Raw genomic sequence first — 57222 nt, 5'->3', positions numbered from 1 at the left:
AGCCACGCCGAGCTGATCGCCACCGTCGCCCATGAGCTGCGCTCACCGCTGACCTCGGTCAAGGGCTTCACCGCCACGCTGCTGGCCAAGTGGGAGCGGTTCACCGACGACCAGAAGCGCCTGATGCTGGAGACCGTCGACGCGGACGCCAACCGTGTCACCCGGCTCATCGCCGAGCTGCTCGACATCTCCCGCATCGACTCCGGCCGGCTCGAGCTGCGCCGCCAGCCCGTGGACATCTCCGCCGCCGTCGAACGCCATGTCCAGGCCCACACCGCGAACGGCCAGGCGCCCGACCGCTTCCTCGTCCACACCCGGCAGCCACTGCCCGCGCTCTGGGCCGACCCCGACAAGGTCGACCAGGTCCTCGGCAACCTCCTCGAAAACGCGGTGCGCCACGGCGAGGGAACCGTCACCATTGAGATCGCCCCTGCGCCCGCACCGGGCAAGAGCGACGAGAGCGGAACGGCAGTCACCGTGAGCGACGAAGGTCCCGGCATCCCCGAGGAGTCGATGGGCCGCGTCTTCACCCGTTTCTGGCGGGGGAGCAAGCGCGGCGGGACCGGCCTGGGCCTCTACATCGTCAAGGGCATCGTCGAGGCCCACGGCGGCACCATCACGGTGGACCGCGCGCCCGGGGGCGGCGCGGAATTCCGATTTATCCTGCCCGTGAGCGCGCCGGCCTATCTGGTCTAGGCGGCCCACGGGCTCCTTCGTCCACCGGCGGCCCGTAGACTCGACTTTTGGCACCTTTGCGTCCTCAGTCGTCGAACCAGGGTCGCCACCAGCCAATCGGAAGCACGGGAAGAGATGTCGGCACCGAACAAGTCGTACGACCCAGTCGAGGTCGAGGCACTGAAACCGGAAGAGATCGAGCGCCTGCGGGACGAGGCGTTCGCCGCCTTCGCCGCCGCGGGCGACCTCGACGCGCTCGCCCAGGCGAAGACCGCGCACACCGGTGGTACCTCGCCCCTTTCGCTCGCCAACCGGGAGATCGGCGCGCTGCCGCCGCAGGCCAAGGCCGAGGCGGGCAAGCGCGTGGGCCAGGCCCGCGGCGCCGTCTCCAAGGCACTGGCCGCCCGCCAGGCCGAGCTGGAGGCCGAGCGTGACGCCCGGGTGCTGGTCGAGGAGGCCGTGGACGTCACGCTGCCCTACGACCGCACCCCGGCCGGTGCGCGCCACCCCCTGACGACCATCATGGAGCGCGTCGCCGACGTCTTCGTCGCCATGGGCTACGAGATCGCCGAGGGTCCCGAGGTCGAGGCGGAGTGGTTCAACTTCGACGCCCTCAACTTCGTGCCCGACCACCCGGCCCGGCAGATGCAGGACACCTTCTTCGTCCAGGGCGCCGACGGTGCCAAGGGCGACGAGTCCGGTGTCGTGCTGCGTACGCACACCTCGCCGGTCCAGGCCCGCTCACTGCTCAGCCGCAAGCCCCCCGTCTACGTGGTCTGCCCCGGCCGGGTCTACCGCACCGACGAGCTCGACGCCACGCACACCCCGGTCTTCCACCAGATCGAGCTGCTCGCCGTCGACGAGGGCCTCACCATGGCCGACCTCAAGGGCACCCTCGACCACATGGTCCAGGCGCTCTTCGGCCCGGACATGAAGACCCGGCTGCGGCCGAACTTCTTCCCGTTCACCGAGCCGTCCGCCGAGATGGACATGGTCTGCTACGTCTGCCGCGGCGAGTCCGTCGGCAACCCGGACCGCCCCTGCCGCACCTGCGGCAGCGAGGGCTGGATCGAGCTGGGCGGCTGCGGCATGGTCAACCCCAAGGTGCTCGTCGCCTGCGGTGTGGACCCCGAGAAGTACAGCGGATTCGCCTTCGGGTTCGGCATCGAGCGGATGCTGATGTTCCGCCACAACGTAGAAGACATGCGAGACATGGTCGAGGGTGACGTCCGGTTCACCCGGCCGTTCGGGATGGAGATCTGATGCGCGTCCCGCTTTCCTGGCTGCGGGAATACGTCGACCTGCCGGCGACGGAGACCGGCCGTGACGTACAGGCCAAGCTCGTCTCCGTCGGCCTCGAGGTCGAGACCGTCGAGCAGACCGGCGCCGGTCTCAAGGGCCCCCTCGTCGTCGGACAGGTGCTGACCATCGAGGAGCTGGAGGGCTTCAAGAAGCCCATCCGCTTCTGCACCGTCGACGTCGGCACGGCCAACGGCACCGGCGCACCGCAGGAGATCGTCTGCGGCGCCCGCAACTTCTCCGTCGGCGACAAGGTCGTCGTGGTCCTCCCGGGCGCGGTGCTGCCCGGCGACTTCGCGATCGCCGCGCGCAAGACGTACGGCAAGACCTCGCACGGCATGATCTGCTCCACCGACGAGCTCGGCATGGGCGACGACGGCACGCACGGCATCATCGTGCTGCCGCCGGAGTACGAGCCCGGCACCGACGCGATCGAGCTCCTGGAGCTCGTCGACGAGGTCCTCGACATCGCCGTCACACCGGACCGCGGCTACTGCCTCTCGATGCGCGGGGTGGCCCGCGAGACCGCCATCGCCTACGGGCTGCCGCTGCGCGACCCGGCGCTGCTCGACGTGCCCCCGCCCAACGCGCACGGCTACCCGGTGAAGGTGTCCGACCCGATCGGATGCGGCAGCTTCACCGCGCGCACGGTCACCGGCCTGCGGCCCGAGGCGCGATCCCCGATCTGGATGCAGCGCAGGCTGCAGAAGGCCGGGATGCGCACCGTCTCGCTCGCCGTCGACATCACCAACTACGTGATGCTCGAACTCGGCCAGCCGCTCCACGCCTACGACCGCTCCCGGGTCGCGGGCACCATCGGGGTCCGCCGCGCCGGGCAGGGCGAGAAGCTCACCACGCTCGACGGCGTCAAGCGCGTCCTGGACGCCCAGGACCTGGTCATCACCGACGACCGCGGGCCGATCGGCCTCGCGGGCGTCATGGGCGGCGCCGACACCGAGATCGCCGACCACGCCGAGGAGGCCGGGACCACCGAGGTCGTCATCGAGGCCGCGCACTTCGACGCGATCGCCATCGCCCGTACCGCGCGCCGCCACAAGCTGAGCTCCGAGGCGTCCAAGCGCTTCGAGCGCGGCGTCGACCCGCAGGCCGCCGCCGCTGCCGCGCAGCGCACGGTGGACCTGCTGGTCCTCCTCGCGGGCGGCACGGCCGAGGCGGGCGTCACGGAGATCACCGCCCCGTCGGCACCTCACAGCATCGCGATGCCCGCGAGCCACCCCGACCGGGTGGCAGGCGTCGCCTACGGCCGCGAGACCGTCGTACGCCGCCTCCAGCAGGTCGGCTGCGACGTCTACGGGCAGGACGAGCTGATCGTCACCGTGCCGTCCTGGCGCCCCGACCTCTCCGAGCCGAACGACCTCGCGGAAGAGGTCATCCGGCTGGAGGGGTACGAGAACCTCCCGTCCACCCTGCCGACGCCGCCGTCCGGACGCGGGCTCACCGAACGCCAGCGGCTGCACCGCCGTGTGGGCCGTGTGCTGGCCGGATCGGGTTACGTCGAGGCGCTGAGCTACCCGTTCATCGGCGATGCCGTCCTCGACCAGCTCGGCCTGGAGAAGGACGACGCACGCCGCCGTACGGTCACCCTCGTCAACCCGCTCTCCGACGAGGAGCCCGCGCTGCGCACCACGCTGCTGCCGGGTCTGCTCGGCGCGCTGCGGCGCAACGACGGCCGGGGCAGCCACGACCTGGCGCTCTTCGAGACCGGCCTGGTCTTCAGGCCGTCCGGCGAGGAGACCAGGGCCGTGCGGCTGCCCGTCGACCGCCGCCCCACCGACGAGGAGATCGCCGGACTGGACGCGGCGCTCCCGCGCCAGCCCCGCCGCGCCGCCGTCGTCCTCGCGGGCGCCCGCGAGCAGGCCGGCTGGTGGGGCAAGGGACGTCCCGCCGGCTGGGCGGACGCCGTCGAGGCGGCCCGCGCGATCGCCGGCGAGGCGGGTGTCGAGCTGACGGTCCGCGCGGACCGTCACGCCCCCTGGCACCCGGGCCGCTGCGCCGCGCTGTACGTCACGGTCGCAGGTGAGGAGACCCTCTTCGGACACGCGGGCGAACTGCACCCGCGGGTCGTCAAGGAACTCCACCTGCCCGAGCGGACCTGCGCCATGGAGGTCGAGCTCGATGTCCTGGAGCAGGCCGTCGACGGCGCGCTCCAGGCGCCCCGGATCTCCACCTTCCCGGTGGCGACCCAGGACGTCGCGCTCGTCGTGGCCTCCGACGTGCCCGCCGACGCGGTGGAGAAGGCACTCCACGAGGGTGCCGGCGGCCTCCTCGAATCGCTGCGGCTGTTCGACGTCTTCACCGGCGAGCAGATCGGTGAGGGGAACAAGTCCCTGGCGTACGCGCTGCGGTTCCGTGCCCCGGACCGCACGCTCACCGTGGAGGAGGCCTCCGCGGCCCGCGACGCCGCGGTCGCCCTGGCCGCCGAGCGCACCGGTGCGGTGCTGCGCGGCGCGTAGCCACCCCGGAAGGTGAGAAGGGGCGTATCCGGCCACCGGATACGCCCCTTCTGCTCTCGCCGGACGGCCTGGGGACCGCACACGGGCCTGCTGTCATCGGGGCAGCGGGCTGTGCGATCCGGCGCCGCCCGCCCTGCCACGGAGTGTCGGGCAGGCCGGCAGAGCGGACGGCGCGGGTGCGGGTCGTCGAACTGTACGAGGGGGAGCCGACGACCCGGCCGCCTCTTGCGAGGCACTCATTCAACCGAGCGGTGCCCGGGCGCGGCAGAGTGCACAGCAGGAGGGTTCGGGCATTCCGTTCACACCCCGTGTGAATCGTGCTCCACTAGGCTCATCGCGACGCGCACATGGGGGGGCAATGGAGCCCAACGTCCTGCTCGAATCCCTGATCGACGAGGCGGGTGTGTCCCGTGCCGGGCTCGCCGGCCATGTCAACCAGGCCGGCCGTGCCCGCGGGCTGTGCCTGCGCTACGAACACACGGCGGTCTCCCGCTGGCTCAAGGGCCAGCGCCCGCGTGGGCAGGTGCCCGACCTGATCTGTGAAGTCCTCGCGAGCAGGCTGGACCGGCCCGTCACGCTCGACGACGTCGGCATGGGGATCGCCGGGCTCCACGCGGCGGCCCCGAGCGCGGGTCTCTCCGGCTTCGTCGAGCACGCGACCGCCCTGTGGCGCTCCGACGAACTCCAGCGTCCCCACCTCGCCACGGCGCCGGCCGTCACGGGCACCACGGCGGTGATCCCGGTCTGGGAGTGGGAGAACCCTCCCGAGGATGCCGACGTCTCCCGCCCCGGGGCGTCCCGCGTGAGCATGGCGGACATAGAGATGCTCCGCGCGGCCCGCGCCCACTACGAGCAGATGTACCGGAAGGCGGGGGGTATCGCCACCAGGTCCCGCATCGTCGGCTTCCTCAACGCCGAGACGGCGCCGCTGCTGCGGAGCGGGTACAGCGATGCCACGGGCCGCCAGCTCCACCGCGCGACCGCCGGACTGGTGGCCGTCGCCGGCATCTGCGCCTACGACTCCGACGCCCACGGGCTCGCCCAGCGCTACTTCCACCAGGCGCTGCGCCTGGCCAAGGCGAGCGGGGACCGGGGGCTCGGCGGCTATGTGATCGCGCTGCTCGTGAACCAGTCGCTGTACCTGGCCGAATTCCGCCGGTCGGTCGCCTTCGCCGAGGCGGCCCTGCGTGCCGCGGGCCCCCACATCACCCCCGCGCTGGCCACCGATCTGCATGCGATGCAGGCCAAGGCCTACGCCCAGCTCGGCGACCACCGCAGCGCCCTGGAGTGCATCGGCCGTGCGGAGGCCGAGTCCGGACGCATCGGCAGCGGCACCGAACCGGACGAGACGGGGTACGTCCAGCCGGGCCTCGTCAACGTCCAGGTGGCGGAGGCGCTGCTGAGCCTCGGGGAGCTCGCCGCTGCCCGAGAGCACGCCACGGCGGCCGTACGCTCCCCGGCGCACGACCGCGGGACCGTGCACCGGCTCGCCCTGCTGACCCATCTCGAACTGCTCCAGGGCGAGGCGGACAGAGCGGCGGGCACGGCCTCCGAAATGGCGGAACGCGCCCGGGGCATGGAATCCCAGCGGCTCAGGGACCGGCTGCGCTCCGTACGGGAACACCTGGCCGCGAGCGGCTGCGCCGACGCCGAAACGGCGGCCGGACTGATCGACGGAGCGCTGCGCGTGCCTCTGTGAGCCTCTGCCGGGAGCCCTGCGCGCGTTCCCCTGCGGAGCTGACCCTGCTCCGATGTTGCCATCGACCAGTTGGAAGGTGGCAGAACTGTGCAGTGGACGAACTTGAACGAACAGACTGTGTATGAGAATCGCTGGTTCCGGGTCAATCTGGCGGATGTCGTTCTCCCTGACGGCCGGCATCTGGACCACTTCCTCATCCGGCTCCGGGCCGTCGCCGCGGCGACCGTCGTCAACGAGGCCAACGAGGTCCTGCTCCTGTGGCGGCACCGCTTCATCACCGACAGCTGGGGCTGGGAACTGGCCGCGGGCGTTGTCGAGGACGGCGAGGACATCGCCGCCGCCGCGGCACGGGAGATGGAGGAGGAGACCGGCTGGCGCCCCGGCGAACTGCGCCCGCTGATGACGGTCGAACCGGCCAACGGTCTCATCGACGCCCGGCACCATCTCCTCTGGACCCGGGAGGCGACGTACACCGGGCCTCCGGCAGACGGCTTCGAGTCCTCACGGCGTGAGTGGGTGCCGCTCAAGCTCGTGCCGGACATGATCGCGCGTGGTGAGATCCCGGCGGCGAACATGGCGGCGGGGCTGCTGATGCTCCATCACATGCAACTGGGCTGAGGACGCATACGGCCGCGGACGCCACACCCCGGTGCGGTGGACCCGCCGGAGATTCCGGGGTCAGCCGCACCGGCGGACGGCTCGGCCGCACACCGGCGGACGGCCTCCGACCCGTCCCGGAACGCGAGCCGTACGTCCTCGCGGGTGAGGGCGGAGAGGCGCGGGCACCGGGCGGGCCTCATCCGAAGGACGCCCTGCCGGGTCTCAAGCCCCGTCGCGGAGCGACTCCTCGTCCAGCGAGGCAAGTCTGCTGAGGATGTCGACGGCTGTCGCCCGTTCACCCTCGGGCAGTGATCTGAGGAGCAGTTCGTTGATCCGCTCTGCCGGAGCGATCAGGGAGTCGAGCAGGGCGGCCCCCTCGTCGGTGAGGCTCAGCAGGGTCCGCCTGCGGTCCTCCTCGTCGCGCACCTGGCTCACGAGCGCCTGGTCGGTCAGGCGGCGGATCATCAGGTTGACCGTGGAGCGGTCCAGCGAGGTGAGGCGTGCGAGAGTCCGCTGGTCGACGCCGGGGTCCCGGCTCAGCGCGTTGAGGATGGCGAACTTCTGGGAGGTGATCTCCCTGGACACGTGCTGGGTCCAGAGAGCCGTGTGCACCTGCTCGGCACGCCGGATCAGATGGCCGATGTAGTGGGGCAGCTCCAGTGCGCGCGCCACGGTGCTCCCTCCGTCCGTCGTCTAGGTGGTGCCGGCCGGGAGACAGCCGGTCTGGAGGGAGTCTAGGAGTGCCCGGCACCACCCTGTGCGCGGCCTTCCGTCAGCGGTCCCGTCCGGGGCGCTGCTCGTACGGGATGGCCAGGGAGCCGTCGACACCCACTTCGAGACGGCCGACCCGGTCGATCTCCAGGACGACGCGGTCCCCGTGGCTGAGCGGTCCCACGCCGGCGGGCGTGCCTGTCGCGATCACGTCGCCGGGGTGGAGTGTCATGACGGACGAGGTGTAGGCGATCAGCTCGGCCACCCCGAAGATCAGGTCGGCCGTGTTGGTGCGCTGCCGGGTGGCGCCGCCGACGTCGCAGCGCAGGCCGAGGGAGTCGGGGTCCGGGATCTCGTCGGCGGTGACGATCCAGGGGCCGATCGGCGTGAACGTGTCGAACGACTTGCGTGTGGAGCGGTCCTCGCCGGAGCGCACGGTGATGTCCAGAACGCAGGTGTAGCCGAAGACGTGGTCCAGCGCGTCGGCCGCGGCGACATGGCTGGCGGTGCGTCCGATGACGACGCCCAGTTCGCCTTCCTGGTCGGTGCGCCTGTCGGTGTAGGGCAGGACGATGTCCTGGCCCGGGCCGATCACGGAGGAGTTGGCCTTGAGGAAGACCCCGAGGTCGGCGACCGATGTGGTGTAGGCCATCTCGGCCTTGTGGTCGAGGTAGTTGACCGGTGCGCCGACGACCTTTCCGGGCCGGGGCAGAGGGGCCTCGAGGTCCGCTTCGACGAGCGGCACGCGTGCGCAGCCGGTGAGGTCGACCTGTACTGCCCCGTCGCGTGCGACGGTCTCGATGTGCTGGTGCAGCGCACCGGCCGCACCCGGGGTGCGGGCTCCGGTGAGTTGTTCGGTCACGTCGACGATGTCGTCGCCGTCGATGACTCCGAGGCGTCCCTTGCCGAACAGGGCCAGGCGCATCGTTGCCTCCTTGTGAAGTGTCGGGTGGGGAATCAGGCGCCGGGGTCGGCGTCTTCGGTGCGGTAGAGGCCGAGGGAGCGCATGACGGGCTCGTCGCTGTACGAGAACAGGACCGCGTCATCGGAGGCGGACGCGTTCAGATGGCGGTAGGAGGCCCAGCCGGGCACGGCGAAGGTGTCGTGCTCGGCCCAGTCCAGTCGTACGCCGTCCACGATCGTGGCGCCCTCACCGCGGACGACGTTGAAGATGGTGGAGGCCGTGTGCCGGCGGCCTGCTCCCCGGAATCCGGGGCGCAGGCGCTGGACGCGGCAGCCGATGGTGGGCATGACGGGGCCGCCCGTCCACGGGTTGGTGTACTCCAGGACGATGCCGTCGACATCGCTTCCCTCGGCCGTGTCGGCGATACCCTCCAGCGACCGCTGGGTCTCCTGCCAGGTGTAGCGGGTGACGGGGGAGTGGGGCCCGTCCTGCGAGAGCCAGACGGGATTGAGCCTGCCGTGGAGGAACTGCCTGCTGCCCGCGTCGTCCGCTCGGGTGACGGGCTGGAGGCGCTGGTGGAACTTCTCGTAGAAGCCGGCTTCCAGGCTGTTCACCAGCGGGTAGTCGAGGGCGTCGAGCCAGATCATGGGCACGTCGCCCTCATGGGTGTGGTCGTGCCAGTGCCATCCCGGGGTGAGCAGCAGATCACCCGGGGCCATGAAGACGCGCTCCCCGTCGACCGTCGTCCACGCGCCGCTGCCCTCCAGGATGTAGCGGAAGGCGTTGGAGGTGTGCCGGTGGGCCTGGGCGGTCTCGCCGGGCAGGATGACCTGCAGGCCGGCGTAGAGCGTGTTGACGGTGGCCGGGGGATCGGTCAGACCGGGGTTGACGAGCATGAGGACCCGGCGTTCGGCCTCTTCCAGCGAGAGGGTCCGGGAGAAGTGCAGCAGCAGAGGCCGCAGTTCCTGCCAGCTCCAGCGGTAGGGAACGGCGCGGCTCTTCGGCCGGGCGGGGAACAGGTTCCCGTAGAAGCGCCAGAGCGGCGCAGCGCCCAGGCCCGGCAGGGCCTCGTAGGCGAGTTCGTCGGTCGTCATGGTGTCCTCCTGCGGTTGCTGGATCACGGGATGGGGACGGTGGCCCGGGACGGCGTCCACACCCAGGACACGTCGTCGAAGTCCTCGGGCCCGCGTGACGCGAAGAGCTGGTTGCGCAGGGTGGCCCCCATGCCCTCCAGGTGACAGATCTCGCCGAAGCGGCGGGCTCCGGTCTGGATCCGGGCCGCGCGCTCGCGGCGCTGGTCGGCATAGGCCGCGAAGGCGTCGGCAGGGTCGGTGAACCGGCCGAGAGCCCCTCCGAGGGCGACTGCGTCTTCGAGTGCCTGACAGGCGCCTTGAGCGAGGTACTGCAGCATCGGATGCGCGGCGTCGCCGAGGAGCGCGATCCGGCCGTGCACCCAGTTGTCGATGGGGAGACGGTCGAACAGCGGCCAGCGCCGGTCCCGCGCTATCAGGGGCAGGGCGTCCCGCACGGCCTGGCAGCTTCCCGCGAAGCGTTCCTCGAGTTCGGCCTCGGTGCCCCAGGCGTCGGAGTCCGGTGTGTAGTGGTCGCTCTCGAACACCGCGACCTGGTTGTAGAGCTCGCCGCGCCGTACCGGGTACTGCACCAGGTGCATGCGCGGCCCCGCCCAGACCATCACCGCGTCCGACGCGGCGTGCTGTGACATCCGGCCGGTCATCCTGTCCGCGGGAAGGGTGCCGCGGAACGCCACGTAGCGTGAGCAGACAGGTTCGCCGTCCCCGACCAGGGCCTGGCGCAGGCGCGAGTGCAGACCGTCCGCCGCCACGACCGCGTCGGCCCGCAGTTCCGTCGAGGTCTCGGCGAAACGCAGGCGGACCGCGGAGTCGTCCTGTTCGGCGTGCGTGACGGTGTGCCCGGTGCGCAGCGTGATGGCGGGGTGTTCCTGGCAGGCGGCGAGGAGCGCGGCATGCAGGTCCGTGCGGTGCGTGACCAGGTAGGGGTGGCCGAAGCGCTCGGTGTACGCCGGGCCGCGGAGATCGAGCGAGGTGACCTGGTCTCCGCTCAGGGCATCCATCATCACGAGCGCGGGCGGGGCGACCGCGGTGCGCTGGACCGCGTCGAGCACCCCCAGTTCTTCGAGGGCCTGTGAGGCGTTCGGAGCGAGCTGCAGGCCTGCGCCGATCTCCCCGAACCGGGCGGCGCGTTCCACCAGGGTCACGTGGTGACCGGCGCGGGCGGTGGACAGGGCCGCGGCCAGACCGCCGATGCCGCCGCCGACCACGGCGATGCGGAGTGGAACAGAGGTCACGGACATTTGGCCTCCTTGACAGGGAAGTGGAGGACACCGATGGCAGGCGACGAGGAGCGCCCGTAATGATCAGTACGCCAATCGTTGGTGTACGGATCATATTGCGGGAGTGCTGCTCCGGTGTCAACGGTCGAGCGGAGACGGCTCAGGCGGAAGGGCGCCCGTGGGTACGTGCGCTCAACACGCGGCCGTGTGGCTGTCCCCGTACACGGGAGCGTCGGTGTGCGCCGTGATGTCCGCGAAGGTGACACCCGGGGCCGTCTCGACGAGGGCGAGGCCGTGAGCGGTGACGTCCAGTACGCCGAGGTCGGTGATGACGCGGTGCACGCACCGCCGGCCGGTGAGCGGCAGAGTGCACTCCTGCACGATCTTGGGGCTGCCGTCCCTGGCGGTGTGTTCCATGAGGACGACGACACGGCGGGCGCCGTGGACCAGGTCCATGGCGCCGCCCATGCCCTTCACCATCTTGCCGGGGATCATCCAGTTGGCGAGGTCCCCGGCGGCGGAGACCTGCATGGCGCCGAGGACGGCGGTGTCGATGTGGCCGCCGCGGATCATGCCGAAGGAGAGTGCGGAGTCGAAGAAGGAGGCGCCGGGCAGGGCGGTGACGGTCTCCTTCCCGGCGTTGATGAGATCCGGGTCGACCTCGTCCTCGGTGGGGTAGGGGCCGGTGCCGAGGATGCCGTTCTCCGAGTGCAGCACGACGTCGACACCGGGCGGAAGGCAGCCGGGTATGAGGGTGGGGAGGCCGATACCCAGGTTGACGTAGGAGCCGTCGGCAAGCTCTTGGGCTGCGCGGGAGGCCATCTGCTCACGGGTCCAGGGCATCAGATGCTCACCGTCCAGTTCTCGATACGTTTGTCAGCGGCTTGTCCGGGGGTGAGTTGCACGATTCTCTGCACGTAGACGCCGGGCAGGTGGACCTCGTCGGGTGCCAGCTCGCCGGGTTCGACGAGCTCCTCGACCTCTGCGACGGTGACGCGGCCGGCCATGGCGGCGAGCGGGTTGAAGTTCGCGGCGGCACGGCGGAAGACGAGGTTGCCGTGCCGGTCGCCGCGCCAGGCCCGGACGAGGGCGAAGTCGGTGGTGATGCCGTGCTCCAGGACGTACGGCCGTCCCGAGAAGTCCCGGGTCTCCTTGGGTGGTGAGGCCACGGCGACCGAGCCTCCCCCAGCCTCGTAGCGCCACGGCAGGCCGCCCTCCGCCACCTGGGTGCCCACGCCGGCCGGAGTGTAGAAGGCGGGTATGCCCGCGCCGCCGGCCCGCAGACGCTCGGCGAGCGTGCCCTGCGGGGTCAGCTCCACCTCCAGCTCTCCGCCGAGGTACTGACGCGCGAACTCCTTGTTCTCGCCCACGTAGGAGCCGGTGACCCGGGCGATGCGCCCCGCGGCGAGCAGGACGCCCAAACCGCGGCCGTCCACACCGCAGTTGTTGGAGACGACCTCCAGTGCGGCCGCCCCCTGCTCGTACAGGGCGCCGATGAGGACGTCAGGAACTCCGGAGAGTCCGAACCCGCCGACGGCGAGAGAGGCACCGGAGGGGATGTCGACGACCGCTTCGGCGGCGCTGCCGCTGACTTTGTTCACGTGCGTGTCTCCTTCTCTGCAAGGGGGCCGGCGGAATGCGCCCCGACGCCGTTCACTCCGCGGCCTCGGGGCGCAGGGCGTCGGAGACGGACTTGACGCCGCCGTGCGCGGTGAGGCCACCGTCGACGGGTATCTCGGCCCCGGTGATGAACGACGACCGGTCGGACATCAGGAAGACCACCAGCGGAGCCACCTCGTCGACGCTTCCGGTGCGCCCCAGCGGGGTTTCGCAGATGTTGGTCTCGCGGAAGGCCGGGGCGGCGGAGGCGGTCATCTCGGTCTCGATGTAGCCGGGATGGATCGTGTTGACGCGGATGCCGCGGGGGCCGAGCTCCAGCGCCGCCGTCTTCGAAAGGCCCCGCAGCGCCCACTTGCTGGTCGTGTACGCGACCGGGTAGTGAGCGGTGAGGGCGGCGGACGAGCCGACGTTCACGATGGAGGAGCCCGGGAGCATCAGGGGCATGAGGTGCTGGATGCCCAGGAGAGGGCCGGTGACGTTGACCGCGTGGACACGGGCCATGTCCTCGGGGCGCACGTCGCCGACGCGGGCACGCCAGGTGATGCCGGCGTTGTTGACCAGGCCGTGCACCTGCCCGTACGTCTCCCGCAGCTCGGCGGCGAGTCCGGCCCAGTCCTGCTCGCTGGTGACGTCCAGCCTGCGGCACCCCTCCACGGGTTCGGCATCGGTCGCGATGACGTGGGCGCCCTCCTGGGCAAGGGCGACTGCCTCGGCTGCGCCCTGACCACGGGCCGCGCCGGTGACGACGACCACCTTGCCGTGCAGTCCCACCGGACGCGGGCCGGTCACGGCCGCTGCCGGTCACGGCGCCGGCCGGCCGGCAGGGGGAGCGGCTCGGCACCGGGAACGACGGTGTTGGTGAGTGTGCCCAGGCCCTCGACGGTCAGGCTGACGGTGTCACCCGGCCGCAAGGGGGGCGGGGTCTGCTCGCCGCGCCGGCCCCAGAGCTCCGCGAGGCAGCCGCCGTTGCCGCACGTGCCGGAGCCGAGTACGTCACCCGCTACGACCCGGGTGCCGCGGGAGGCGTAGGCGGTCATCTCCTCGAAGGTCCAGCTCATGTTGGACAGGAGGTCCTCGCCGACGGCCTCCCCGTTGATTTCGGCGGTGAGTGCCAGCCGCAGGAACCCTTCGGAGTCGCGGTAGGGCTCCAGTTCGTCCGCGGTGACCAGGTAGGGGCCGAGGGTGGTCGCCGTGTCCTTGCCCTTGCAGGGACCCAGACCCACCTTCATCTCCGCCGACTGGAGGTCACGGGCGGACCAGTCGTTGAAGACGGTGTATCCGACGATGTGGTCACGGGCCCGTTCCGGGGTGAGGTCGCGGCCCTCGCGGCCGATGACTGCTCCCACCTCGAGTTCGAAGTCCAGGACGTTCGCACCGGGCGGTACGGGCACACCCTGATCAGGGCCGTAGACCGCGTGCGGGTTGGTGAAGTAGAAGGTCGGCGCCGCGTACCACTGCTCGGGCACGCCCGCGACACCGTCCACGGACCGGCGCACGCCTTCGACGTGTTCCTCGAACGTGACGAAGTCGCGTATGGAGGAGGGCTGAAGCGGGGGAAGCAAGCGCACCTGGGAGACATGGGGCCCCGGCGGCACGTCGAGTGCCGCGGCACCCGCGGCGAGGAGCCCCGGCAGACCGCCGGTCTCCGTCAGAAGCGCGGTGAGCGAGGAGACGCCCGGCAGGGGGAACAGCGTGCCGTCCTCCTCCACGACGGCTACGCGGTGGCGGTGCTGATGCTCGTAAGCGGCGAAACGCATGGTTCGGCTCCTGGTGGGGAGGGGCGGTGAAGGGGGCCGCGCATGAGGCCGTGCCCACGGTGACGCGGCCGCGGCAGCCGCCGCCCGGCCGGCGGCACGGGCAGCGGCTGCTCACCCGCGGTCCGGGGAGCCGCGCGGGACCGGGGCGGCGGCGTGGGCCGGAGCGGGTCCGCACGCCGCCGTACCCCCGGAGTGACGCGAGGGAATCAGACGGGCGGGGTTCAGACGGGTGCGGTTCAGACGGGCGGGGCTCAGACGGGCGGGGCGATGAACACACCGCGGTCGGGGTCGTTGAAGGACTCCTTGGCGACGATCTCGTTCATCGCGTTGGCCGTGCCCCACTGGTCGGTGACCTCCGGCCTGGAGAAGTCGTAGACGTGCGGGTGCCAGGTGTCCTCGTCGAGGTTCTCCAGCTCCGTCGTGTACTCGACGGTGTTGCCGTGCGGGTCGAGGAAGTAGGTGAAGGTGTTGTCGCCCGCCATGTGCCGTCCGGGCCCCCAGATCTTGCGGAAGCCGGCCCGCATGACCCGGCCGGAGCCGCGCATGTACTCGTCGATGCCCCGCATCTCGAAGGAGACGTGGTGCAGGGCGGTGTGCGGGCCCTGGGCGATGGCCATGGAGTGGTGCTGGTTGCTGATCCGCATGAAGTGCATGACCTCACCCATGTGCGGCGAGGACAGTGTGTCGGAGAGGGCGAAGCCGAGGTGGCGCTCGTACCACTGACGGGTGCGGTTCAGATCGGGGGAGTTGAGGACGACGTGGGAGAGCTTGACCGGGATGGCCTCCTTCTCCTCGATCTTCCGGTGCTGCCTGACCTGGACGTCGGCGGAGACCTCGATGGTGCGGCCGTCGACGTCGAAGAAGCGGAATCCGTAGCCGCCGCCCGGGGTGTCCACGCTGCCGGGCTGTGAGATCAGCTGGACGCCGCCGGCCAGGAGCCGTTCGGCGAGGGTGTCCACGTCGGCGGGGTTCGCGGCTCCGTAGGAGACGAGGTCGAGCCGCTTCTCCTCGGCCTTGCGCAGCCGCACGACGTACTGCTCGGGGGAGCCCTCGGCGGCCAGGAAGGAGATTCCGGAGTCCTCGGTGACCTTGGTGAGGCCCCAGACACCGGCGTAGAAGTCGAGTTGCCTGTCGTAGTCCGGCACTGCCAGATCGACGTGGCGCAGGTGGGTGAGCAGACGTGCGCTCATGGTGGGTTCCTCCTCAGGCAAAGGGCAGGTCGAGCAGGGCTGAGGCGTTGCGGCCGCGTACGGCTTCGAGATCCGCCTCGGACAGCCGGGCAGCGCGCAGGGCGGCGACGGGATCGTCGGAGCCCATGTCGAAGGGGAAGTCGGAACCGAGCAGGACACGATCGGGACCGGCGACCCTGACCAGCTCGCGCAGGACGTGCGGATCGTGGACGAGTGAGTCGAAGTAGAGCCGCCTGAGGTAGCTGCTGGGCAGGTGGGCGCAGCCGGCACCGGCGTCCGGGCGGGCGGTCCAGGCGTGGTCGGACCGGCCGATGTGGGTGGGCAGGTAGCCCCCGCCGTGTGCGGCGATCAGCTTCAGCGCCGGGTGGCGGTCCAGGACACCCGAGAAGATGAGGTGGGAGAGGGCGACGGCGTTCTCGGTGGGCTGGCCGACGGTGTTGGACAGGTACCAGCGGTCCAGGCGCTCGTCGAGCGTGCACCCGAAGGGATGCAGGAAGAGCACCGCGCCGCTTTCCTCCGCCCGGGCCCACAGGGGCTCGTACGCGGGGTCGGAGAGTTCACGGCCCGGTGCGTGGCTGGAGATCTCCACGCCCAGAAGCCCGTGCCCCAAGGCGTTGTCGAGGGCTTCGACTGCCAGATCCGGGTGCTGGAGCGGTATGAGTCCGAGCCCCCGCAGCCGCTTCGGGGCCGCCGCGCAGTGAGCCGCGGTGGCCTCGTTGGCCAGCCGGTACACCTTCTCGGCGGTCGCCTCGTCGGCCCAGTAGTGGTAGTGCGAGGGGGACGGGCTGACCAGCTGTACGCCGACGCCCTGCCGGTCCATCGCCGCGAGGCGCACGGTGACGTCGGTCAGTCGCGGGATGCGCTCACCCACCATGGGGCCGCTCACGGCGAGAGCCTCGGCGCCGTTGCGTCGGGCGTCCAGGGCTTTTGCCGCGTCGTGGCCGGGCAGGCCTGCCACGAGTGCCTCGACCTCGGGGAGCAGGACGTGCGCGTGCACGTCCACGGTGAGGGAGGGGCGTGCGGAAGCGCTCGACGAGGGGCGGGGCGACGGGCGGGCGGTCACGGCAGCTCCCGGAGCATCGTCATGGTGCGGCCCATCAGGCCGGGCACGTCTGCGTCGCGTACGCCGTCGAGCTGCCACTGCCCGATCTGGACGGACGCCTCCACCACCGGCCGGACCCTGGCGATCCGTCGTTCGTAGTACTGCTGGAAGAGGGCGTCGTCCCAGGTGCCGGACCCGGTCAGGAGCTGCGCGAGGACCCATGCGTCCTCCAGGGACAGGGCGGCGCCCTGCGCGAGGGTGGGCGGGCAGCAGTGGGCGGCGTCGCCGACGAGGACGACCCGGCCGCGATGCCATGATCCCTCGACCAGCATGCGGTCGAACCAGGTGTAGTTGACCTGCGCGGGGTCGGTGATGTGCGCGGTGATCTCCGGCCAGTTGCCGCCGTAGGCGGAGGCCAGGCGTCGCATCTCCTCGGCGTACGACTCCGGGGGGATCGACGCGCGGTCGCGGTTGGCCTCGACGACGTACGCGTAGAGCGTGCTGTCGCTGGTGGGGCAGTAGCCGGCGATGAAGGCCGGGCCCCCGTAGGCGAGGTCGGTCCGCTCCACGCCTGTCGGCCGGGGGGCGGCGACGCGCCAGATGGCCATGCCGGTCGGTTCGGGCTTCGCCGTGATGCCGATGGCGGCCCGGGTGGTGGAGCCGAGGCCGTCGGCGGCGATCACCAGGTCGTAGCGCCCCTCGGAGCCGTCGCTGAGGCGGACGGAGACGCCGTCGGCGCCCTGCTCCACGATCTCGGCGGTGACCCCCAGGCTGACGGCCGCGCCGCTCGCGCGTACGGCCTCGATCAGGATGCGCTGGAGCTGCGGCCGCTGCATGCCGACGGTGGCGGGGAGGTCGTCGCCGCCGCTGCGGATGTCGTCCTGCGCGTGCAGGACGGTCCCGTCAGGAGCGGTGATGCCCACCGACCCGAAGCCGAAGCCGGATGCCTCGACCTGCTCCCACACGCCCAGCTCGCGCAGCACACGGAGGGCGTTGCCCTGGAGGGTGATGCCGGAGCCGGCGGTGGCGTTCCAGTCGGCCTTGGCCTCGATCAGGTGCACGTCGACACCGGCTCGCCGGAGCAGGAGCGTCACGGCGTTCCCGGCGGCGCCGCCACCGATCACCAGGACCTTACGAGCTTCGTTCATGAGGGGAACTCCCTTGTTCCTCAAGCTATTTCACGGCGATCGGGTTGATGGGGGAGCCGACCGCACCGGTGATGGGAAGGGGCGCGGCGGTGAGCCAGAACGCGTACGCGCCGTCGGCCGCGCAGTCCTCGGCGAGGGCGTCCAGGTCCCACATCTCCCCGATGAGCAGGCCGATGTTGGGGATGGCGACCTGGTGCAGCGGCTGGAAGGCGATGTCGAACTCGTTGGGCCGCACCTCGAAGCCCCAGGTGTCGGTGGCGATCGCGGCGATCTCGGTTCCGTGCAGCCAGCCGGCGGTGGTGAAGGAGAGGCCGGGGGCGGGCCCGCCCGCGTACTCGCCCCAGCCCTCGCGGCGGGCACGGGCGAGCCGGCCGGTACGGACCAGCACGATGTCCCCGCGGCCGACAGCCACGCCCTGGGCTTCGGCGGTGGCCGTCAGGTGTTCCTCGGTGATCGCGAATCCGTCGGGCAGCTCACCGTCCTCACCGATCGTGCGGCCGACGTCCAGGAGCACACCGCGACCGGCGACGTGCGGGGCCATGTGCTCGATGCCGGTGACCAGGTCGCCCTCGGAGGTGACGGTCTTCGCCGCGTCCCGGCCGTTCCACGTCTTGCCGTGGTCGAAGATGTGGCCGAGCCCGTCCCACTGGGTCGAGCACTGCAACGGCATCGCGATGACGTCGTCGGCCCCGCCGAGCCCGTGCGGGAAACCCTGCAGGCCGAGTGCGGCGTCGGTGCCGGTGTCCAGCATGGTGTGGACCGGATTGGTGCGGCGGCGCCAGCCGTTCTGGGGGCCGTTCATGTCGAAGCTCTGGGCGAGCGAGAAGCTGGCGCCCCGGCGGATGAGCGCGGCGGCCTCGCGACGCTTCGACTCGTCCAGGAAGTTGAGGGTGCCCAGCACGTCGTCCTCACCCCAGCGTCCCCAGTTGGAGTACGCCTTCACGGCCTCGGCTATCGAGCCCTCGGGATCGGTGCGGTCGAGGGTCATGACGCCTCCGCGACACAACGGGTGCGCTGGGCGCCGAGGCCGGTGATGGAGCCGTCCATGACGTCGCCGTCGCGCAGCAGCCGTCCCCAGTGCATGCCGTTGCCGGCCGGGGAGCCGGTCAGTACCAGGTCACCGGGCAGGAGCTCTGCGGTCTGCGAGGCGTAGGACACCATGCGCGCGACGTCGAAGATCATGTCCTTGGTGGACTCGTCCTGCATCGTCTCGCCGTTCAGCTTCAGCACGAGGCGCAGGTCGCCGGTGTCCGCGACCGACTCGGCCGGCACGATCCAGGGGCCGAGCGGGGTGAATCCGGGTGCGTTCTTGCTGCGCAGCCAGTCGGTGCCGATCTGCGGCATGTCCCGGCGGAACACGGTCGCACGGTCGGTCAGGTCGTTGGCGATCGTGTAGCCGGCGACGTGGCCGAGGGCGTCCTCCACGGACACCCGGTGAGCCGGCCGTCCGATGACGGCCACGAGCTCCAGCTCCCAGTCGGGCTTCGCGGCCCAGGACGGGAGCACGACGTCGTCGTAGGGGCCGGTGACCGCGCTCGGCAGGCCGATGAAGACGTAGGGCAGGTCCTCGTCCGCCCTGCGGTCCATGATCTCCGCGGCCTCCGCGCGCCGTTCCTCCTCCGAGCGGTCGTCGCCCGGCGCCCGGTGCGCGACATGCAGGTCGATCACGTGCTGCCGGTAGTTGGCCCCGGACTGGAACACCTGCCGCGGCTCGACCGGTGCGTGCACCCGGAAGTCCGCCAGTGGCCGTCGCTCCAGCTCGCTGTCGCCGGCCAGCGCCGTGAGCCGCCCCGCGGCCGTGTCCCAGTTCTCCAGGAGCCTCCGGACGGACAGGGACTCGTCACCGAAGGCGGTACGCAGGTCGACCGCCTGGGCGTCCGCCGTCACGAGCGCCGGGAAGGCCGGGCCGTCCGGTGCCGAGAGCGTGGCCAGAGCGAACGGCCCGGCGAACAGCGCGGACGAGGATGCAGATTTCACGAACATGTCCTCCTGATTGCGATGTGACTAATCTGGACCCAGCACCCGGGATCACGGAAATCAATTCTGTGGATGACTGTCATCCACCGTGTTTATTCCTGCCTGGTCAGCGCCTTACCGCAAAGGGAAAACTCGTGAATCTGGCCCGCCTCGACCTCAACCTCGTCGTCGCCCTGCGTGCCCTGCTGGAGGAACGCAACGTCACCCGCGCCGGGGAGCGCGTCGGGCTCAGCCAGCCCGCCATGAGCGCCTCTCTGGCCAGGCTGCGCCGCCACTTCGGTGACGACCTGCTCGCCCGTGTCGGCGGCCACTACGAACTCACCGCTCTCGGGCAGGTTCTCCTGCTCCGCACTTCCACCGCCTACGAAGTGATGGAACGCCTCTTCGCGAGCCAGGCCGACTTCGATCCGGGCAGTGAGAAGCGCGAGTTCAAGCTCGTGGCATCCGACTACGCGGTCGCCGTGTTCGGCGCCGAGCTCGCCCGGGTCGTCCACGAGGAGGCGCCCGGCATCCGGCTGCGCTTCGTCCAGACCCCGCCCACCGTGGTCGACGACACGGCCACACTGCTGAGCACCACCGACGGCCTGCTCATGCCGCACGGCGTCATCAGTGACTTCCCCGCCACCGACCTCTACGAGGACAGATGGGTCTTCCTCGTCGCGGACGACCATCCGAGCGTGGAAGACCGGCTCACCCGGAACGACCTGGGGCGGTTGCCGTGGGTCACCTACCAACGGACCTACGACGCCCCCGCCGTGCGCCAGCTCGGCATGCTGGGCATCGAGCCGCGCGTGGAAGTGTCCGTCGACAGCTTCCAGCTGCTTCCGCTGCTGGTGGCGGGCACCCGGCGCATCGCCCTGATCCAGGAGCGCCTCGCCCGGCTCCTCGCGCCGCTGGCCGCGGTGCACGTGGTGCAGCCGCCCTACGAAGCGGTTCCACTGCGGGAGGCGATGTGGTGGCACCCGGTGCACACGCACGACGCGGCCCACATCTGGCTGCGTGAGACGACTGCCCGGGTGGGCAGGCGCATGGCGGACGTGCCCGGGGCACCGTCCGCCGCGGACTGACGCATGCGCGTCCCTGTGGCCACCGGCGAAGCCTGGCCGGGAAACGCCGCACCATCCACGGCGTGGATCGACGCCATCCGGAACCCGGATCGCGCGGGGGGTGGGCAGCGCGGCGCCCGGACCGCATAGTCAGGGCAATCACGCGCCCATACGCAGCGATCTCCGGCCATCGGACTCGCTCGCTTCACGGCGCGGCCTTCCCGCCTCGCATCCTGGAGTACCGCCATGCCGGTTTCTGCTGACCCGCCTGTCAGTGAGCGCGATGACCACCCGGCTGTGACGGGGAGGCTGCCGGCCGCTCTGCTGATGGCCGGCAGTTGTCTGCCCATCCTCGGCGCGGTGCTGCTCGCCCCGGTCCTGCCACGCATGCAGGACCACTTCGAGGGTGTACCGGGCAGCGAGGCGCTGGTCCCGCTGGTGCTGACGGTCCCCGCGCTGTCACTGGCTCTCCTCGCCCCGTTCGCGGGTGTCATCGTCGATCGGCTCGGCCGCAAACGACTGTTGGTCGTGGCGACGGTCCTGTACACGCTGTTCGGGACGGTGCCGCTGTGGCTGGACTCCCTGCCCGGCATCGTGGTCAGCCGCGTGCTGCTGGGGATCGCGGAAGCCGCCGTCATGACCTGTTGCACCACCCTGATCGGCGACTACTACACCGGCAAGGTCCGTGACCGCTATCTGGCCCTGCAGACGATGTGCGCGTCGGCATCCGCCACCGTCTTCTTCGTGTTCGGAGGCGCCCTGGGAGCGGTCAGCTGGCGTGCGCCCTTCTGGCTGTACGCGGTGGGTCTGCTGCTGGCCCCGGTCATGGCCCGGGTACTGCCGGCTCCGGAGCCCGGCGCCGCGCGCGGGGCGGGGGAGGAGCGCGCCGAGCCGGGGAGGCGGCCCTTTCCGGTGCGCCGGATGGCCGGCCTGTGCCTGCTGACCGTGTTCGGCGCGGTCGTCTTCTACGCCGTCCCCGTGGAGATGTCCTACCTCCTCGACGACTTGGGTGTGGATTCCACCGGCGTCATCGGAGCGGTCACGGCGATCGCCAGCGCCGCCACCGTCGTCGGCTCGGTCGTCTTCACCCGGCTCACCGACCGGCCGCGACGCCGGCTGCCGGCACTCTTCCTCTTGTGTGCCGCAGGCTTCGTCGTCATGGGAACCGCCGAGAGCCTCCCCCTGCTGATCGCGGGCGCCGTGCTGAACTGCGTCGGGACGGGACTGCTCCTGCCCTCGTTGCTGACGCTGGCGATGTCCCGGCTCGACTTCGCCGACCGAGGGCGCGGTACCGGACTGTGGACGGCGGCGTTCTTCTTCGGTGAGTTCCTCTGCCCACTGATCCTCCTGGGGGGCAAGGAGGTCCTGGGCGACCTGGCATCGGCCGTCGGACTGCTCGGACTTGTCACCCTGCTGGTCTCGGCCGCACTGCTGCCCTTCACACGCCGTACGACGCGGCGGGAGCTGCGTCATCATGCTCCTGAACAGCCCTGACCGCCCCGGCTCACCGCGCCGGCACGGCCAGGGTCGACCGGCGCACGACCAGTTCCGGCCGCAGTACGACGTGGGCGTGTTCGTGGCCGGCGCCGCAGGTCGTCTCCTCGACGAGCAGACGGCCGGCCTGCCGCCCCATCGCCACGGCAGGCCGTCGCACCGAGGTGAGGGGGACGACGGCGGACGCGGCGTACTCGATGTCGTCGTAGCCGACCACCGCGAGATCCTCCGGCACCCTCAGCCCAGCCTCGTACAGAGCCTGGAGCACACCCAGGGCAAGCAGGTCGTCGGCGCAGAAGACGGCGGAGGGGCGGTGGGGGAGCCCGAGGATGCGGTGCCCCGCGTCCTTGCCCGCGCTCACGGTGAGGTCCGCGCACGTGACCTCTCTGAGGGCCGTGCGCGCGAGTCCGGCCTGGGTGACGGCGTCGACGGCTCCCGTGCGGCGGTCCCGTACCTGCTGGAGGCCGGGACCGCTGACGTAGGCGATGGAGCGGTGCCCCTGGTCGATCAGGTGGCGCACCGCGGCGTGCCCGCCCGCCACATCGTCGATGCCGACGGAGCAGGCGCCGGGCCGGGGGCCGCACCGGTCGGCGACGACGTAGGGAACAGCGTGCCGGTGGAAGGCGGCCGCCGTGCGCCCGGCGGCCTCGCCAGAGGTCAGTACGGCGCCGCGGATCCGGTGCGAGGTGATCAGGGAGAGGTGGTGCGCCTCCTCCTCCCGGCCGCGGGTGCCGGTGCAGACCATCACACCGAGGCCGGCCTCGCGGGCGGCCTGTTCCACGCCTGTGGCCAGGGCGGCGGAGAACGGGTGAGTCAGATCCGGCACGAGAACCGCGAGGATCCGGGCCGCCCAGCCGTGCAGTTGCCGGGCTCCTTCCGTCCTCACGTAGCCCAACGAGTCGATCACCGCCAGCACTCGGGCCAGTGTGGGCCCGGCGACGAGTTCCGGGCGGTTGAGCGCGTTGGAAACGGTGCCGAGGGAGACGTCGGCCTCGAGCGCGACATCCTTCATGCCCACTCTGCGGCGTGCGGCCTTCTCATGGGTCATCAGGATCCTCTGCACGGTCCTCGGGTCACGTCACATCGGAGAGTGCGCGGCAGGCCCGCTTCCGGCCACGGCCTGACCGCCGTTCAGGGCGGCGGTGCTGCCGCGCACCACCAGGCGCGGTGTCATGGAGGTCTGCATCGCCCTGTCGCGTCGTCCCTCCACGCGCTCGATGAGCATGCGGGCGGCGGAGGAGCCCATGGTGTGCCCGGCCTGGTCGACGCTGGTGAGCTGGACGGGGGCCAGTGCGGCGAGGGCGGTGTTGTTGTAACCGACGAGCGAGACGTCGTCCGGGATGCGCAGCCCGAGCTCGTGGGCCGCCCGGTAGATGCCCAGGGCGGCGACGTCGGCGCCGGTCATGACGGCGGTCGGCCGCCGCTCGGCGGTCAGCAGGGTCAAGCCTGCCTTGAAGCCGCCGTCGTCGGAGTACGCGGCGTGGTGGACGCGTACGCGCTCGGCGAGGCCGTGGCGTTCCATGGCGGCTCGGTAGCCGTCGGCGAGGACGACCTCCGGCGTGCGTCTCCACTGGTTGGCCTTGGTGCCCGGGGCGGAGACCAGGGCGATGTCCCGGTGGCCGAGCGCCACGAGATGGTCCACCACCAGCTCGGCGCCGGTGTCGTCGGCGTCGACCACCGAGTCGTGGATGTCGGTGCCGTCGTGATGGCCGATGACCACGGTCGGAGTGGCCGCCGCCGTCGCCAGCACCTCGGCACGCGAGGTCCCCGGCGCGATGAGGACCAAGCCGTCCATCTGGCGGTCGACCATCGAACGGATCGTCTTCGCCTGCTCGTCCGGGTCGAAGCCGGCCGCGCCGATCAGCACCGTGTACTCGCTGGTGCGGAGCTCCTCCTGGATGCCGTCGAGGATGTCGGCGAAGAAGGCGTTGCGGACGTTGTCCAGCAGCACGCCGATCGTGTACGTCCGCCCACGCATGCCGCGGGCAGCCGCCTGTGGGCGGTAGTCCAGCTCGGCGATGCTGGCCCGCACCCTCTGCTGCATGCCCGGGCTCACCCCGTAGGCGTTGCGCAACACCTTGGACACCGCGGCGACGGACACGCCCGCATGCCGCGCGACGTCGGTGATGGTCACACGCTTGTTCTGCTTCGGTGCGGTGGACCCGCCCATCCTCAGTACTCCGGATCTCCTAGGCGTTGGTGCAACGGTCTACATGATGGCGCCTGGATGACGACAAGGCTACCTTTCCGCGCCCTGGTGTTACAGCTCCGTGTCTTGACGGATCCACCGGTGCGGTGCAGGGTGTTGCTCACTTCGTGGTGGAGAACGTTACACACAGCCTTCTGCGCGGTCTGACCCGTCTGCCCTCCTCAGCGCCGCCCGTCGTTCCCCGCCCCTCTCTCAAAGACCTCCGGGAGTCCTCCGTGTCCCTTCGCATGCCCCGCGTCCGTCGTGCGCGTCTGAGCCTGTTCACGGCCGGCACCGCTTCACTGGCACTGCTCACCACCGCCTGCGGCGGTGGCGGCGCCGGATCCTCCGCCGCGCCCAAGGAGTTCAGCTACCTGAGCGTCACCGAGAACACCACCGTCAAGACCGCCCTGACCACCATGTCCAAGGGTGCGTGCAAGGCGGCGAACGACGACCTGCCGCTGAAGGTGGAGACCGTCCCGCAGGCGAGCCTGGACCAGAAGCTGCAGCTGCTGGCCGGTCAGGACGCCCTGCCGGTGCAGTTCGCCGCGGGCAACGCCCCCGCGTTGACGCAGCAGTTGGAGAAGTCGGGCAAGGTCGCCGACCTGGAGAAGGAGCTCGAGTCCCTCGGTGTCCTCGACCAGCTGGAGCCTGCCGCCGTCTCCACGATCAAGGCGCTGTACGGCGGCAAGGTCGAGGTGCTGCCGTACGAGTACAACATCGAGGGCATCTTCTACAACAAGAAGCTCTTCCAGGAGAGCGGCATAGCCGTGCCCGGTACCTGGGACGAACTGGTGGCCGGTGCGGCGAAGCTGGCCGCCAAGGACATCCAGCCCTTCTCCGCCTCCGGTCAGCAGGGGTGGCCGATCACCCGCCTGGTGAGCACCTACCTCTACCGCAGCCTGGGCCCCGACGCTCTCCAGAAGGTGGCCGACGGCAAGGCGAAGCTCACCGACCCGGAGTACGTGAAGGCCGCGGAGGAGGTCGCGGCCCTCGGCAAGAAGGGGTACTTCGGAAAGGGGGTCGGTTCGATCGACTACGACACCGCGATGAACCAGTTCCTCAACGGCAAGGCGGCCATGTTCTACATGGGCAGCTGGGCACTGGCCAACGTCTCCGACGCGAAGCAGAACAAGGTCGGCGCGGAGAACGTCGGCTTCATGCCCTTCCCCGCTGTCGCCGGTGGCAAGGGCTCCATCGACCAGTACCCCTCCAACGTCGGCCTCGGCATCACCCTCGGCGCGAAGTCCTTCGACAAGAAGACCGGCGCCTGGGCGTCCTGCATCGCCAAGAACTATGGCAGCACCGCGCTCAAGGACCACGGCTCGATCTCCGGCTTCAAGGTGAACACCGAGGTGAAGGACGCAAACGAGGTCACCACTCAGGTCCGCGACACCATCAGCACGTCCAAGCAGAACGTCCTGTGGTTCGAGGCCCTGTTCAGCACCAAGGCCACCACGGTGAGCCAGACCAACGCCGCCGGCCTGGTGGCCGGGAGCATGCAGCCCGAGCAGTTCATGCAGACCGTCCAGGACGCGCTGGCCGCCCAGTGACCGACCGGGGGCGGCCCATCGGTCTCCTCGCGCCGTACGCGTGCGCCGCCCCCGGTTCCGTTCCGACAGGTCTCTTCAACGGAAACGAAGTGGACACCATCCATGCACCGCGTACTCGGTGACCGCAGGGCCATCGCAATCCTTCTCGGTCCCGCCCTTCTGGTCTATTCGCTGATCATGCTGGTCCCGATCGTGTGGTCGCTCGGCTATTCCTTCACCAAGGGCAACACCATCGACGGCTTCACCGGAAACGGAGTAGCCAACTTCTCCCGCCTGTTCGATGACCCAGCTGTTCGTGAAGCCCTCTGGTTCACTCTCAAATACGCTGCCATCGTCACGGTGGGACAGGTCATCGCCGGCTATCTGCTGGCCCTGCTGTACGTGTTCTTCCTCAAGAAGTCCTCCGCTCTCATCCGTACCCTGGCCTTCTTCCCCGTCGTGCTGCCCACGGTCGCGGTGGGTCTGCTCTTCCAGAAGTTCTTCCAGGTCGCCCCGCAGACAGGGCCGGTCAATTCGCTCCTCAACGCGGTCGGGCTCGATTCCATAGATTTCTTCGGCAGCGCGGGGAGCGCGTTCTGGGTGCTGATCGTCATGGACATCTGGCGTTCCATGGGCTTCTACGCCGTGCTGCTCTTCGCCGGCCTGGTGGACATCCCCGACGAGGTCCTCGAATCGGCCCGCCTGGACGGGGCCTCGGGGCTGCGGCTGATCCGGCACATCGTGCTCCCGCTGTCCCTGCCGGTGCTGATGTCGTCGCTCATCTTCAGCATCAACGGCACCCTGAAGGTCTTCGACTCCGTCGTCGCCCTCACCAACGGCGGCCCCGGCAACGGCACCACCCCGTTGACCCTGTACATGTTCCAGACGTCGTTCACCTACAGCGACTACGGCTACGGCAGCACCGTCGCACTGCTGCTGACGGTCGTGTGCCTGCTGGTGAGCCTGGTCGTCTACCGCGTCTCGCAGCGCGACCTCACGGAGGGCTGAACACATGGCCATCGACACACCTGTGAAGACCTCCGCAGGCCGCTGGAGCCGAGGGCCGTCCGGAAACGCCGGACCGGACCGCAGGCCCAGGGCACCGCGCCGGCTGTGGGTGAAGGCCGTCGTCACGCTGCTGCTGGTCGTCGAGATCTACCCGCTGATCTGGATGTTCCTGACGTCCCTGAAGTCCAACGACGACTACCTGAACAACTCCACCTGGAGCCTGCCGACGACCTGGGAGTGGGGCAACTACTCCGAGGCCTGGACCACCGGCAACCTGGGGCTCTACGTCCAGAACAGCCTGCTCGCCGTCCTGCCCGCGCTGGCGCTCATGCTGCTCCTGGGCACGGCCGCGGGATTCGCCCTGCAGGTCATGGTGTGGAAGGGCCGCAGTCTCACCCTGCTGGTCTTCCTGGCGGGCATGATGGTGCCCCCGCAGATGATCCTCCTGCCGCTGTTCACGGTGTACTTCCAGGCCGGTCTGTCCGGGACCCTGTGGCCGCTGATCCTCACCTACACCGGCACCGGCCTGCCGCTGACCGTCTTCATGATGGCCACGTACTACCGCACCGTCCCCCGCGAACTCTTCGAGGCCGCCACCATCGACGGTGCCGGCATCCTGCGCGCCTTCTGGACCATCAGCGTGCCCCTGGTCCGCAACGCCCTGCTCACGGTCGGCCTGGTGCAGTTCTTCTTCATCTGGAACGACCTGCTCATCGCGCTGACCTTCACCAACAACCAGGACCTGCGCACCATCCAGGTCGGCCTGCTCAACTTCACCGGTGACTTCGGCGCCACCCGGTACGGGCCGCTGTTCGCCGCCATCTGCATCAACGTCTTCGGCACCCTCCTGATCTACCTCTTCCTCAACCAGAAGGTCATGAAGGGCCTGACCTCGGGAGCGGTCAAGGGCTGAGCCACGCCCTGAACCCCGTCGGCCCGCTCCCGTGCACGTGACGAAAGGCTTTCCTTGCTCCCCCCTCAGCCCTCCCCGGTCTCCTTCGAACATCTCCCGGATGGTCTCGGCATCGGCGTGCCCTCCCCCCGACTGACGTGGACGCTGCCGAAGGGCGGAGGTTCCCAGGAGGCGTACGAAGTCGAACTCACCCGCGCCGGACGGGCCGACCGCACCGGCCGTGTCGCCGGCCGGGACCAGGTGCTCGTCGCCTGGCCCGGCGCACCACTGGCCTCCCGCGAACGCGTGACCGCCCGTGTCCGCGTCTGGACGGCGGACTCCGACGCCCCCTCGGACTGGAGTGGGCCGAGTGTGGTCGAGGCGGGCCTGCTCGACGCGTCCGACTGGCACGCGGTCCCGGTCGGTGCGGCCTGGGACGAGGACCCGGAAGCCGGCCGTCGTCCGGCGCGCGTCCGCAAGGACTTCCGTCTCGACGGGCCCGTCACGCGCGCCCGCCTCTACATCACGGCGCACGGCCTGTACGAGGCGGAGATCAACGGGCGCCGGGTCGGCGACGAGACCCTCGCTCCTGGCTGGACGGTCTACCCGCACCGTCTGCGCTACCGCACCCACGACGTCACCGGCCATCTCGCCGAAGGCGCCAACACCATCGGCGCCTGGCTCGGTGACGGCTGGTACCGCGGCAAGTACGGCTTCGACGGCGGCACCCGCAACATCTACGGCACCGACCAGTCCCTCATCGCCCAGCTCGAGGTGACGTACGAGGACGGCACCACCGTCTCGGTCGCCACGGACGGCACCTGGAGCGCCGCACCCGGACCGATCCTGACCAGCGGCCTGTACGAGGGCGAGACGTTCGACGCCCGGCTGCACGACCCCGGCTGGGCCACCCCCGCCGGCCAGGGCGCGGGGGATTGGACACCGGTACGCGTCAACAGCCGTGACCTCGGCACCCTCGTCGCCCCGACGGGTCCACCGGTGCGCTGCACCGAGGAGATCGCACCGGTCGCGGTGACCCGTACCGGCGACGACCGCCACCTGATCGACTTCGGCCAGAACCTCGTCGGCCGCCTCCGTGTCACGCTCGACGGCCCGGCCGGCACCGCCGTCACCCTCCGGCACGCCGAGGTCCTGGAGGACGGTGAACTCGCCACGCGGCCACTGCGCGAGGCGTACGCCACCGACACCCTGACCCTCTCCGGCCGGGGCCCGCTCACCTGGGAACCCCGCTTCACCCTCCACGGCTTCCGCTACGCCGAGGTCAGCGGCTGGGCGCCGGACCTGACCGCCGACATGGCGACTGCCCGGGTGTACCACACGGACATGCGTCGAACCGGCTGGTTCGAGTGCAGCGACCCGCTGGTCAACCGCCTGCACGAGAACGTCGTATGGAGCATGCGCGGCAACTTCGTCGACATTCCCACCGACTGCCCCCAGCGCGACGAACGCCTCGGCTGGACCGGCGACATACAGGTCTTCGCACCCACCGCCGGCTTCCTCTACGACTGTGTGGGCATGCTCGACTCCTGGCTCACCGACGTCGGTCTCGAGCAGCTGCCCGACGGCACCATCCCCTGGTACGTGCCCGTCATCCCGGGCGAGCCCATGTGGACGCCGATCCACCCGGGGGCCGCCTGGGGGGACGTCGCCACGCTCACCCCGTGGGCTCTCCACCAGCGCTTCGGAGACCTCGACCTCCTCCGCCGCCACTACCCGATGGCCAAGAAGTGGGTCGACCTCGTCGAGGGCCTCGCCGGCCCGACCCGGCTGTGGGACACCGGCTTCCAGCTGGGGGACTGGCTCGACCCCGCCGCACCGCCCGACGACCCGGCCGCGGGCAGCACCGACCGCTACCTCGTCGCCACGGCCTACTTCGCCCACTCCGCCCGCCACCTCGCGCTGGCGGCCGCCGCACTGGGAATCGACGCGGACGCCGAGCGATACAGGGCACTCGCCGACGAGGTGGCTGAAGCCTTCCGCCGCCGGTACGTCCTTCCTTCGGGCCGCATCACGAGCGACAGCCCCACCGCCTACGCCCTCGCACTCGCCTTCGGCCTGCTCGCCACGCGGCAGAGGCAGCGGGCCGGAGACCGCCTGGCCGAGCTGGTCGTCGAGGACGACGCCCGCATCGCCACCGGCTTCGTGGGCACCCCGCTGATCTGTGACGCGCTCACCGACACCGGGCACCTCGACGTCGCCTACCGTCTGCTCCTGCAGACCGAATGCCCATCCTGGCTGTACACCGTGACCATGGGCGCCACGACGATCTGGGAACGCTGGGACAGTCTCCGGCCCGACGGCTCCCTCAACCCCGGGGGCATGACGTCGTTCAACCACTACGCTCTCGGAGCCGTCGCCGACTGGCTCCACCGAGTGGTCGGCGGCATCACCGCCACAGCCCCCGGATACCGGAAGATCACCTTCCGACCGCGTCCCGGCGGCGGCATCACATCGGCCCGCACCCGGCACGAGAGCCCCTACGGAACGGTGTCGATCTCCTGGGAGCAGACCGCCACGGGGCTGACCGCCGACATCGTCGTACCGGAGGGCTGTGAGGCAACCGCGGAACTGCCCGGCTGCACGCCGGTCGCCCTGGGGCCGGGCGAACATGTCCTCGACACGGCGGAACTCGCCGCACAGGTTGCCTGACACAGCCCTTCACACATCAGCTGCAGCAAGCCCGGCGCGTGCCCGCACGCGCCGGGCTCTGCTGTTCCAGGACTCTTCGAGCCATCCGGCATTCGTCCTGTGGATGGCCTCCATCCATTGCGCTGATAAAGAGGTGGTCTCGTAAAAGCGTTTCAATTGAAATTTCAGATCGCTTTTGTTCGGAGAAAGGGGCCGCGTCGATGGCTGTGAGATTTCCTTTAGGTATGTGCTGCCTGAGGGTTGACCGGAAGCCGTGGGAGGCAATAGTTTCCCCTTTGTTGGCTGAAACGCTTCACGAGCGCTCGTCGCCGGACACCGAAATTACTCGCCGTGGGACGCGGCGGCGGTTGTCCCGAAAGAGCTGGAATAGACATTTCGCCGGCAAGAGACGTTCGTACGAGATCCCCTGAAACCGGGGCCGGCCGTGCACCTGACGGCTCGGTCGGCCCCCCACGGTGGCCCGCCGAGCGGCTGCCGATTCGACCGGGAGAGCCGCTGTGAACAGAATGTTCCTACCGTCACCTTTCCAGTGCTCATCACGACCACGACTCCGGTCGTGAGCGCTCCGGCAGTCGTCGGGCTCGGACAGGCCCGCGGGACCGGGGCGACGGTCTTCCGCCCGGCCTGACCTGGCTGCCCGAGAGCTGGGCCTCCCCCGTTGCGGCTTCGCCCCGCGTCTCCTGACGCCCGAGCTCCGGCCACAGCGGGCGCCACGGCGCCTCCCCTGTGCGCCGTGCACTGATCGCGCGGCTCCGCCGGGACATCGTCAGCCCTCCGCGGACGGCTTCATCCGGAGTCCCCGACTCGCGGCCGCACTTCGGCACCACACAACCTCCTCCCCTCCTCCTGCACGGAGCCTGTCATGAGAACCTCCCGCCGCCTCCGTGTCACCGTCATGGTCACCGGCCTCGCCATGAGCCTGAGCGCTTGTGGTGGGTCCGGCTCGGCAGCCACCGACGACGGCACTCTGAAGATCACCGCCAATATCACCGACCGCTCAGCCATGAAGACTGTCGTGGCGGCCTTCGAGCGGGAGAACCCGCAGGTGGAGATCGTGGTGACCTACGCCGACACCGACCAGCTCCAGAGCACCCTCCCCGCCCAACTGTCCGCAGGCGAGGCGCCTGACGTCTTCACCGTCTGGCCCGGCTACGGCAATCCTGCCGCTTTGCGGACGCTGGAGTCCGCAGGCCGGCTTGCCGATCTGTCCGGTCTGGAATTCGCGCGCCGTGTCCCGGAGGACACCAAGTGGGTGACCCGGGTCGGCGACGCGACCTATGCCGTGCCGGCCAACTACAGCGGTATCGGCGCGGTCTACAGCAAGCAGGCCATGCGTGACATCGGCGGCACCACCCCGGAGACGTGGGACGAGTTGCTGCGGCTGTGCGACAAGGCGAAGGCCGGCGGCAAGGTGCTGTTCGCGCTCGGCATCGAGACACCGTGGGTGACCCAGCTCGCCGACTACGCGTTGGCCGCCACCACTGTCTACGCCGACCGTCCCGGGTTCGCGACGGAGATGAGCAAAGGCCGGGCCACCTTCGCCGGCTCCGGCTGGAGAGAGGCGTTGGAGAAGTACGTCGAGCTCGACAAGCGGGGCTGCTTCAGCAGCGACCCTTCGAGGACGAGCTACGAGACGTCCATCCAGGACGTCGCGGAGGGCAGGGCGGTGGGCGTCATACAAGTCGCCGGCACTACCACCGCCATCACCGCGACAGCTCCGGAAACGCAACTGGCCATGTTCGCCCTGCCCGCGGGCGACGACGCCGCGCAGACCCGCATGCCCGGCGCCGTGTCAGCCGCTTACGGAGTCAACTCCGCCAGTGACAACAAGGAGCTGGCCATGGAGTTCGCCGAATTCCTCGGGTCCGACACCGGCCAGAACCTCTACAACCAGGACAGCGGCACCCTGCCTGCCATCCCCAACGACCGCTTCACGGCCGACCCCGTTCTGAAGGACCTGGTCGCACACCAGAAGGCCGGCACCACCGTGCCCTTCATGGATCAGCTGTGGCCCAACCCCCAGGTCCAGCAGGAGCACTTCATCCAGATCCAGAAGCTGTTCTCCGGACGCACCGACGTCGACGGCGTCCTTGCCGCCCTCGATGAGGCCTACCAGGAGGGATAGGCCGCAGGTGCCCGTGCCCACGCGGCGCGCGCCGGTGAGCGATCCCCCATCCCCGCAAGGTGCGGCGTCACGCCGCTCGCGCCGACCAAGGCGCTGTTCCGTCCTGCCCCGATTCCTCATGGAAGAGCCGCCATGAACCGTCGTACATTTCTCTCAGCCGCCGTCCTCACCGCTCTGGCCTCCGGCATCGCACCGGCCGCCGCAGCGCCCCGCCGTACCGCGGGTGCCGCCCCCGACAGCAGGGCCGTCGCCCTCCTGGCCAGGATGACCGCCGCGCAGAAGGAGGCCCTCGTCCGCTGCGACTTCGCAGCCCTGAGCTCCCTCGGCATCCCTGCCCTGACCATGGTGGACGCCTCAGCCGGCCTGCGCGGGGAAACCGGCGTCACGGCCTTCCCCGTCCCCCTCGCGCAGGCCGCGACATTCGACGCCGGCCTCGCCGGCCGGCTCGGTCAGGCGCTGGGCGCCGAAGGGCGCGCCAAGGGGTACAACAACCTTCTGGGCCCCACCGTCGACACCGCCCGCACGTGGCACTTCGGCCGGCAGGCCGAGAGCATGGGGGAGGACCCGCTCCTCTCCGGCACCCTTGGCGCGGCGCTCACCCGGCGCATCCAGGAACAGCACGTCGTCGCCACCCTCAAGCACTTCAGCGCCTACACCCAGGAAGTCAACCGCTTCTTCGTCGACGCGCGGATCTCCGACCGGGCGCTGCACGAGATCTACCACGCCGCCTTCGAACGCGTCGTCGACGCCGTACCCGTCACCTCGGTGATGATGGCCTACCCCAAGATCAACGGGACGTTCGCCACCCAGAGTCCGGCGCTGTTCGACGACCTCAAGAAGACCATCGGTCTGGAGGGCTACACCGTCCCCGACTTCTGGGCCGGCGACGACCCCGTGGGAGCCGTCAAGGCAGGCATGGACCTCGGCGGACTCGGCCCCGGGGGCGTGAAGATACCGGTCGGCGGCCTCACCGACGGCGTCGTCCCCGCGGCCCGCCTGGACGACGCCGCCCTGCGCGTACTCAACACCATGTACGTCAACGGCCTGTTCGACCACCCCGTACCGGCGCCTGCCGCGAACGTCAGCACACAGGCACACAAGGACCTCGCCCACGAACTCGCCGTCAACTCCACGGTCCTGCTCACCAACCGCAACCGAGCCCTCCCTCTGACCTCCACCGTCAAGTCGCTCGCCGTGATCGGCCCGGCCGAGAACACCGCCCTGACAGGAGTCTCCGGCTCCACCTACGTCGACCCCGGCACCTGGACCACCCCGCTGGCGGCCATCAAGGACCGGGCCGGTACCGGGGTCACCGTCACCTACCGCCAGGGAACCGCCGGAGACGTCCCGCTCACCGCCGTCCCGGCGACGGTGCTGCGCACAGCCTCCGGCGCGGCGGGGCTGACGGGCAGCTTCTACGCCGCGGCCGAACCGTCCGGCACTCCCGTCGCCACACAGGTCAGCGCCGGGATCGACTTCACCAGCGCGCCCGTGGCCGGTCTGCCCGCCGTGTGGTCGGCCCGCTGGAGCGGCACCCTCACGCCGACCACCACCGGCACGCACCGCTTCTCGCTGCTGCCCTCAGGCACCACCAAGCTCGTCATCGACGGCAGGACGGTCATCTCAGGCACCCGGCACAGCCGCCGGTTCTTCCTCGGGCCGTACGACTACCCGCTCCAGGGCACCATCGACCTCACGGCAGGGAAGGCGGTGAGCATCAGAGTCGAGTACGGCAACAGCACCGCCGACACCGGTACCTGCGGCCTCACCCTCGGCTGGCAGCCGAAGTCCCTCGTACCCGACGCGGTCGCCGCGGCACGGACCAGCGACGCCGCCGTCGTCATCGTCAACCGGGTCGCGGGCGAGGACATGGACCACGGCTCCCTGGACCTGCCGGGGGACCAGGACAGACTCATCGCCGACGTGGCGGCAGCCAACTCCCGCACCATCGTCGTCCTCAACACCGACGGCCCCGTCGCCATGCCGTGGATCAACGACGTCGAAGCGGTCGTCCAGCTCTGGTACGCCGGACGCGCCACGGGCACCGCACTGGCAGCCGTCCTCTTCGGCGACGCAGACCCTTCAGGCCGTCTGCCGGTCACCTTCCCCGTCACGGCGTCCCAGGGACCCGGAGCCACCCAGGCGACCTACCCGGGCAACGGCCCCACGGTCTCCCACAGCGAGGGGCACCTGGTCGGCTACCGCTACTACGACGCGAAGAACCAGAGCCCGCTGTTCCCCTTCGGGCACGGCCTGTCCTACACCACCTTCAACCTCGGCTCCCTGGAAACGTCCTACGACACAGCGACCAGGACGCTTACCGCCGCCGTCACCCTCACCAACTCCGGCTCCCGCGAAGGCACCGAAGTCGTGCAGCTCTACGCGGGGCTGCCTGCCGCCGCGCAGGCCGAGCCTCGGCGGTTGATCGGCTTCCGCAAGGTCACGCTTCGTCCCGGTGCGAGCACCCGGATCACCTTCAGCGTCTCCGCCCGCGACCTGTCGGTGTGGTCCGCCGGCACCTGGAAACTCACCCCCGGCTCCTACACCGTCCACGCCGGCCGCTCCTCACGCAGCCTGCCTGTACAGCGCCTCGTCACCGTGAGTTGAGCCGAATGACCCCTGCCGGGAGCGGCGGACTCCGCAGAGACGGAAACCCGTCTGGATCCTGATGGCGGTACCTGCGGGCGAGTGTCAGGTACCGGCGGGCCCGGCGGCATCAGCGCCGGGCCCGCCGGCAGGACGGTCAGTCGTACGGGTAGAAGCCCGCGCCCGACTTCCGGCCGAGCCGGCCCGCGTCGACCATGCGCTGGAGCAGCGGGGGAGCGGCGTACAGGGGCTCCTTGTACTCCGCGTACATCGAGTCGGCGACCGAGGCCACGGTGTCCAGGCCGATCAGGTCGGCCAGCTTGAGCGGGCCCATGGGGTGGGCGCAGCCCATCTCCATGCCGTTGTCGATGTCCTCGCGGCTGGCGATGCCCGACTCGAACATCCGGATCGCCGACAGCAGGTAAGGGATCAGCAGGGCGTTGACGACGAAGCCCGACCGGTCCTGGGCGCGGATGGGGTGCTTGTCGAGCACGTCCTGCACGACGGCCTCGGCGCGCTTTATCGTCTCGTCGGACGTCGTCAGGGCCGGGATCAGCTCGACGAGCCGCTGCACCGGGGCCGGGTTGAAGAAGTGGATGCCGATGACCTGGTCCGGCCGGGACGTCGCCACCGCCAGCTTCACCAGCGGGATGGAGGAGGTGTTCGAGGCGAGGATGGCGTCCGGGCGGGTCACCACCTGGTCGAGCACCTGGAAGATCTCCGTCTTGACCTGCTCGTTCTCCACCACGGCCTCGATCACGAGATCGCGGTCGGCGAACTCGCCGAGGTCGGTGGTGAAGCTGAGGCGGGCGAGGGTCTCGTCGCGCTCCTCCACGGTGATCTTGCCGCGTTCGGCGGCCTTGGAGAGGGAGTTGTGGAGCCGGGTACGCCCTATCTCCAGCGCCTCGCCGGTGGTCTCGGCCACCTTGACCTCGAGGCCGCTGCGGGCGCACACCTCCGCGATACCTGCGCCCATCTGGCCACAGCCGACCACTCCGACGCGTGCAATGTCGGCCATAGAGTCCGTCACCTCGTGCCTTTCGCTGATCTTCGTGCGGCAGTTCCCGTTCGGTTCCGGTGCCCGCCTCGACCCCAAGACGTTAACCCGCGTTCAGGCTCCGGTGAGCCGCGGGTCGAACGGTCCGGCGACGGGCATGATCTGCGTCACGCACTGCTGGATGACATGCGGGAATGAACGGTAAGAAAGGTATACGTATGAGTCGTATGGGTCGGAGGTCCTTGGTTCTGGGCGCGGCGAGCACGGTGACCGCGCTGATGACGGCGGGTGATGCCGTCGCGGCGCGCAGGCCGGGTTCCCCGGGGCGCCGGCACCGCAGGGCGGAGCCGGGCGAGCTGCGCGGTGTGTGGATCGCCACGGTCGCCAACCTGGACTGGCCCTCGGCTCCCGGGCTGAGCGCCGCGGCCCAGGAGGCGGAGCTGATCGCCCATCTGGACCGCGCGGTCGAACTCCGGCTGAACACCGTCGTCCTCCAGGTCCGGCCGAGCGCCGACGCCCTGTGGCCCTCGTCGTACGAGCCGTGGGCCCAGTGCCTCACCGGTGTCCAGGGCAAGGACCCCGGCTGGGACCCGCTGGGCACGGCGGTCCGCGAGGCGCACGCCCGCGGCCTGGAGCTGCACGCGTGGTTCAACCCCTACCGGGTCGCGAACCACACCGATCCCTCACGTCTCGTCGCCTCCCACCCCGCCAGGCTGCATCCGGAATGGGTACTGCCGTACGGCGGGAAGCTCTACTACAACCCGGGGCTCCCCGAGGTCAGGGAGTTCGTCCAGGACGCGATGCTCGACGCGGTGAGCCGCTACGCAGTCGACGCGGTGCACTGGGACGACTACTTCTACCCGTACCCGGTCGCGGGCCAGGTCTTCGACGACGACGCCGCCTACGAGACGTACGGCGGGGACTTCGCGAGCAAGGCGGCCTGGCGCCGTGACAACACCGACCGGCTGGTGCGCGAGACGGCCGCACGGATCAAGGAGGTCAGGGCCGGCGTCCGGTTCGGGATCAGCCCCTTCGCGGTGTGGCGCAACGCTTCGACCGACCCGCTGGGCTCCGACACCGCGGCAGGCGTGCAGACCTACGACGACCTGCACGCCGACACCCGGAAGTGGGTGAAGGAGGGGTGGATCGACTACATCTGCCCGCAGATCTACTGGAACATCGGCTTCCCGGCCGCCGACTACGCGAAGCTGCTGCCGTGGTGGGCCGAGACGGTCCGGGGTACGGGCGTCGGCCTGTACGTCGGAGAAGCGCTGTACAAGGCCGGTGACCCGGCCCAGCCCGCCGCCTGGCAGGACCCGGCCGAACTCTCCCGGCACCTCGACCTCGCGGCCGGTCATCCCGAGGTGGGCGGCCACGTCTTCTTCTCCGGGAAGCAGGTGAAGGCCGACCCCGTCGGAGCGATGGCCCGGGTGGTGGCCGACCACTACCAGGTCCGGGCGCGCACTCCGCGCTGAACCGGCGTCCGGCGGGCTCCTGTCCCGTCCACCCGGACGCGTGCGCCGGGGACCGCTCGTGCCCCCCGGCGCACGCGCGCTCTACCGGTTCCGGTCCTCGGGGGCGGTGTGCTGCACGACGCTGTCCGGGCCCGGTGACCTGATCGATTCGTGCCCGTCCTCGAAGCGCAGGCGGTACGGCGGGCTGCCCCCGTCGCCCAGCACCTCGATGATCTCTGCGACCCGGTCGTGCTGCCCCACGGTCCTGCCGTGCGTCAGCAGCCGGTCGCCCGTGTGTGCCTCCATCGGGAGTGACCTCCTCACGGGTGGCGGTCCATGCCGCCAAGTCTATGACCGGACCGGCTCCCCGGCTCGCGACGGGCGCGGGCCACGGCGCCCCGCGCGCTGGGTGACGGCGATGCACACCAGGACGGCCACGGCCGCCACCGGGGCGGCGGTGGACACGTCCTCGCCGAGCAGGAGGAACGACCAGACCAGGGTGAGCAGCGGCTGTGCGAGCTGGAGCTGGCTGGCCCGGGGCACCCCGATCTCCGCCATGCCCCGGTACCAGACGTACAGCCCGAGGAAGGTCGACCCGGCGGCCACCCAGACGAGCCCGACGACTCCGTGGGCCGTGAGGTGTACCGGTTCGAACGGCAGCGCCACGGCCGCGCCGGCCACGGCCAGTGGCAGACAGAGGACGAGGGCCCAGCCGATCACCTGCCAGCCCGGCATCACCCCGGCCAGCCTGCCGCCCTCGGTGTAGCCCGCCGCGCAGACCAGCAGTGCCCCGAAGAGATACAGGTCGCTGCCGGAGAGGGCCCCGCCGCTCTGCTGGACCGTGAAGACGATCACCACCGCCGCCCCGGCCAGAGCCGCGGCCCAGAAGGCCCGCGGGGGGCGGGACCCGGTGCGCAGGGCCGAGAGGAGCGCGGTCGTCAGGGGCAGGAGCCCCACCACCACGGCCGCGTGCGAACTGGTGGAGCTCTGCAGCGCCAGTGAGGTCAGGAGGGGGAAGCCCACCACCACGCCACCCGCGACGACCGCGAGGCCGGCCCAGTGGCGGCGCGCCGGCAGCGGGACGCGGCCCGCGAGCAGGGCGCATCCGGCGATCAGTGCGGCGAGCACGCTGCGCAGTGCGACCAGGGACCAGGGGCCGAAGCTCTCCAGCCCCCACACCGTCGAGGGGAAGGTCAGCGAGAAGGCCAGGACGCCGAGGCCGGCGAGGAGGACACCGCTTCCCGGGGCGCGGCGCACCGTGGTGCGGCTGGCTCCGGCCGCTATCGCGAATGATGCAGTAGCGCTATTCTGTGCTGTCATGCATGAGCGTAGCAGTGTGGCAGAGCTGGTGACTTCACTAAAAAGCGAACTCGACCGCTACTCGCCAGGTGGAAAGCTGCCGTCGAGTCGCGCACTCGTCGAGCGCTTCAAGGTCAGTCCGGTGACCGTCTCCCGGGCCGTCGCGCAGCTCACCGCCGAAGGGCTGGTCGTCACCCGCCCGGGCTCCGGGGCCTTCCGGGCCGAGACCCGCGCCGCCGCGTCCGCCCCGGGCGACACCTCCTGGCAGGAGGTGTCGCTCAGCGGGGACGGTGGACCTGAGGTCGTGCCGCGCACCGTCGACGCCTCGGGCGTCCTCGTCACCCTCGCGGCACCGCCGCCCGGGGTGATCGAGTTCAACGGCGGCTACCTCCACCCCGGCCTCCAGCCCGAGCGCGCCCTGTCCGCCGCCCTGGCCCGGGCCGGGCGCCGTCCGGGGGCGTGGGGCAGACCGCCCACCGACGGGCTCGCCGAGCTGCGCGCCTGGTTCGCCCGGGAGATCGGCTCCGCCCTCACCGAGGCCGACGTCCTGATCACCGCGGGAGGGCAGAGCGCCCTGGCCACGGCGCTGCGGGCGCTCGCCCCGCCCGGAGCCCCGGTGCTCGTCGAGTCACCCACCTACCCGGGCATGCTGGCCGCCGCCCGTGCCACCGGTCTGCGGCCGGTTCCCGTGCCCGTGGACGCCGACGGGGTGCGGCCCGACCTGCTGGAAGCGGCCTTCCGTGCCACCGGGGCCAGGGTCTTCGTCTGTCAGCCGCTCTTCCAGAACCCGACGGGCGTGATCCTCGCCCCGGAGCGGCGCGAACGCGTCGTGCGGGCCGCCCGCGAGGCGGGCGCCTTCGTCGTCGAGGACGACTTCGCCCGCCGTCTCGTCCACGCGGACGCGGGTCCCCTGCCCGAGCCGCTGGCAGCCCACGACCCGGACGGTGTCGTCGTCCACGTGCGCTCCCTCACCAAGATCGCGTCGCCGAGTCTCCGGGTCGGCGCACTGGCCGCGCGCGGCCCGGTCCTGGAGCGGCTGCGCGCCATCCAGGTCGTGGACAGCTTCTTCGTGCCGCGCCCGATCCAGGAGGCGGCGCTCGAACTCGTCGGCTCCCCGGCGTGGGTGCGTCATCTCCGTACGGTGGCGGCCGAGCTCGGCAGCCGGCGCACCGCGATGACGGCGGCGATCCGCAGCAGGCTGCCCGAACTCGCCCTGTCGCACGTGCCGTCGGGCGGCGGCAGCATCTGGCTGCGGCTCCCCGGCCCGGCGGCCGGCGAGTCCGCCCTGGTCTCCGCCGCCCTGAGGGCGGGCGTCGCCGTGGCGCCCGGCCGCCCGTACCACTGCGCCGAACCCCCCGCCGGACACGTCAGGCTGAGCTTCGCGGCCGTGTCGGGTCCCGCCGAGATCGCCGAGGGGGTGCGCAGGCTGCGAAAATCCCTCGACGAGCTGCGGGCACCGGGCGATAGCCTCCCCCGATGAACGACGAAGACCCCGCCGAGCGGGCCTACGAGATATCCGACGACCCCGCACGGCTGGACGCGGCCCGTGTCCATCACTGGCTCTCCACCGATGCCTACTGGGCCCTCGGGCGCACCAGGGAGCGGCAGGACCGCGCCGTGGCCGGATCGCTCAACTTCGGTGCGTACGACCTCGCTTCCGGTGAGCAGGCCGCGTACGCCCGTGTGGTGACCGACCGCGTCTCCTTCGCCTGGCTCTGCGACGTGTACGTCGACCGTGCGGCCCGCGGAGGTGGCCTCGGCACCCGGCTCGTCACCACCGTCCGCGACGAGCTGTCCCTGATGGGCGTGACCCGCTTCCTGCTCGCCACCAAGGACGCCCACGGTGTCTATGCGCGGCTCGGCTTCACGCCGCTCCCCGAACCGGACATGTGGATGATCCACCAGAAGGGCTGACCCCGGAGGGGCTGAAGCGGAGGGGCTGAAGCGGAGGGACTGGCGCGGAGGGCCTGACGCGGAGGGCCTGGCGCGGAGGGCCTGACGCGGAAGGGGCGCCGCGCAGGGCCGGCGCACAGCACCGGCGCACATGCCGGGGCGCCCCCTTGACCGGCGGGGCGCCGGGCCCCACGATCGCGCCCATGAGTGTTCGGGTGTCTCTCGTCGCCGCAGCACGCAGCTCCGCCCTTCTCGCCGAGCGTTTCGACGACGACCGGCCGCTCGACCACGCCGGCTGGCGTGAGGTCCAGCTCGCCGCGCACACCCTGGTCCGGCTCGGTGCCGCGGAGATGCGCTACTGCTCACCGACACCGCGCAGCCGCGCCACGGGCGACGCCCTGGGGTTCGCCCCGCTCGTCCAGCTCGCGCTGCGCGACTGCGACATGGGCCGCTGGCGGGGACTGACCCTGTCCGAGGTCGCCGCCCGCGAGCCGGCGGCCGTGGACGCCTGGCTCGCCGATCCGCGCTCCGCCCCGCACGGCGGGGAGTCCCTGCTCGCCTTCATATCGCGGGTGGGGAACTGGCTCGACACCCGCCCGGTCCAGGAGGGCGCCCTCGTCGCCGTCGCCGAACCCTCCGTCGTCCGCGCGGCCCTCGTGTACGCCCTGAAGGCCCCGCCGTCGGCGTACTGGAACGTCGACGTACGGCCGCTCTCCACCGTGACGATCACCGGACTTCCCGGCCGCTGGAGCCTCACGTTCGAAGCGCTCCCGCGCTGACCGGATCACCCGGTCGAAGGAACGGGCCGTACGGTGCCTTCCCGCCAGTCCGACCAGTCGGTATGGTGCATGCCACCGAGACGAGGAGAGAGACCCGTGCCGCAGATCCAAGGCCACTGTGACGACCGGTTCGGCGCGGTGCGCGACGCGTTCGAGGCGAACTTCGCCGAGCGTGACGAACTGGGCGCGGCGGTCACCGTCCTGCTCGACGGCGCCCCCGTCGTGGACCTCTGGGGCGGATGGGCCGACGGTGACCGGACCCGGCCGTGGGAGCGGGACACCGTGGTCAACGTCTGGTCCACGACCAAGGGCCCGACCGCGCTCTGCGCCCACATCCTCGTGGACCGCGGCCTCCTGGACCTGGACGCCCCGGTGGCCGACTACTGGCCCGAGTTCGCCGCCTCGGGCAAGGGGGCCGTCCGCGTACGCCATCTGCTCTCGCACCGCTCGGGCGTCGCGGGCCTGCGCGATCCGCACACCCTGGCCGAGCTCTACGACTGGGAGCTGACCACGGCACGGCTCGCGGCCACCGAGCCCTGGTGGGAGCCGGGCACCCGCTCCGGCTACCACGCCATCTCGTACGGCTTCCTCGTCGGTGAGGTCGTCCGCCGGATCACCGGTCTGCTGCCCGGGGAGTTCCTGCGGCAGGAGATCACCGGCCCGCTCTCCATCGACTTCACCGTGGGCCGCCCGGAGAAGGACGCCGGACGCGTCGCCGAGCTGGTCCAGCCGAAGGCCGTCTCCCGTGAACAGGCCGCTCTGTTCGCCGCGATGGAACCGGTGGCCATCGCCTCGCTCCTCAACCCCGGTACGGGCATCGCCGCCGCCAACACCCCCGGCTGGCGGGCAGCGGAGATCCCGGCGGCCAACGGTCACGGCACCGCCCGCGCGGTCGCCTCCCTCTACGGCATCATCGCCGGGCGCGGCAGTCTCGACGGCCGGAAGGTCCTGTCCGAGGAGGCGGCCGAGCGGGTCCGCGAGGGGCAGGGTCCCTGCCGGGACCTGGTGCTGGGGGCGGGATTCGCCCACGAGACCGAGCTGGGCCTCGGCCTCTGGCTGAGCGGGGAGAACGGCTCGTACGGCCCGAACCCGCGCGCCGTGGGCCACGACGGGGCGGGCGGCTCCTGCGGGCTGGCCGACCCGGAGGCCGGGATCGCGCTCGGCTACGTCATGAACCGCATGGGCCCGAACATCGCCGACGACCCGCGCAAGATGGCGCTGGTCGCCGCGGTGTACGACGCCCTCCCCGCGGCTCAGTAACCGGCCGGGCGCACCAGCCCCGACTCGTACGCGTACACCGCCGCCTGGGTGCGGTCGCGCAGGCCGAGCTTCACCAGGATCCGGCTCACATGGGTCTTCACGGTCTGCTCCGCCACCACCAGGCCCGCCGCGATCTCCGCGTTCGAGAGGCCCTGCGCGATCAGGGACAGCACCTCCGTCTCGCGTTCCGTCAGGTCGCCGACGCGGTCCTTGCGCGGAGCGCGCGGCCCGGCGCTCACCCGGGAGAACTCGGCGATGAGGCGCTTGGTGATGTTCGGGGCGAGCAGCGCGTCCCCGGCCGCCACCACCCTCACCGCCTCGGCGAGTTCGTCGGCCGAGGCGTCCTTCAACAGGAATCCGGAGGCCCCGGCGCGGAGCGCCTCGTACACGTACTCGTCGAGGTCGAAGGTGGTCAGGACGAGCACCTTCACCGCGGTACCGGGCTCCCCGGTGAGACGGCGCGTCGCGTCGATGCCGCCCAGGCGAGGCATCCGTATGTCCATCAGGACGACGTCCGGGCCCAGTTCGGCCGCCTTCTCCAGCGCGTCCACACCGTCCACGGCCTGACCGACGACCTCGATGCCCGGCTCGGCGTTCAGCAGCACCGTGAAGCCCTGGCGGACCATCATCTGGTCGTCGGCGATCAGCACGCGGATGGTCATGAAGGGTCCTCCAGGGGGAGTGTCGCCATTACTTCGTAACCCCCGCCGGGGGTGGGCCCGTGGGTGAGTTCGCCGCCCAGCATCGTGGTGCGTTCGCGCATCCCGAGCAGCCCGTGCCCGACGCCGCCCGTCCGCCGGCCGGGCCCGTCCGGGGCGGTGTTGGTGACCCGGACCGTGACGGCGGCGCGGTGGTAGCCGACCTCCACCCGGGCGCGGGACCCCGGGGCGTGCCGCAGCACGTTGCTCAGCGCCTCCTGCACGATCCGGAAGGCCGACAACTCGACACCGGGCGGGAGCGGACGGCGCCTGCCGGCGGTCTCCGCCGTGACGGAGACACCCGCGCTCCGCACCTTGCCGATCAGCTCGTCCAGCCGCTCCAGCGTGGGCTGCGGGGCGTGCCGCAGCCCGTCCGCCGCCGCGTCCTCGGCGCGCAGCACCCCCAGAACCCGGCGCAGCTCGGCCAGCGCCTCCACGGCGTTCTCGCGTATGCCGGCGAGGTTCTCCCTGAGTTCGTCCGAGGGATTCTCGACGAGGTGCGGCGCGACCTGGGCCTGGATGGAGATCACCGACATGTGATGGGCGACCACGTCGTGCAGCTCCCGCGCGATCCTGTTGCGTTCCTCCAGGAGGGTGCGCCGGGCCCGTTCCTCCTCCGTGAGCCCGGACTGCACGACGAGCTGGGTGCGGGCCACCCGCAGAGCGCGCAGGGCCGTGCCGATCACGACGGCGGTGATGGCGACCAGCGCGCCGGCATCCATCGCGTAGGTGTGGCCGCGAGTGGTGAAGGCACTGGACACCAGGCCCGCCAGCAGGCTCACGACGAGCGCGAGGACCGCCCTGCGCGGACGGACCCGGAGGGCCAGAAGAAGCAGGGCCAGGCTCTGCATCGTCATCTCGGCGCCGGTCCACGGGAACAGCTCGCCGGGTGTCATCGCGGGCTCCGCGAGCCGCACGCTGACGACCATGAGGGCCAGAGAGGCCCACCAGGCACGGAGGGGATGCCACAGGCCGGCCAGTAGCGCGAGCGCCTGGAGCACGGCGAGGAGCACCGTGTACGCGGGTATCGCGGCGCCGTGGGGCACCAGATCGGGCACGTGCCACAGGGCGGTGAACGTCGCGACGAACGTCAGAACCATCCCGAACACGGGCCGCCAGACCGACGCGCCGGGCGTGCCCGCTGGAGGCACCGGATCGACGGGCGCGCTCCACAGGTCCTCACGCAGCACCCGCGGCAGCCCGCGCATCGCCGCCACCGCCCGGTCCCAGGCCCCCGCCACCCCCGTCATGCCGCTCAGCTTAAGCACGGTGCGACTCCGGGGTCCGGGCAGGGGAGCCGGATCGTACGACGGTCGAACTGCCGCCGCCCCGCCGCTCGTACGCCCCGAACGCGGAACGGCACACCAGCAGCGCCAGCCCGAACACCGGCAGCCAGGCGAGCCTGGCGAACACCCAGCCGGGGCCGTCCGGGACCGTGTGCAGGCCGGGCACCGGCCCGCTCACGAACAGCACGGTCGACGTGACCGCGATCATCGCGGTCTGGTGCCACAGGAACACCGTCATCGCTGACAGGTTCAGCAGGGCCACCGCCGCCCACACCCCGGGCCGCGCGAGAATCCGCCGCAGGCGTCCGAGCAGCAACAGGGCCGCACCGCACTGGGCCAGGCCGAAGGTGACGGCGGCGAGCGACGGCGGGTCGAGGTTGGAGAGCGTCCCGCCCGGCACCCCGACCATGGAGGCGGGGTAGCCGGCGAACAGCACCAGCGCCGCGGACGCCCCGGCGCCCCCGAGCAGCAGGACCCAGCCGGTCCGGCGGTCGTTCAGCCCGTCCCGCGCCCACGCGGCGCCCAGGCAGTAGGGGACCAGCCATCCGGCGGCCACATTGATCCATCCCAGGGAGGCCGGGCCGTCGAGCCCCAGGCGGAACAGGTCGACGTGCAGGACGACGGCGAGCGGCCACAGCGGGTGCAGTCGTGCCACCAGCGGGGTCGCCGCCGTCAGCGCCGCGAACACCAGCAGGAACCACAGCGGCGACCACACCAGCTTGCCGAGCGCGCCCACCGTTCCCCGGTCCACGCCCGAGGCCAGCATCACGACGGCGGCCACGGCCCACACCGCGGTCACGACGGCGACCGGCCGGAACAGCCGGGCCGTCCGGGTCCTCAGCCAGTGACCGTAGGACTCGCCCCTGGCCCGGGCCGAGGCGTACCCCTTCGCACCCATCTGACCGCCGACCAGGAAGAAGACGGCGAGCGTCTGGAACACCCAGGAGACCGGGGTGAGCCCGGGCATGTACCGGAGCGGACTCGCGCCGTGGACCGTGCCGCTGTCGGCGACCAGCGCCGTCACCAGCCAGTGGCCGCACACCACGCCCAGGACGGCCAGGGCGCGCAGGGCGTCCACCGCGCGGTCGCGGTCCGGGGGAGTCGCCGCGTCGACGCGCCGGGCGAGGGCGCGCACGTCCGTACGCCGCAGGAGGTCACGCACGACGGGCCTCCGCCGTCCCCGCGACGATCGCGGCGATGCCGCGCAGGGAGACGGACCCCGGCCTCAGGTAGTCGCTGTGCCCGGCGTCCCCCGCGTCGAAGACCTCGGCGCCGAACTCCGGCGACACCGGGTCCGTCCCGAACCCGACCGTGCCGAACGGCAGCGCGAGCGCCGTGTGCGGGACCCCGCTCATCCAGTCGGCCCCGCCACGGCCCGCCCACACCGTCGCCGGGGTGCGCAGGGCGGCGGCGTCGTCCGCACCGGTGCCGGGGCTTCCGTAGAGCACGATGTCCGCCACATCGAGCCCCGAAGCCGCCCGGGCGCAGACCACGGAACCGTACGAGTGGCAGAGCAGGGAGACCCGGGCGGAGGGCCTGGCCTCGCGGATCTCCCGCACGAAGGTCCGCAGGCCCGGCGCCGCCTCCCCGGCCCGCCCGGCCGTCAGGGACGAGGGGCTCAGCACGGTGGGTGTCCGATAGCCGAGCCAGGCGACGACGGCCGCCCCGGGGCCCAGCTCGCCCAGGAGCGCGTCGGCGCCACCGCGCAGACGCCAGTAGTGGTCGAGGTCGACGCCCGCACCCGGCACCAGCACGGCGATCCGTCGGGCTCGCGCCAGATTCCCGAAGACCTCCACGCCGCGGCCGCCGTCGCGCCCGTCGAACATCAGGAAGGTGCGCCCCGGAGCCGCCATGCCCGTGAGCGCGGCGGCCCGTCTCCGGTCGCCGTGGCGGGCGGCCGTCTCACGCGCCGCCCTGATCTCCTGCCGGGCGGCCGCATACCTGGCCTCCAGTACCCGGGGTCGCGTGTCCAGCGGCGCGAGCCGCGCGGGGACGGGTGCGGGAACGGCGGCGGGGCGGGCCGCTCCGGAGACCGGCAGGGCCACCGACGCGGTCACGAGGGCGGCGAGCAGGGCGCGGGGCGCGCGGCTGCTCCGTGGGCGGGACGCCATGGGAAGTCCTTCCGTACCGGACGGTTCTCGTTGAATCCGGTACCGAAGTTATGGAGCCGTCCCTGTGGTCGGCGTCCCGCGCGGGAGTGCACCTGGCACGTAGCTCGGAAGTACTACGGGTAGGGGGACGCGTGCCCGCTACGGCCGGCGGCGGGGCTTTCCGCGCTTGGCGCCGCCCTTGGCGTTCCTGGCCCCGCCGGAGCCGCCCGCGCCGCCGCGGGACGTCTTGCCCGCCGCGGGCTTGCGGGGAGCACCGCTCTTCTTCTCGGTGCGCTTCGCCTTGGGCTGCGGAGGTGTCGGGGGACGGCCCCGGGTGCTGTTGACGGTCCGGCCCCGGACGATCCCGATGAACTCCTCCACCAGGTCGGTCGTCTTCTCCTCCGGCCACGACAGGGCGATCCGTGACTCGGGGACGCCGGTCAGCGTGCGGTAGGTGAGGTCCTTGCGGTGGTAGAGGCGCGCCAGCGACTGCGGGACCACGAGCAGGCCCACGCCTGCCGCCACCAGTTCGACCGCGTCCTCGGTCGTGGCGGGCCGCTCGAACGCGGGCCGGCCCGGCGGACGCTCCCAGTCGAGGGTGTCGTCGAGGGGATGCAGCACGATCTCCTCGGCGAGGTCCTCGGCCGACATCTCCTCGACGGCCGTCCCCTCATGGTCCTTGGGGATCACGACCACGGTCGTCTCCGTGTAGAGGGGGATCGCGCTGAGGTCCGTACGGTCGACGGGCAGCCGCACGAAGCCGGCGTCGGCGCCGCCGTCGCGCAGCAGGCCGGCCGCCTTGGCTGCGGGCACGCCGACGAGAGCCAGCGGGCTGCCGGGCAGCCGCTCGTTCCAGATCCGCACCCACTTGGTCGGGGTCACGCCCGGGACGTAGGCGAGCCTGAACGCGGGGGGTACTTCCGAGCCTGTCACCCCGCAAGGTTACCGGCCGTGGTCGGAGGCGCCGCACATGCTCGATACCCTGGAACCATGACGTCGCACCAGACCACCCAGACAATGAAGCCCGCCACCGCGGCGAAGAAGCTGGGTGTGTACCTCGAAGCCACCCCCGCCGAGTTCCAGGAGGGCGTCGTCTCGCGCGCCGAGCTGAACGCGCTGCAGTCCGACCCGCCCGAGTGGCTGCAGGAGCTGCGCCGCAACGGCCCGCACCCCCGGCCGGTCGTCGCCTCGAAGCTGGGCGTCTCCATCGCCGGTCTCGCGCGAGGCGGAGTCACCGAGCCCCTCACCACCGAGCAGATCGACGCCCTGAAGCAGGACGGCCCGGAGTGGCTGCAGAAGGAACGCGCCACCCAGGCCGAGGTCCGCAAGGAAGCGGTACGCATCAAGGAGCGCGACGCCGCCCGCGCCGAGCAGGCCGACCGCGACTGAGGTGCCCTCCGAGGACTCCCGGCTCGTAGCCGCGGTGCGTGAGCGGGACGCCGCGGCGGTGGGGGAGTTCCTGGCCGCCGGCGCCGACCCGGACGCCCTCGGCGAGGACGGCCTGCCGCTGATCTGCACGGCCCTCGCCGCGTACGACGTGCCCGTGGTCGAAGTCCTCGTGGCAGGGGGCGCCGACCCGTACCGCAGGCTGCCGGACGGCTCCACCCCCCTGCTGCGGGCCGTCGACGGCGGCTGTGTCGCGGGGGTCGACGCACTGATCGACGGCACGGGCCCGGTCACGGACGCCGCCGCACGCGCGGAGCTCCTGGACCGTGCGCGGCAGTGGCACGGGATCGGCACCCTGAAGGAGCTCCGGCGCAGGACCGGGGACTCCGGGTCCGCCGTGCACGTCCGGGTCCGCGACGCGGGCTTCCACCAGGACTACGAGCAGTTCACGCTCGGAGGTGTCACGACCCGCGAAGGACACGGGGAGATCCTCACCGCGCTCGAGGCCCGGTTCGGTCTGCGTACGCCGTTCGACGAACTGGCCGGCCGTGCCCTCGCGTCCCCCGGCCGCGAGCACGCCGACTGGTTCGGGCCGCTCTTCGTCCTGAGCCGCAGGGAGGACGAGGAGACCTGGGAAGCGGCGGCCGCACTGCGGTTCCACGAGGACCCCGTTCGCCGGCTCTTCGCCGCGGAGGTGCTCAAGGCCGTCGCCGACGGGAGCCTCTCCGCCGAGACCTGGCCCTTCGAGCAGCGGGCCCTGGAGATCTTTCTTGCCTGGGCTGTCGAGGAGCGGGACCCGGCGGTCCTCGTCGCCGTGCTGACCGGCCTGGCCGACCACGACAGCCCGGAGGTGGAGGCGGTGGGTCTCTCCCTCCTCACGCACCCGGTTCCGGGCGTCCGCTGCATGGTGCCCTACACACTTCAGCGCTCGGAGAGGCTGCTCACCACGGCCGAGGCGCAGGAGGCGGTCCTCACGCTGGCGCGGGACTCCGACAGCGATGTGCGCGCCGTCGTGTGCGCCTGGCTGGCCGAGTACCCCGGCCGGGCTCCGGAGATCGCGGACGCGCTGGCGGGCCTGCTGGAGCACGAGGACCAGAACACGCGCGCCTGGGCCGTCTACGGGCTGGCCCAGCGTGACGATCCGCGGTGCGTGGACGGACACGGCCTGATCGGGCCCGTGGACCTGGAGCCCTGGTCCGACACCTGGGTCCTGGACGCGGTCCGGCGGTACGAGTCGCGTCTGCGGGAACGGCCGGCCCAGGACCGTCCGCGGACCGGTCACTCCCCGGTGTAGAAGGCGATCGTCGCCACGGTCGTCGCGGTCACGGTCTCCGGGTCCGCGCCGGAGGCGGCGAACGCACGGCCCCATTCCTCTCCCGACCGCGCCACGAAGGCCTTCGCCTCGGGGGAGCTCTGCCACTCCACGGCGTCCTCGGGGCTGAGCCCGCCGCCCGTCAGGTGCCACCCGAGCCCCAGCAGGGCCAGGTCCCAGCCGATCCCGACCGCGCCCGGCCCGTACTGGCTACGGAACTCCTCCGGAACCACGGACACGTGCTCCAGTTCGAACACGGTCCGGCCGCCGCCCTCCGGCGTGAGGCGCACCTCGACCTCACTGAAGCCGGGGTCGGGGCCGAACCGCCAGGAGACCCGCAGCCGCTCCGGGGCCACGCACTCGATGATCTCGCCGCCGGCGTTCCCCTCCAGCTGGTATCTCCCGCCGGTCCGGAACTCCCCGGTCACCGGGAGGAACCACCGGGCGATCCGCTCCGGTGAGCTCACCGCCCCCCAGACATCGGCGGCGTCCGAGTCGAAGGTGCGCCGAAGCAGCACACTGCCGGCCTCGTCCGCACCCACCCGGCGCGTGCCGACCTCCCGGTGCACCCGGCTGATCTCGTCGACGATCTCGCTCATGGCCGCTCACTCCCGTTCCGCTTGCCCGCGCCGTGCCCCCGTCGGCCATGTAACCGAAGTTCCACGCCGTCCGCCTCACCACTTGAGCTCCCCGCGCCCCGGGCCCTGTCCGTCCACCGGCCGGGCGGGCGAGAATGCGTCCATGCAGCTTCCCGTGTGCGCGACCGCGCTGATCGAGGTCGTGAAGATCACGGCCCTCCCGGCCGGGCGGGGCGCGCCGTGTCCCGGAGAGGTGGTCGCCCGCTGGGCCGGGAGCGAGGCCACCGACGCCCTCGCCCTGCTCGGGAGCCTGCCCGGCAGCGGACAGCACCGCTGCGGCTTCGCGCCGGGCTGGGGTGTCCGTGCGTACGAGGACTCGCTCGAACTCGTCCTGTTCGAGGCGGCGTTCTGCTTCAACTGCCATGAGGTCCGCATGCACGGTCCGGTCGTACCGCCCGGCCTGGCCACACAGTTCTTCGACGCGGACGCGCCAGAAGCCCGGGCGCTCCTGGACCTCTTCCGCGCCTCGGCGCGCCGGTGACCCCGGGGCGCCACGGGCCACCCCGTACGGCCACCAGGCAGGATGCCTCCGCCGGGGTCCGGGCAGGCCACTGGGGCCCGAGCCGCGAGCGGGCACGGCGGGCATCGAGGTGTCGTGCCCCGCGTGTCCGGCTCCCCGCGTCGGGGGCCGACGGCCAGTCGCCTGATCCGTCGCCGAGCGGCACGCGACGGCCCCATAGGCTCCGGGCATGAAATTCTTCCGATCGCGGGTAAGCCGTCCGCAGCCGTCCCCGGTGTCCCGGGCCAGGGCTCTGCATCAGGCCGGGCGTTACGCGGAGGCAGAGGCCGAGGCGGGCGTCGCGGTCCGTTCGCTGCAGCGTGACGATCCGGACGTGGCGCTGGCGCTGACCGTGGCCGCGCTTGCGGTCGCCGCCCAGGGCCGCCCCGCCGAGGCCCTCGCCACCTACGACGAGGCCCTGCTGGTCGCGGGCAGGATATTCGGGGCGGATCACTGGCAGACCCTGAAGTTGCGTTCCGACCGCGCCCAGCAACTGCCTGCGCTCGGTCGGTACGCGGAGTGTGAGGCGGAGTGTGCGGCCGTCGTCCGGGCCGCGACCCATGGCACAGGTACGGAGATGCGGCTCACGGCAGCGGCCGCCGGCAACGGGATGGCTTTCGCCCTCAATTCGCAAGGGCGTCACGTGGAGGCCGAGGCGATCGCCCGCGAGGCCCTGAGCACGCTTCGTGAACCGGATCGGCTGGTCCTGGCTCTGCGGATAGGTCTGGCCCGCGCTCTCAACGGCCAGGCCCGCTACGGGGAGGCTCTCGCCGAGGCTGCGGGTGCCGAGCAACTGCGCTCCGGATTCCCCCCGGAGTGGCGTGGCCAGGAGGCCGGTTCCGTGGAACTCGTGACGGCTGATGCTCTTCGGGGACTGGGCCGTGACGCTGAAGCCCGTGTCCGGGCGGCAACCGCTCACGATGCCTGCCTGGCCTCCTTCGGCCCGGACCATCGCCGCACCATCGAGGCTCGATCCTTCCTCGACCGTCTCGACGGTGCGTGAACCGGTGCGCAGCGTACGGTCGACCTGCCCGCCGGCCACCATGCACATGCGCCACCGGCGATGACGTCGATCCCCCGTCCGCGGCCCTCGGTCACGCTGCGGCAGGGGGCAGATCATGGAGAGTCTTTGCATAACACTGCATTGCTGCGTATAGTCATGCCATCGATGAGGAGGAATGTCCGATGGTGGTACGTGCGGCAGTGGCAGGAGCGAGCGGTTACGCCGGCGGGGAGCTGCTCCGTCTGCTCCTCACACATCCCCAGATCGAGATCGGGGCACTCACCGCCCACTCCAACGCCGGAGAGCGGCTCGGTGCGCTGCAGCCGCACCTGAGGCCGCTCGCCGACCGTGTCCTCCAGCCGACCACGGCCGAAGTGCTCGCCGGGCACGACGTCGTCTTCCTGGCGCTCCCGCACGGGCAGTCCGCCGCCGTGGCCGAGCAGCTCGGCGACGAGGTGCTCGTCGTCGACATGGGCGCCGACTTCCGGCTCGCGGACCCCGCCGACTGGGAGAAGTTCTACGGATCGCCGCACGCCGGTACCTGGCCCTACGGCCTGCCCGAACTGCCCGGAGCGCGCGCCGCGCTGGAGGGCACCAAGCGGATCGCCGTGCCCGGCTGCTACCCCACGGCCGTCTCCCTCGCGCTCTACCCGGCGTACGCGGCCGGCCTCGCCGAACCGGAGGCCGTCGTCGTCGCCGCGTCAGGCACCTCCGGCGCGGGCAAGGCGGCCAAGCCGCATCTGCTCGGCTCCGAGGTCATGGGCAACATGACCCCGTACGGCGTGGGCGGAGTCCACCGGCACACCCCCGAGATGATCCAGAACCTCGGTGCCGCGGCCGGGGAGCCCGTCTCCGTGTCCTTCACGCCGACCCTCGCGCCCATGCCCCGCGGCATCCTCGCCACGTGCAGCGCGAAGGCGAAGCCCGGGGTGAGCGCCGATTCGCTCCGTGCGGCCTACGAGAAGGCTTTCGCCGACGAGCCGTTCGTCGATCTGCTGCCCGAGGGGCAGTGGCCCGCCACCGCGGCCGTCCACGGGTCCAACGCCGTGCAGATCCAGGTCGCCCACGACGAGGCCGCCGGCCGGGTCATCGTGATCAGTGCCATCGACAACCTCGCCAAGGGCACCGCCGGAGGCGCCCTGCAGAGCATGAACATCGCCCTCGGGCTGCCCGAGGACACAGGTCTTTCCACGATCGGAGTCGCACCGTGAGCGTCACGGCAGCACAGGGTTTCTCCGCGGCGGGCATCGCCGCGGGGATCAAGGAGAGCGGTACCCCGGATCTGGCCGTCGTGGTCAACCAGGGGCCGCGATGCGCCGCCGCGGGCGTCTTCACCTCCAACCGCGTCAGGGCCGCACCCGTCCTCTGGTCGGAGCAGGTGCTCAAGGGCGGCGAAGTGACCGCCGTCGTCCTCAACTCCGGCGGCGCCAACGCCTGTACGGGAACCCAGGGCTTCCAGGACACCCACGCCACCGCCGAGAAGGCGGCCGAATCCCTGAACAGCGCCGGTTACGACGAGACGGGCGGGCACGGCGCCGGCACGGTCGCCGTCGCCTCCACCGGTCTGATCGGCCTGCTGCTGCCCATGGACAAGCTTCTCCCCGGTATCGACAAGGCGGTCGCCCAGCTGACCCCGCACGGCGGTGAGAAGGCCGCCATCGCGATCAAGACCACCGACACCGTCCACAAGACGAGCGTGGTCACCCAGGACGGCTGGACGGTCGGAGGCATGGCCAAGGGAGCCGGCATGCTCGCCCCCGGCCTCGCCACGATGCTGGTCGTCCTGACCACCGACGCCGACGTGGACACCGCGGGTCTCGACGACGCGCTGCGCGCCGCGACCCGGACCACCTTCGACCGGGTCGACTCCGACGGCTGCATGTCGACCAACGACACCGTGCTGCTGCTCGCCTCGGGGGCGAGCGGAATCACCCCCGCGCAGGCCGAGTTCGGGCAGGCGGTGCAGAGCGTCTGCGCCGATCTCGCCCGGCAGCTCATCGGCGACGCCGAAGGCGCCTCCAAGGACATCCGGATCGAGGTGATCAACGCCGCGACCGAGGACGACGCCGTCGAGGTCGGCCGGAGCATCGCCCGAAACAACCTCCTCAAGTGCGCCATCCACGGCGAGGACCCCAACTGGGGCCGTGTCCTCTCCGCGATCGGCACCACGAAGGCCGCCTTCGACCCCGACCGGCTGAACGTCGCCATCAACGACGTGTGGGTGTGCAGGAACGGCAGCGTCGGCGAGGACCGTGATCTCGTCGACATGCGCTACCGGGAGGTCAAGATCACCGCGGACCTCGCCGCGGGGGACGAGTCGGCCGTGATCTGGGCCAACGACCTCACCGCCGAGTACGTCCACGAGAACAGCGCGTACAGCTCATGAGCGCCGCGAGGAAGCACACCGCGCTGCCCAAGGCCCAGATCCTCATCGAGGCCCTGCCCTGGCTCACCCGGCACAACGGCAAGACCGTCGTCATCAAGTTCGGCGGAAACGCCATGATCGACGAGGAGCTGAAGGCCGCCTTCGCCCAGGACGTCGTCTTCCTGCGGCACGCCGGCCTCAAGCCCGTCGTCGTGCACGGCGGCGGCCCGCAGATCAGTGCCCAGCTCGACAAGCAGGGCCTGGTCAGCGAGTTCAAGGCCGGACTGCGCGTCACCACGCCCGAGGCCATGGACGTCGTACGCATGGTGCTGGCCGGGCAGGTCCAGCGCGAGCTGGTCGGGCTCCTCAACCAGCACGGCCCGCTCGCGGTCGGGATGACCGGCGAGGACGCCCACACCATCACCGCCACGCAGCACCGCCCGGTGATCGACGGCGAGGCCGTGGACATCGGCCGGGTCGGCGAGATCACGGCCATAGACACGGGCGCGATCCAGGCGCTGCTGGACGACGGCCGGATCCCGGTCATCTCCTCCATCGCCCGCTCCGCCGAGGACAACCACGTCTACAACGTCAACGCCGACACCGCCGCCGCGGCCCTCGCCGCGGCGCTGGGCGCCGAGACGCTGATGGTCCTCACCGACGTAGAGGGCCTCTACGAGGACTGGCCGAGCAGCGACGACGTCATCAGCCGCCTCACCGCCACCGAGCTGGAGAAGCTGCTGCCCGACCTCTCCAGCGGCATGGTGCCCAAGATGCAGGGCTGCCTCCACGCCGTACGCAACGGGGTCGAGACCGCCCGCGTCATCGACGGCCGGGTCCAGCACTCGATCCTGCTGGAGATCTTCACCGACGAGGGAATCGGCACCATGGTCGTGCCGGACGCGACGCCCGTCGCACGGACCGGGGCAGAGGGGAAGTCATGAGCAACGCGGAGTTCGCACAGCGCTGGCAGGGCGCGCTGATGGACAACTACGGCACCCCACAGCTGCCCCTCGTGCGCGGCGCGGGCGCCCGGGTGTGGGACGCCGAAGGGGTCGAGTACCTCGACTTCGTCGGCGGGATCGCGGTCAACGCGCTCGGCCACGCCCACCCCGCCGTCGTCGAGGCCGTCTCCACGCAGATCGCCTCCCTCGGCCACGTCTCCAACCTCTACACCGCCGAGCCCCCCATCGAGCTCGCCGAGCGGCTGCTCCAGCTCTTCGGGCGCGCCGGCAGGGTCTTCTTCTGCAACTCCGGCGCCGAGGCCAACGAAGCGGCGTTCAAGATCGGCCGGCTGACCGGGCGCACGCACATGGTCGCCACCGACGGCGGCTTCCACGGCCGGACCATGGGCAGCCTCGCCCTGACCGGCCAGCAGGCCAAGCGCACCCCCTTCCTGCCGCTGCCGGGAGACGTCACGCACGTGCCGTACGGCGATGTCGAGGCGCTCCGGGCCGCGGTGACGACCGACACGGCACTGCTGATCATCGAGCCCGTGCAGGGCGAGATCGGCGTCGTCGTCCCGCCCAAGGGCTATCTGGAGGCGGCCCGGGAGATCACCCGGGCCACCGGCACGCTGCTGGTCCTGGACGAGGTGCAGACCGGGATCGGCCGCTGTGGCCAATGGTTCGAGCACCAGGCCCACCAGGGGGTCGAGCCGGACGTGGTCACGCTCGCCAAGGGACTCGGCGGCGGACTGCCGATCGGCGCCACCGTCGCGTTCGGCGCGGCCGCCGACCTGCTGAAGCCCGGTCAGCACGGCACGACGTTCGGCGGCAACCCCGTCGCCTGCGCCGCCGGTCTGGCCGTACTGGACACCCTGGCGGCCGACGGAGCCCTGGACAGCGTGAAGCGGCTCGGGGAACGGATCAGGGACGGTGTCGAGGGCCTCGGCCACCCGCTGGTCTCCCACGTCCGCGGCTCCGGACTGCTGCTGGGTATCGTGCTCACCGGGCCTCTCGCGCCGAAGGTGCAGCAGGCGGCTCAGGAAGCCGGACTCCTGGTGAACGCGCCCGCCCCCGACGTCGTACGGCTGATGCCGCCGTTGATCATCGGTGACGCCGAGGTGGACGCGTTCCTGCGGATTCTGCCGGGAGCCCTGGACGCGGCTCACGGGGACGGACGATCCGGGGAGTGACGATCCGGAGAATGAGGCGACGACGATGACCGAGGCGCAGGAACCCGACCACGGCGGGCCGTCGGTGCCGCAGACCCGCACGGCACGCCACCGCAGGATCGTGGACATCCTGAACCGCCAGCCGGTGCGCTCGCAGAGCCAGCTGGCCAGGCTCCTGTCCGACGACGGGCTGAGCGTCACCCAGGCGACGCTCTCCCGCGACCTCGACGAGCTCGGCGCGGTGAAGATCCGCAACACGGGCGGCGAGCTGATCTACGCGGTGCCGAGCGAGGGCGGTTTCCGCACCCCGCAGGCGCCGCTCGGAGGGTCGGCCAAGGAGGAGCGGATGCGCAGGCTCTCCGCCGAGCTGCTCATCTCCGCGGAGGCCTCGGCCAACCTCGTGGTGCTGCGTACGCCTCCGGGCGCCGCGCAGTTCCTCGCCTCGGCCATCGACCAGGCCGAACTGCAGGCGATCCTCGGCACGATCGCGGGGGACGACACGCTGATGCTGATCAGCCGCGACCCGAACGGCGGCCAGGCCCTGGCCGATCACCTGCTGCGGCTGGCCCAGAACGACCGCGGCCGTCAGTAGCGGGTGATCGCGGTCGGGCCGGACGCCGTCCCGACCGCGATGTGCGGACGGCGGGCCGGATCGGCCCAGGCCAGGATCCGGTCCATGGCGGCCGCCGGCACGGACACACAGCCGGCGGTCGCGCCCCTCCCGTCGACGTGGAGGAAGATCCCCGCGCCCCTGCCCCGCACCGGCCGGTGGTAGTTGAAGCCGATGACGAGCGCCCGGGCGTACTGGGCCGCGTAGCTGACGAGGTGTTCGGACTCCTCCGCGCGGCAGTCGGCGGGCCTCGGTTCCACCCAGCGGTTGTAGGCCGCGGAGGCGTTGTCCTGGCACCACCACGAGTCCCCGCCGATCCGCCGGTACGGGGAGCGGGTCCCGGGCGGTGCCGCCCCGGTCCCGAAGGCGTACGGCAGGTCGTACAGCCCGGTGGGCGTGGTGTTCGTGCCCTGGGTCCGGGTGGTGCCCTCGGCCAGGCCGTTCGCCCCGAAGCGGGCGGGCGCCGAACCCGCCGCCACCCAGCCGCCCCCGCGCCGGTCCCACCAGGTGACCGTGCCCGTGGTGGAGTCCGCGACGGGGGCCTCGGCGGTGATCAGCTGCGTACCGCCGCCGGTGTCGGCCAGCTGCT

Annotated in this window: 52 protein-coding genes (2 of these 52 cut by a window edge); 27 read left to right on the top strand and 25 right to left on the bottom strand. The window is 71.3% G+C overall.

Annotated elements, in window-relative coordinates; translation table 11 throughout:
- The 5 genes from ACIRJR_RS22435 to ACIRJR_RS22415 form a co-directional block, all read left to right on the top strand.
- Positions 1–696: the 3' portion of an ATP-binding protein gene (locus tag ACIRJR_RS22435; RefSeq protein ID WP_403783519.1), read on the top strand. The gene continues 459 nt to the left of window position 1, outside the view; only the last 696 of its 1155 coding nucleotides appear in the window; the start codon falls outside the window, past its left edge; it ends in the stop codon at positions 694–696.
- A 114-nt stretch (positions 697–810) separates the two neighbouring features.
- Entirely contained in the window at positions 811–1938 is a 1128-nt protein-coding gene (gene pheS / locus ACIRJR_RS22430) for a phenylalanine--tRNA ligase subunit alpha (RefSeq protein ID WP_103516630.1), read from the top strand.
- A complete protein-coding gene (gene pheT, locus ACIRJR_RS22425; RefSeq protein ID WP_403783517.1) occupies positions 1938–4448 on the top strand; it encodes a phenylalanine--tRNA ligase subunit beta in 2511 nt (836 codons plus the stop codon). The genes pheS and pheT overlap by 1 nt, the downstream gene beginning before the upstream one ends.
- A gap of 358 nt (positions 4449–4806) precedes the next feature.
- A complete protein-coding gene (locus ACIRJR_RS22420; RefSeq protein ID WP_403783515.1) occupies positions 4807–6147 on the top strand; it encodes a transcriptional regulator in 1341 nt (446 codons plus the stop codon).
- A gap of 87 nt (positions 6148–6234) precedes the next feature.
- Positions 6235–6765 carry an NUDIX domain-containing protein gene (locus ACIRJR_RS22415; RefSeq protein ID WP_403783513.1) on the top strand — a complete coding sequence of 177 codons (531 nt, stop codon included), beginning with the start codon at positions 6235–6237 and terminating at the stop codon, positions 6763–6765.
- A 204-nt stretch (positions 6766–6969) separates the two neighbouring features.
- Here ACIRJR_RS22415 and ACIRJR_RS22410 read toward each other — a convergent pair whose 3' ends face one another.
- The 13 genes from ACIRJR_RS22410 to ACIRJR_RS22350 form a co-directional block, all read right to left on the bottom strand.
- Positions 6970–7419, bottom strand: coding sequence for a MarR family winged helix-turn-helix transcriptional regulator (locus ACIRJR_RS22410; protein ID WP_403783511.1), 450 nt, complete (start codon positions 7417–7419; stop codon positions 6970–6972).
- 100 nt (positions 7420–7519) lie between these two features.
- Entirely contained in the window at positions 7520–8383 is an 864-nt protein-coding gene (locus ACIRJR_RS22405; RefSeq protein WP_403783509.1) for a fumarylacetoacetate hydrolase family protein, read from the bottom strand.
- A 32-nt stretch (positions 8384–8415) separates the two neighbouring features.
- Positions 8416–9456 carry a cupin domain-containing protein gene (locus ACIRJR_RS22400; RefSeq protein WP_403783507.1) on the bottom strand — a complete coding sequence of 347 codons (1041 nt, stop codon included), beginning with the start codon at positions 9454–9456 and terminating at the stop codon, positions 8416–8418.
- A gap of 23 nt (positions 9457–9479) precedes the next feature.
- Positions 9480–10688 (bottom strand): FAD-dependent monooxygenase, encoded by a 1209-nt coding sequence (locus ACIRJR_RS22395; protein WP_403783505.1) that lies wholly within the window; start codon positions 10686–10688, stop codon positions 9480–9482.
- 177 nt (positions 10689–10865) lie between these two features.
- A complete protein-coding gene (locus ACIRJR_RS22390; RefSeq protein ID WP_403783503.1) occupies positions 10866–11516 on the bottom strand; it encodes a CoA transferase subunit B in 651 nt (216 codons plus the stop codon).
- Positions 11516–12274, bottom strand: a complete 759-nt coding sequence (locus ACIRJR_RS22385) for a CoA transferase subunit A (RefSeq protein ID WP_403783501.1) — start codon at positions 12272–12274, stop codon at positions 11516–11518. The genes ACIRJR_RS22390 and ACIRJR_RS22385 overlap by 1 nt, the downstream gene beginning before the upstream one ends.
- Before the next feature lie 52 nt (positions 12275–12326).
- Positions 12327–13082, bottom strand: a complete 756-nt coding sequence (locus ACIRJR_RS22380; protein ID WP_403783499.1) for an SDR family NAD(P)-dependent oxidoreductase — start codon at positions 13080–13082, stop codon at positions 12327–12329.
- Complete coding sequence (locus ACIRJR_RS22375; protein ID WP_403783497.1) at positions 13079–14050, bottom strand: fumarylacetoacetate hydrolase family protein; 972 nt, start codon at positions 14048–14050, stop codon at positions 13079–13081. The genes ACIRJR_RS22380 and ACIRJR_RS22375 overlap by 4 nt, the downstream gene beginning before the upstream one ends.
- Positions 14051–14301: 251 nt before the next feature.
- Positions 14302–15240 (bottom strand): VOC family protein, encoded by a 939-nt coding sequence (locus ACIRJR_RS22370; protein WP_403783495.1) that lies wholly within the window; start codon positions 15238–15240, stop codon positions 14302–14304.
- A gap of 13 nt (positions 15241–15253) precedes the next feature.
- Positions 15254–16303, bottom strand: a complete 1050-nt coding sequence (locus ACIRJR_RS22365; protein ID WP_403783493.1) for an amidohydrolase family protein — start codon at positions 16301–16303, stop codon at positions 15254–15256.
- Complete coding sequence (locus tag ACIRJR_RS22360) at positions 16300–17430, bottom strand: FAD-dependent oxidoreductase (RefSeq protein ID WP_403783491.1); 1131 nt, start codon at positions 17428–17430, stop codon at positions 16300–16302. The genes ACIRJR_RS22365 and ACIRJR_RS22360 overlap by 4 nt, the downstream gene beginning before the upstream one ends.
- Before the next feature lie 25 nt (positions 17431–17455).
- The gene (locus ACIRJR_RS22355; protein ID WP_403783489.1) at positions 17456–18418 is read right to left on the bottom strand and encodes a cyclase family protein; all 963 of its coding nucleotides are present in this window, start codon (positions 18416–18418) and stop codon (positions 17456–17458) included.
- A complete protein-coding gene (locus ACIRJR_RS22350) occupies positions 18415–19413 on the bottom strand; it encodes a fumarylacetoacetate hydrolase family protein (protein WP_403783487.1) in 999 nt (332 codons plus the stop codon). The genes ACIRJR_RS22355 and ACIRJR_RS22350 overlap by 4 nt, the downstream gene beginning before the upstream one ends.
- A gap of 128 nt (positions 19414–19541) precedes the next feature.
- Here ACIRJR_RS22350 and ACIRJR_RS22345 point away from each other — a divergent pair, with 128 nt between their 5' ends.
- Both ACIRJR_RS22345 and ACIRJR_RS22340 read left to right on the top strand, forming a co-directional pair.
- On the top strand, positions 19542–20474 hold the full coding sequence (locus ACIRJR_RS22345; protein ID WP_403783485.1) for a LysR family transcriptional regulator: 933 nt from the start codon (positions 19542–19544) through the stop codon (positions 20472–20474).
- A gap of 225 nt (positions 20475–20699) precedes the next feature.
- On the top strand, positions 20700–21947 hold the full coding sequence (locus tag ACIRJR_RS22340) for an MFS transporter (protein ID WP_403783483.1): 1248 nt from the start codon (positions 20700–20702) through the stop codon (positions 21945–21947).
- A gap of 10 nt (positions 21948–21957) precedes the next feature.
- Here the strand turns inward: ACIRJR_RS22340 and ACIRJR_RS22335 are convergent, their stop codons facing one another.
- The gene (locus tag ACIRJR_RS22335) at positions 21958–22995 is read right to left on the bottom strand and encodes a LacI family DNA-binding transcriptional regulator (RefSeq protein ID WP_403783481.1); all 1038 of its coding nucleotides are present in this window, start codon (positions 22993–22995) and stop codon (positions 21958–21960) included.
- 30 nt (positions 22996–23025) lie between these two features.
- Complete coding sequence (locus ACIRJR_RS22330) at positions 23026–24081, bottom strand: LacI family DNA-binding transcriptional regulator (RefSeq protein WP_403783479.1); 1056 nt, start codon at positions 24079–24081, stop codon at positions 23026–23028.
- A gap of 290 nt (positions 24082–24371) precedes the next feature.
- Here ACIRJR_RS22330 and ACIRJR_RS22325 point away from each other — a divergent pair, with 290 nt between their 5' ends.
- The 6 genes from ACIRJR_RS22325 to ACIRJR_RS22300 all read left to right on the top strand — a co-directional run bounded on the left by ACIRJR_RS22325 (position 24372) and on the right by ACIRJR_RS22300 (position 34969).
- Positions 24372–25688: an ABC transporter substrate-binding protein gene (locus ACIRJR_RS22325; RefSeq protein WP_403783477.1), complete on the top strand. Its 1317-nt coding sequence runs from the start codon at positions 24372–24374 to the stop codon at positions 25686–25688.
- A 102-nt stretch (positions 25689–25790) separates the two neighbouring features.
- The gene (locus ACIRJR_RS22320; RefSeq protein WP_403783475.1) at positions 25791–26675 is read left to right on the top strand and encodes a carbohydrate ABC transporter permease; all 885 of its coding nucleotides are present in this window, start codon (positions 25791–25793) and stop codon (positions 26673–26675) included.
- 4 nt (positions 26676–26679) lie between these two features.
- Entirely contained in the window at positions 26680–27588 is a 909-nt protein-coding gene (locus tag ACIRJR_RS22315; RefSeq protein ID WP_403783473.1) for a carbohydrate ABC transporter permease, read from the top strand.
- 117 nt (positions 27589–27705) lie between these two features.
- Positions 27706–30237: a family 78 glycoside hydrolase catalytic domain gene (locus ACIRJR_RS22310; RefSeq protein ID WP_403783471.1), complete on the top strand. Its 2532-nt coding sequence runs from the start codon at positions 27706–27708 to the stop codon at positions 30235–30237.
- A gap of 862 nt (positions 30238–31099) precedes the next feature.
- Complete coding sequence (locus ACIRJR_RS22305) at positions 31100–32362, top strand: ABC transporter substrate-binding protein (RefSeq protein ID WP_403783469.1); 1263 nt, start codon at positions 31100–31102, stop codon at positions 32360–32362.
- A 132-nt stretch (positions 32363–32494) separates the two neighbouring features.
- Positions 32495–34969 (top strand): beta-glucosidase, encoded by a 2475-nt coding sequence (locus tag ACIRJR_RS22300; protein WP_403783467.1) that lies wholly within the window; start codon positions 32495–32497, stop codon positions 34967–34969.
- A 136-nt stretch (positions 34970–35105) separates the two neighbouring features.
- Here ACIRJR_RS22300 and ACIRJR_RS22295 read toward each other — a convergent pair whose 3' ends face one another.
- Positions 35106–35966, bottom strand: coding sequence for a 3-hydroxybutyryl-CoA dehydrogenase (locus tag ACIRJR_RS22295; protein WP_403783465.1), 861 nt, complete (start codon positions 35964–35966; stop codon positions 35106–35108).
- 197 nt (positions 35967–36163) lie between these two features.
- Between ACIRJR_RS22295 and ACIRJR_RS22290 the strand changes: the two genes are divergently transcribed.
- Positions 36164–37420, top strand: a complete 1257-nt coding sequence (locus tag ACIRJR_RS22290) for a glycoside hydrolase family 10 protein (RefSeq protein ID WP_403783463.1) — start codon at positions 36164–36166, stop codon at positions 37418–37420.
- An 81-nt stretch (positions 37421–37501) separates the two neighbouring features.
- Here ACIRJR_RS22290 and ACIRJR_RS22285 read toward each other — a convergent pair whose 3' ends face one another.
- Positions 37502–37705, bottom strand: coding sequence for a DUF1918 domain-containing protein (locus tag ACIRJR_RS22285; protein ID WP_403783461.1), 204 nt, complete (start codon positions 37703–37705; stop codon positions 37502–37504).
- 42 nt (positions 37706–37747) lie between these two features.
- Entirely contained in the window at positions 37748–38719 is a 972-nt protein-coding gene (locus ACIRJR_RS22280) for a DMT family transporter (protein ID WP_403783459.1), read from the bottom strand.
- Between ACIRJR_RS22280 and ACIRJR_RS22275 the strand changes: the two genes are divergently transcribed.
- The 4 genes from ACIRJR_RS22275 (at position 38718) to ACIRJR_RS22260 (ending at position 42630) form a co-directional block, all read left to right on the top strand.
- The gene (locus ACIRJR_RS22275) at positions 38718–40178 is read left to right on the top strand and encodes a PLP-dependent aminotransferase family protein (protein WP_403783457.1); all 1461 of its coding nucleotides are present in this window, start codon (positions 38718–38720) and stop codon (positions 40176–40178) included. The genes ACIRJR_RS22280 and ACIRJR_RS22275 overlap by 2 nt on opposite strands.
- On the top strand, positions 40175–40612 hold the full coding sequence (locus ACIRJR_RS22270) for a GNAT family N-acetyltransferase (RefSeq protein WP_403783455.1): 438 nt from the start codon (positions 40175–40177) through the stop codon (positions 40610–40612). Before ACIRJR_RS22275 ends, ACIRJR_RS22270 begins: the two co-directional genes overlap by 4 nt.
- 182 nt (positions 40613–40794) lie before the next feature.
- A complete protein-coding gene (locus tag ACIRJR_RS22265) occupies positions 40795–41370 on the top strand; it encodes a histidine phosphatase family protein (RefSeq protein ID WP_403783453.1) in 576 nt (191 codons plus the stop codon).
- A 96-nt stretch (positions 41371–41466) separates the two neighbouring features.
- The gene (locus ACIRJR_RS22260) at positions 41467–42630 is read left to right on the top strand and encodes a serine hydrolase domain-containing protein (protein ID WP_403783451.1); all 1164 of its coding nucleotides are present in this window, start codon (positions 41467–41469) and stop codon (positions 42628–42630) included.
- On the opposite strand, the gene ACIRJR_RS22255 is transcribed toward ACIRJR_RS22260, so the two are convergent.
- From ACIRJR_RS22255 to ACIRJR_RS22235, 5 genes are all read right to left on the bottom strand, one after another.
- Complete coding sequence (locus ACIRJR_RS22255) at positions 42624–43292, bottom strand: response regulator (RefSeq protein WP_403783449.1); 669 nt, start codon at positions 43290–43292, stop codon at positions 42624–42626. The genes ACIRJR_RS22260 and ACIRJR_RS22255 overlap by 7 nt on opposite strands.
- Positions 43289–44596, bottom strand: coding sequence for a sensor histidine kinase (locus ACIRJR_RS22250; RefSeq protein WP_403783447.1), 1308 nt, complete (start codon positions 44594–44596; stop codon positions 43289–43291). The genes ACIRJR_RS22255 and ACIRJR_RS22250 overlap by 4 nt, the downstream gene beginning before the upstream one ends.
- The gene (locus ACIRJR_RS22245) at positions 44589–45776 is read right to left on the bottom strand and encodes an acyltransferase (protein ID WP_403783445.1); all 1188 of its coding nucleotides are present in this window, start codon (positions 45774–45776) and stop codon (positions 44589–44591) included. The genes ACIRJR_RS22250 and ACIRJR_RS22245 overlap by 8 nt, the downstream gene beginning before the upstream one ends.
- Positions 45769–46725, bottom strand: coding sequence for an alpha/beta hydrolase (locus ACIRJR_RS22240; protein ID WP_403783443.1), 957 nt, complete (start codon positions 46723–46725; stop codon positions 45769–45771). The genes ACIRJR_RS22245 and ACIRJR_RS22240 overlap by 8 nt, the downstream gene beginning before the upstream one ends.
- A gap of 138 nt (positions 46726–46863) precedes the next feature.
- Positions 46864–47637, bottom strand: a complete 774-nt coding sequence (locus tag ACIRJR_RS22235; protein ID WP_403783441.1) for a LysR family substrate-binding domain-containing protein — start codon at positions 47635–47637, stop codon at positions 46864–46866.
- Between the two features lie 57 nt (positions 47638–47694).
- Here ACIRJR_RS22235 and ACIRJR_RS22230 point away from each other — a divergent pair, with 57 nt between their 5' ends.
- A complete protein-coding gene (locus ACIRJR_RS22230) occupies positions 47695–48093 on the top strand; it encodes a DUF5997 family protein (RefSeq protein ID WP_403783439.1) in 399 nt (132 codons plus the stop codon).
- Position 48094: 1 nt separating this feature from the next.
- On the top strand, positions 48095–49384 hold the full coding sequence (locus ACIRJR_RS22225; RefSeq protein WP_403783437.1) for a HEAT repeat domain-containing protein: 1290 nt from the start codon (positions 48095–48097) through the stop codon (positions 49382–49384).
- Here ACIRJR_RS22225 and ACIRJR_RS22220 read toward each other — a convergent pair.
- On the bottom strand, positions 49369–50001 hold the full coding sequence (locus ACIRJR_RS22220) for an SRPBCC family protein (protein WP_403783435.1): 633 nt from the start codon (positions 49999–50001) through the stop codon (positions 49369–49371). The two genes, ACIRJR_RS22225 and ACIRJR_RS22220, sit on opposite strands and share 16 nt — an antisense overlap.
- Positions 50002–50143: 142 nt before the next feature.
- Here ACIRJR_RS22220 and ACIRJR_RS22215 point away from each other — a divergent pair, with 142 nt between their 5' ends.
- The 7 genes from ACIRJR_RS22215 (at position 50144) to ACIRJR_RS22185 (ending at position 56615) form a co-directional block, all read left to right on the top strand.
- The gene (locus ACIRJR_RS22215; RefSeq protein WP_403783433.1) at positions 50144–50521 is read left to right on the top strand and encodes a hypothetical protein; all 378 of its coding nucleotides are present in this window, start codon (positions 50144–50146) and stop codon (positions 50519–50521) included.
- A gap of 208 nt (positions 50522–50729) precedes the next feature.
- Positions 50730–51542 carry a tetratricopeptide repeat protein gene (locus ACIRJR_RS22210; RefSeq protein ID WP_403783431.1) on the top strand — a complete coding sequence of 271 codons (813 nt, stop codon included), beginning with the start codon at positions 50730–50732 and terminating at the stop codon, positions 51540–51542.
- A 182-nt stretch (positions 51543–51724) separates the two neighbouring features.
- The gene (gene argC, locus ACIRJR_RS22205; RefSeq protein WP_403783429.1) at positions 51725–52753 is read left to right on the top strand and encodes an N-acetyl-gamma-glutamyl-phosphate reductase; all 1029 of its coding nucleotides are present in this window, start codon (positions 51725–51727) and stop codon (positions 52751–52753) included.
- Positions 52750–53928: a bifunctional glutamate N-acetyltransferase/amino-acid acetyltransferase ArgJ gene (gene argJ / locus ACIRJR_RS22200; RefSeq protein ID WP_403783427.1), complete on the top strand. Its 1179-nt coding sequence runs from the start codon at positions 52750–52752 to the stop codon at positions 53926–53928. The genes argC and argJ overlap by 4 nt, the downstream gene beginning before the upstream one ends.
- On the top strand, positions 53925–54851 hold the full coding sequence (gene argB / locus ACIRJR_RS22195) for an acetylglutamate kinase (RefSeq protein ID WP_403783425.1): 927 nt from the start codon (positions 53925–53927) through the stop codon (positions 54849–54851). Before argJ ends, argB begins: the two co-directional genes overlap by 4 nt.
- Complete coding sequence (locus ACIRJR_RS22190) at positions 54848–56044, top strand: acetylornithine transaminase (RefSeq protein ID WP_403783423.1); 1197 nt, start codon at positions 54848–54850, stop codon at positions 56042–56044. The genes argB and ACIRJR_RS22190 overlap by 4 nt, the downstream gene beginning before the upstream one ends.
- A gap of 25 nt (positions 56045–56069) precedes the next feature.
- Positions 56070–56615 carry an arginine repressor gene (locus ACIRJR_RS22185; RefSeq protein ID WP_403783421.1) on the top strand — a complete coding sequence of 182 codons (546 nt, stop codon included), beginning with the start codon at positions 56070–56072 and terminating at the stop codon, positions 56613–56615.
- On the opposite strand, the gene ACIRJR_RS22180 is transcribed toward ACIRJR_RS22185, so the two are convergent.
- On the bottom strand, positions 56609–57222 hold the 3' portion of the coding sequence (locus ACIRJR_RS22180; RefSeq protein ID WP_403783419.1) for a L,D-transpeptidase. The gene runs 88 nt beyond the window's last position; 614 of the gene's 702 nt are visible here — the last part of the coding sequence; the start codon falls outside the window, past its right edge — the gene reads right to left on this strand; it ends in the stop codon at positions 56609–56611. The two genes, ACIRJR_RS22185 and ACIRJR_RS22180, sit on opposite strands and share 7 nt — an antisense overlap.

This window comes from Streptomyces sp. NPDC102402, assembly GCF_044765765.1.
In the GTDB taxonomy this organism is placed as follows: Bacteria; Actinomycetota; Actinomycetes; order Streptomycetales; family Streptomycetaceae; genus Streptomyces.
Note: the sequence above shows the minus strand (reverse complement) of the source record. Positions and strands in the feature narration are given on the sequence as shown.

Coding starts and splice junctions, on each gene's coding strand:
- argC (WP_403783429.1), top strand. CDS start 51,725: ATGGTGGTACGTGCGGCAGTGGCAGGAGCGAGCGGTTACGCCGGCGGG.
- ACIRJR_RS22390 (WP_403783503.1), bottom strand. CDS start 11,516: ATGCCCTGGACCCGTGAGCAGATGGCCTCCCGCGCAGCCCAAGAGCTT.
- ACIRJR_RS22285 (WP_403783461.1), bottom strand. CDS start 37,705: ATGGAGGCACACACGGGCGACCGGCTGCTGACGCACGGCAGGACCGTG.
- ACIRJR_RS22255 (WP_403783449.1), bottom strand. CDS start 43,292: ATGACCATCCGCGTGCTGATCGCCGACGACCAGATGATGGTCCGCCAG.
- argB (WP_403783425.1), top strand. CDS start 53,925: ATGAGCGCCGCGAGGAAGCACACCGCGCTGCCCAAGGCCCAGATCCTC.
- ACIRJR_RS22305 (WP_403783469.1), top strand. CDS start 31,100: ATGAGAACCTCCCGCCGCCTCCGTGTCACCGTCATGGTCACCGGCCTC.
- ACIRJR_RS22185 (WP_403783421.1), top strand. CDS start 56,070: ATGACCGAGGCGCAGGAACCCGACCACGGCGGGCCGTCGGTGCCGCAG.
- ACIRJR_RS22270 (WP_403783455.1), top strand. CDS start 40,175: ATGAACGACGAAGACCCCGCCGAGCGGGCCTACGAGATATCCGACGAC.
- ACIRJR_RS22355 (WP_403783489.1), bottom strand. CDS start 18,418: ATGACCCTCGACCGCACCGATCCCGAGGGCTCGATAGCCGAGGCCGTG.
- ACIRJR_RS22190 (WP_403783423.1), top strand. CDS start 54,848: ATGAGCAACGCGGAGTTCGCACAGCGCTGGCAGGGCGCGCTGATGGAC.
- ACIRJR_RS22300 (WP_403783467.1), top strand. CDS start 32,495: ATGAACCGTCGTACATTTCTCTCAGCCGCCGTCCTCACCGCTCTGGCC.
- ACIRJR_RS22220 (WP_403783435.1), bottom strand. CDS start 50,001: ATGAGCGAGATCGTCGACGAGATCAGCCGGGTGCACCGGGAGGTCGGC.
- ACIRJR_RS22280 (WP_403783459.1), bottom strand. CDS start 38,719: ATGACAGCACAGAATAGCGCTACTGCATCATTCGCGATAGCGGCCGGA.
- ACIRJR_RS22335 (WP_403783481.1), bottom strand. CDS start 22,995: ATGACCCATGAGAAGGCCGCACGCCGCAGAGTGGGCATGAAGGATGTC.
- ACIRJR_RS22420 (WP_403783515.1), top strand. CDS start 4,807: ATGGAGCCCAACGTCCTGCTCGAATCCCTGATCGACGAGGCGGGTGTG.
- ACIRJR_RS22315 (WP_403783473.1), top strand. CDS start 26,680: ATGGCCATCGACACACCTGTGAAGACCTCCGCAGGCCGCTGGAGCCGA.
- pheS (WP_103516630.1), top strand. CDS start 811: ATGTCGGCACCGAACAAGTCGTACGACCCAGTCGAGGTCGAGGCACTG.
- ACIRJR_RS22400 (WP_403783507.1), bottom strand. CDS start 9,456: ATGACGACCGACGAACTCGCCTACGAGGCCCTGCCGGGCCTGGGCGCT.
- ACIRJR_RS22320 (WP_403783475.1), top strand. CDS start 25,791: ATGCACCGCGTACTCGGTGACCGCAGGGCCATCGCAATCCTTCTCGGT.
- ACIRJR_RS22350 (WP_403783487.1), bottom strand. CDS start 19,413: ATGTTCGTGAAATCTGCATCCTCGTCCGCGCTGTTCGCCGGGCCGTTC.
- ACIRJR_RS22275 (WP_403783457.1), top strand. CDS start 38,718: ATGCATGAGCGTAGCAGTGTGGCAGAGCTGGTGACTTCACTAAAAAGC.
- ACIRJR_RS22210 (WP_403783431.1), top strand. CDS start 50,730: ATGAAATTCTTCCGATCGCGGGTAAGCCGTCCGCAGCCGTCCCCGGTG.
- ACIRJR_RS22360 (WP_403783491.1), bottom strand. CDS start 17,430: ATGAACGAAGCTCGTAAGGTCCTGGTGATCGGTGGCGGCGCCGCCGGG.
- ACIRJR_RS22370 (WP_403783495.1), bottom strand. CDS start 15,240: ATGAGCGCACGTCTGCTCACCCACCTGCGCCACGTCGATCTGGCAGTG.
- ACIRJR_RS22290 (WP_403783463.1), top strand. CDS start 36,164: ATGAGTCGTATGGGTCGGAGGTCCTTGGTTCTGGGCGCGGCGAGCACG.
- ACIRJR_RS22265 (WP_403783453.1), top strand. CDS start 40,795: ATGAGTGTTCGGGTGTCTCTCGTCGCCGCAGCACGCAGCTCCGCCCTT.
- ACIRJR_RS22340 (WP_403783483.1), top strand. CDS start 20,700: ATGCCGGTTTCTGCTGACCCGCCTGTCAGTGAGCGCGATGACCACCCG.
- pheT (WP_403783517.1), top strand. CDS start 1,938: ATGCGCGTCCCGCTTTCCTGGCTGCGGGAATACGTCGACCTGCCGGCG.
- ACIRJR_RS22230 (WP_403783439.1), top strand. CDS start 47,695: ATGACGTCGCACCAGACCACCCAGACAATGAAGCCCGCCACCGCGGCG.
- ACIRJR_RS22405 (WP_403783509.1), bottom strand. CDS start 8,383: ATGCGCCTGGCCCTGTTCGGCAAGGGACGCCTCGGAGTCATCGACGGC.
- ACIRJR_RS22240 (WP_403783443.1), bottom strand. CDS start 46,725: ATGGCGTCCCGCCCACGGAGCAGCCGCGCGCCCCGCGCCCTGCTCGCC.
- ACIRJR_RS22375 (WP_403783497.1), bottom strand. CDS start 14,050: ATGCGTTTCGCCGCTTACGAGCATCAGCACCGCCACCGCGTAGCCGTC.
- ACIRJR_RS22215 (WP_403783433.1), top strand. CDS start 50,144: ATGCAGCTTCCCGTGTGCGCGACCGCGCTGATCGAGGTCGTGAAGATC.
- ACIRJR_RS22295 (WP_403783465.1), bottom strand. CDS start 35,966: ATGGCCGACATTGCACGCGTCGGAGTGGTCGGCTGTGGCCAGATGGGC.